Below are 56711 nucleotides of genomic sequence, written 5' to 3'. Positions count from 1 at the left end.
TGGCCGCAACGGCTGCCGAAGCTATTCGGTGGCGAAGGTGATCGAGGTGGCGCCGCAGGGCGGTTACCGCTGGACGCAGAAGTGGGTGTTCAACAACATCGTCCGCTTCAGCTGACCCGGACATGACGACTGCGGCCCATCCCCGAGGGGATGGGCCGCAGTCGTCTGTTCAGCTTGTCGCGTGAGCCGGGGCGGGAAAGCCCCCACGCCAACCGCTACTTGCCGGAGGTGCCGGCCGAGCGCAGCTGCTCGCAGGCCTCGACGACGCGCTTGGCCATGCCGTTCTCTGCTGCCTTGCCCCATGCGCGGGGGTCGTACTGCTTCTTGTTGCCGACCTCACCGTCGATCTTCAGCACGCCGTCGTAGTTGCGGAACATGTGCTCCACGACGGGGCGGGTGAAGGCGTACTGGGTGTCGGTGTCGATGTTCATCTTGATGACGCCGTAGTCGACCGCGTCGGAGATCTCCTGCGCGGTGGAGCCGGAGCCACCGTGGAACACCAGGTCGAACGGGCTCTCCTTGCCGTACTTGGCGCCGACGGCCTCCTGGATCTCCTTGAGGACCTCGGGGCGCAGCTTGACGGCACCCGGCTTGTAGACGCCGTGCACATTGCCGAAGGTCAGCGCGGTGATGTAGCGGCCCTTCTCGCCGAGGCCGAGGACCTCGATGGTGCGCAGCCCGTCCTCGACGGTGGTGTACAGCTTGTCGTTGATCTCCGCGGCGACGCCGTCCTCCTCGCCACCGACGACGCCGACCTCGATCTCGAGGATGATGTTGGCGGCCGCGCAGCGCTCCAGCAGCTCAGCGGCGATGGACAGGTTCTCCTCCATCGGCACGGCCGAACCGTCCCACATGTGGGACTGGAACAGGGGGAGCTGACCGTTCTTGACGCGCTCCTCGGAGATGGACAGCAGCGGGCGGACGAAGCCGTCGAGCTTGTCCTTGGGGCAGTGGTCGGTGTGCAGCGCTACGTTGACCGGGTAGTTCTTAGCCACTTCCTGCGCGAACGCCGCGAAGGCGACTGCTCCGGAGATCTTGTCCTTGATGGTGGGGCCGGAGAAGTACTCAGCGCCGCCGGTGGAGACCTGGAGGATGCCGTCGGAGCCCGCCTCGGTGAAGCCCTGCAGGGCTGCGTGCAGCGTCTGCGAGGAGCTGACGTTGATGGCCGGGTAGGCGAACTTGCCCGCCTTGGCCGAATCGACCATCTGGGCGTAGACCTCAGGGGTTGCAACTGGCATGATGCCCTCTTTTCATATCTTGAGACATGGGTTGCCCCAACCCTATCTCCTCCGGTTCGTGGCGAATCGGGGAGGCCCACCATCAGAGCATGCGGTCCATCTCACTGACGTCGACGTGCACCCGTCCCAAGGAGCGCGCGCTCGCTGCGGAGTCGATGGCCGCCGGCATGGCGTCGAGGAAGCTCATCGGGATCTTCGCGACTGGCTTGCCGTCGGTCTCCATCACCAGGTTGGGACCGGCCCCGAAGCTCGGCCCGGTGATCTTCAGGCCGGTGATCTCCGACCACCGCGCCCGGACGGGGCGCGGGTGCACGAACTCGATGCCCTGCGCGTCGATGTAGAGCGCGTCTCCGTGTCCGATCGCGGCGAGGTCCCGCTTGGCGCGGTGCAGTCCGACGGCCGAGATGGTCATCCACACCGCCGTCGAGACCCCCCAGATCACGAACAGTGCGATGACCCATCCCAGGCTCCAGCCCGGGTTGAAGAAGAACACCAGCGCCGCGAGGATGGCGAGCGAGACGACCGCCGAGATGATCCGGAGCCGAAGTGCGCCGCGTTGCCGCACCACGCGCTGCGCCGTCGGCAGCGGCGTGAGGCCGACGGTGAATCGCTCAGGCAGCATGGCTGTCATGCTAGCGCCGTCAAGGTCGCCCGCGGTGCTGCAGGCTCCAGTGGTACATGGCTATCGCGGCCGCCGCTCCGGCGTTCATGGAGCGCGTCGAGCCGTACTGCGTGATGGCCACCAGCTGGGCGCACCCCGCCACCATCTCGTCGGTCAACCCGGGCCCCTCGGACCCGAAGACCAGGCAGCAGTCGCGCGGCAGCTCGGCAGCCTCCAGCGGTACGGAGGACGGCAGGTTGTCGACGCCGACGGGCGAGATCCCCCGCTCCGCCAACCATGCGAACAGGTCGGCCTCGTCGTCGTGGTGGTGGACGTGCAGGTAGCGGTCCGTGACCATCGCGCCGCGGCGGTTCCACCGTCGGCGGCCGACGATGTGGACGCCGGCGACGTTGAAGGCGTTGGCGGTGCGGACCATTGAACCGATGTTGAAGTCGTGCTCCCAGTTCTGGATGGCGACGTGCAGGGGCGCGCGCCGCTCGTCCAGGTCAGCAACGATGGCCTCCAGTCTCCAGTAGCGGTACTCGTCGCCGACGTTTCGGCGGTCGCCCTCACGCAGGAGGTCCGGGTCCAGCCTGGGATCCTCGGGCCAGGGCTCGGTGTGGGGCCCGACGCCGACGGTGGGCAGCGTCGGGTCCGCGACGTGGTCGACGGCCCGCTCATCCGGAGCGGGCCGTCGTGGGTCGGTCACTGGTTGCGGTAGGGAGGCTGGTAGCCGCCCGGCTGCTGGGGGTTCTGCTCCTGGTACGGCTGCTGCTGGTACGGCTGCTGCTGGTACGGCTGCTGCTGGTACTGCGGCTGGGCGGCGGGATCGGCCGATGGCGCGGAGTAGGGCTGTTGCTGGTACTGACCGGGGTTGGGCAGTTGCTGCGGCTGCTGCTGGTACTGGCCCGAGGGACGCTGGGAGATCTCGCCGAAGTTCACGTCGGGGGCCTGCCGGACCTGGGGGTCGTTGACCTCGAAGTAGGTGGCCTTCTCGAAGTTGGCGAAGCCCGCGATGATGTTGCTCGGGACGGTTTCGATCCGGGTGTTGTAGTCGCGCACGTTGGCGTTGTAGAACCGCCTCCCGGCGGCGATCCGGTCCTCGGTGTCAGTCAGCTCGCGCTGCAGCTCGAGGAAGTTGACGTTGGACTTCAGCTCCGGGTACGCCTCCACCGACACGATGAGGTTGCGGACCGCCGACGACAGCTCCGACTCGATCGCGGCTCGCTGCTCGCTCGGTGCTCCGTGCGCCTGGTTGGCCATGGCCGCGGCGCTGTTGCGCAGCGAAGTGACCTGCTCGAGGGTGTTGCGTTCGTGGGCGGCGTAACCGCGAACCGTCTCCACCAGGTTGGGGATCAACTCGTAGCGACGGTTGAGTTCCACGTCGATCTGGCGCCAGGACTCCTGAATCAGGTTCCGGCCCTTGATGAAGCCGTTGTAGACGCTGATTCCCCAGATGACGGCGATCAGTCCGACGACGATGATCACGCCGATCAGGCCAAGTAGAAATTCCATTGCAGCTCCTTAGGGCACGGTCGTTGACAAGCGTATCGGCACGGGGGCCTCACAGCCCCAGATCATCCAGACCAAGCGCGAACCGGTACTCCAGCCCCGCCTCCGCGACCTTCTCGGCCGCCCCGGTACCGCGGTCCACCACGACGGCCACCGCCACGACCTGGCCTCCCGCCTCCCGGACGGCCTCGACCGCTGTCAGCGCCGACCCTCCGGTCGTGGAGGTGTCCTCCACCACGAGGACGCGCCGCCCGGCGACGTCGGTGCCCTCGATGCGGCGCTGGAGGCCGTGCGCCTTGGCCTCCTTTCGGACGACGAACGCGTCGAGGCGGCCGCCGGCGGCGGCGCGGGCGTGCAGCATGGCGGTGGCAACGGGATCAGCCCCCAGCGTGAGTCCGCCCACCGCGTCGAACTCCAGGTCCGCGACGAGGTCGTTCATCACCCGTCCGACGACCGGTGCGGCGGCGCCGTCGAGGGTGACGCGGCGCATGTCGACGTAGTAGTCGGCCTCCTTCCCGGAGGCGAGGGTGACTCGGCCGCGTACGACGGCGAGGTCCAGCACGGCGTCGATGAGGGTCTGCTTGTCGGTCATGGTTTGGGCTCCGTCGTGGTCAGGACGCCGAAGGCCACGGAACGGTCCGGCGTCGGGTACAGGTCTTCGCAGGTGGTGAGGGTGATGAACGCCTGGGTCGGCTCGGCGTCGGCCTGGCCGGGCACCGGCTCGAGCACCCAGGGGTCGTCATCGCTGACGGTGAGCTGAGTGGGCGCCGAGGTGATCGTGTAGGTGTGGATGGCGTCGGCGGCCTCCACCACGACGACGTCGCCCACGGCGATGGTGCGCAGGTCGCGGAAGGGCTGGGCACCGGTGATGCACTGGCCGGCGACGGCGAAGTTGCCGAGTTGCCCCGGCTGCGACGTCCCCGGGTACCAGCCGACGGCCTCGGCGAGGCTCTCGTCCCCGATCCCGACGGCCACCGGCCACTCCCAGGTCTCACCCAGCGCGGGGATCCGGATGATCCACTCCGCGACTCCGTCCACGGGACTCGCCACCAGGGGCGACTCCTCGTCGTCAGCGGAACCGGGGTCCGCGTCGTCGCTCGCTGCCTGCCACCGGTCACGCAGCTGGGCGACGGCGTCGTCGGCAGCCCCCCGGGCAACCATGCCGCTCCCCCAGTAGAGCCAGACAGCCCAACCCGCACCCGCGACCGCGGCGAACAACAGCACCATCACCAGGACCCGCAACGGCGACGTGCCGGCTGCAGTGCTGCGGCGGGGTCGGGACATGTGCCCAGCCTATCGAGCCGACGTCCCTCCCCCGCAGCGTGCCCTGAGACCTGGGCCGGGGCCGCGACGCGTTGACCAGCGTTGTTCGCCGGCACCAGCCTTGTAGCGCTGGTGTCGGACAACAACGCTGGTGAACCCGAGGAAGCGCTGGTGAACCCGCGGAAGCGCTGGTGAACCCACGGAAGCGCTGGTGAACCCACGGAAGCGCTGGTGAACCCACGGAAGCGCTGGTGAACCCACGGAAGCGCTGGTGAACCCACGGAAGCGCTGGTGAACCCGCGGCAGCGCTGGTCAGCCCCTGTCAGGAGAACCAGAGCTTGCTGCCCGACGGCTCGGGTGAGGGCTGGGTGTCGGCGTCGGTGAACTCCTCCGCATCACCGATCCAACTGGTCAACTCGCGCCCGTCGAGCCACCTGTAGCCGAACGGCAGCTTGCCGGACTCACGGCGAATGCCTGCCAGGTCCGCGCGCGCCGTCGATCCCGCGAGCAGCAGGTTCCCGAAGCGTTTTCCCTTGTGGACCGGGGATTCCGCACCGACGATGACGTGGCGCCACCGCTGCCGGATGCCCGCGGCCACGCGCTTGGTCCAGTGGAACGGCGCACGGTCTGTGACGTTGCAGATGATCAGCTCCGCGCCGCGGCCGATCCGGCGGACGTCGTCGAAAGCCTCGGCGGTGACCAGCTCACCCGGCACGTGCGACCCGTCGAAGGCATCGACGATGACCGCGTCCGCGTACTCGTCGGGCATCGCGGCGACGCCGGTGCGGCCGTCGACGTCGCGCACCTTGATCCCCGAGCGTGGCGGCAGGGGCACCTTCCGCCGCACCTCCTCGGTGAGCTCGACGTCGGGCTCGCACACGATCTGGGCGGTGCCGGGCCGGCGCCACGCCACCCAGCGCGGCAGGGACATGGCGGCCCCGCCGACGTGCACCACCCGCAGCCGCTGCTCGGCAGGGGCATCCAGGATGGTGTGGTCCAGCAGCATCGCCGTGTGCTGCACGTACTCGAAGGCGAGGAAGTCGGGCCGAGCGGGGTCCACCCAGGACTGCGAGGTGTCGCCGAACCTGACGGCGAAGGCTCCCGGGACGGTGTCGTCGGGGACCAGGCGATCGGGCATGCCGGGAAGGATACTCCGGCCGGCCTCTTCTGGCCCCGGAGTCAGTCCAGCGCGCAGACCACCGCGCCCACCGGCCGACCGTGACCCAGGACGGGGACCGTCTCCAGTCGTTGGAGGACCGCTTCGTCGACGGTGCCGGCTCGGCGCAGCAGGTGGGCGAGCAGGATCGCGCGGGCGCGGTCCCCGCCGTCGGAGATCTTGAGGGCGACCCCGCGACCGTCGGGGAGTCCGACGGCGTAGACCGCCTCGGCGCCGTCCTTCGCGATCAGTCCCGGAGCGCCCTGCATGAGCGCCGTCACGTCCCTTCCGGGCCCGGCCACGAGGTGCGGGTGGGCGCGCATCGCGTCGGCGACGGCGCGCTCAGGGCCACCAACCGCTCCGGCGAGCCTGCCGAAGGCCCGGGCCAACGCCAGCAGGGGGATCGCGAACAAGGCCGCCCCGCAGCCGTCGACGGCGGTGGCGACCACCCGCTCACCGCCGAGGTCCTCCGTGGTCTCCGCCGCCAGCCGCTGGAACGGATGGGTCGGCTCCTGGTAGGAACCGAGGTCCCAGCCCGAGGCCACGCACGCTGCGAGCATCGCGGCGTGGTTCCCCGAGCAGTTCTGCGCCAGCGATTCCTTTCCCCTCCCCGAGCGGATCCAGGCCAGCCTCGCCTCCTCGCCCAGCGGGAAGTCGGGGCTGTTGCGCAGCGCGTGCACCCCCAGACCGCTGGCGGCGAGCGAGTCCAGGACCGCCCCGAGGTGTGCGGCCTCCCCGGAATGGCTGGCGCACCCGACGGCCAAGGCTTCCGAGGAGAGCACCGCGCCCGCGCGGAGAGCCGCGACGGCATGGATCGGCTTGTTGGAGGAGCGCGGGAGGATCACGGTGTCGGGCTCCCCCACGGCGAACTCGACGTCGCCTGCGGGTGAGGTGATCACCCCGATCCCCCGATGCACCGACTCCACGAAACCGCTGCGAACCGCATGCGCCACCACCGGCGCCTCCTCAAGACCCATCACCCAGCCGATCGTAGGGGTTGTGCCGCCAACCGCACGCCACCACCGGCCTAGACTCGGAGCCGTTCCAGCGAGCGGAGGAAGATGGGCGACAAGGGGCTTGACCGGCGCATCCTCGCGCTCGCCGTCCCCGCTTTCGCCGCCCTCGTCGCGCAGCCGCTGTTCCTGCTCGCGGACACCGCCATCGTCGGACAGCTCGGCACCCTCCCGCTGGCGGGGCTCGGCGCCGGCGTGACGATCACCTCCACCATCGTCGGCCTGGCGGTGTTCCTCGCATACGGGTCGACGGCGGTGGTCTCCCGCCAGTTGGGCGCGGGCAACCGCGGACGGGCCCTCGAGCTCGGGGTGCAGGCGATGTGGCTCGCGCTGGCCCTCGCCGTCGCCGTCGCTTGGCTCGTCTGGCTGGCGGCCCCGCACCTGGCTTCCTGGCTGGGCGCGACGGGCGAGGTGCACGGCCACGCCGTCGCCTACGCGCGCTGGTCCCTGCCGGGCCTGCCGGGAATGTTGCTGATGCTGGCTGCCACCGGCACGCTGCGCGGTCTGGCTGACGCGAGCACCCCCTTGGTGCTGGCCTTCGGCGCCGCCGCCACGAACGTGGTGCTGGACCTCGTGTTCGTGTTCGGGCTGGGCATGGGCGTGGCCGGCTCAGGGCTGGCCACGGCTGTGGCCGAGACCCTGATGGGGTTCACCGCAGCCTGGGTCGTGGGCCGCGGCGCCCGCCGCGAGGGAGCATCGCTGCGCCCGACGGTCACAGGCATGCGGTCCAGCCTGGTCGTCGGAACCCCACTGCTGATGCGGACGGTCACCCTACGTGCGGCGCTGGTCCTCACGACCTGGGTCGCCGCCAACAAGGGCGCCGTGGCACTCGCGGGTCACCAGGTGACCTACAACGTCTGGGGATTCCTCTCCTACGCACTGGACGCGCTGGGAATAGCCGGGCAGACCCTGATCGGGATGGCACTGGGCGCCGGGAGCGTCGAACAGGCCCGTGCGATCACCCGGCGGATGGTCCGGTGGTCCGTGGGTGCGGGCCTGGTCCTCGGCGCCCTCACAATTGCCGCCCGGCACCAGATCGCCTGGCTGTTCAGCCCCGACGACGCCGTCCGCGACGCGGTATCCGCCGGTCTGGTCGTCGTCGGCGCGACCCTGACCCTGACCGCCTACGTCTGTCTGATGGACGGTGTGCTGATCGGAGCCGGGGACGGCCGCTACCTCGCCAGGGCAGGGGTTTTCACCCTGGGGGTCTACGCACCGTTGGCGCTCGCCGTCGCCTGGTTCGCGCCCGGGGGCGGCGACGGGCTGGCATGGCTCTGGCTGGCGTACGGCGTCGGGTTCATGGGGGCCAGGTCATGGACCTTGTGGTGGCGGCAGCGGGGCGACGGTTGGCTCGTGACGGGTGCCTGAGGGTTCCCGCCTCAGCGTTCCAGGAAGCGCACCATGTTGTTGAACACCCACTTGTCCACCCGCTCATAGGAGTAGGTGCCGTTCGCGTGGCGGGTGGCCTGCACGATGCCGTAGACCATGACGGAGCTGCGGCAGCCGCCCCGGCCAGTAGCCGGGGTGTCGCACTCGGTGCGCCAGGGGCGGCCGTCGGAGACGAACTCCCCACTGAAGCCCAGGGGGTTGCCCGCCCACTGCGCGCGGGTCATCAGCGGCAGGTAGGTGAGGTTGTTGAAGACCCAGTCGGTCTCGGTGACGTAGCGGGAACCGTTCCAGGTGACCTGGGTGGCCAGGATGTCGGTGCGGCACCGGCGGGTCTGCGAGTAGGCCTCGCAGTCGGTTCGCCACTGGCGGCCGTTGATCTCGTGGTAGCCGGGGATGACGTAGAGGTCGCGTGAAGCGGTGGGCTTCCACGACATCAGCGGCGGCGCGGCCCACTCCTTGAACGGCCCCGCCGCCAGGCCACGGATGAGCGCCTGACGTTCGGCGGTCTTGGTGGACTGGGAGGTGGTGTCGACCGCGACGGCGCTGGCGTTGGCGTAGCTGTAACCCGACCAGCCGAGCCCGAGTGAGGTGACGTCGCGGGCCTGCTTGAGTGAGTTCTCGATGCTGTTCATGTACAGCCCCTGGCCAGAGACCATTACACGGCCCGTCTCCTGCTGCAGGCTGGCCAGGAACTTGTTCCAGGAAGCGAACATCGCCGCCTGGGTGGAACTCGCCTCGCTCTTGTAGTTCATCAGCACCACGGCGTCGACCAGGCCCCGACGTGCCCAGCCCGCCCAGTCCTGCAGGACGGCGGCGTAGGGGTCGGTGGACTCCCAGGATTTGTTGGTGGAGGGGCCGTAGCCGTAGGAGATGCCGTTCACCGAGAGCTCCACCGACGGCGCGACGCGATTGATGGCGTCCCGGATGCCTGAGACCGTCGCCGTCACCTGGGCCCGACGGAAGTCGGAGAACTGCCAGTCGGAGCCGGTCGGCCTGTCGGTCCGCCCGGTCTCGGTACGGAACCGCTGCAGCGAGGTCTCCGAGTAGCCCCACTGGTTGCCGGCGCCACCCGTGTTGTGATCCGGGTACCGGATGTAGTCCAGGTTGATGCCGTCGACGGCGTAGTTCTCGACGATGGAGGCGACTCTACGTGCGACGTCGGCCCGTGCCGCGGGGTTGGCGAGGTCGAGGTAGGAGCTGCTTCCGACCTGTTCCACACCGTCGGAGCGCTTGTTCAGCCAGCGGTTGGCCCCTGTGGCCGTGGGGCCGAAGGTGTTGAAGGGGTGGGCCGGGTCCCGCGGCGGGGTCGAGGATGACCAGAAGGTGTTGACGTTGACCCAGGCGTGCACCTCCAGCCCGGCCGCGTGGCCCTGCCGGATGATCTCGGCGAGGGGGTCGAAGTCAGGGCTCATGCCGGAGACTGTGGTGCGGGGGTAGTCCGACTTGTTGCAGTAGCACTCGAAGCGCCGCACCACCTGCACGAGCAGGACGTTGGCGTTGGCGGCCTTGGCGTCGGCCACCACTTGTCGCACCTGGCTCGCGTCGAAGATCCCCGGGTTCCAGGTGTCCACCCAGAACGAGCGCCACTGCGCCGTGGCGGCCGACGCCGGGGGCGGCGCAGCGACGAGTCCCGCGATGGACACCAGGGCCGCCAGCAGCGGCACCAGGAGCTTCCTCATGATGTAGTTCCTCTCCCACGGCGACACCGGACAGCCTAGTCAACGAGCAGTCCAGAAGAAGCGTCGACAGCTGGTGCAGTGATTGCGAAAAGCCCTCTGAAATGGCACCACCGGGACGTACCGTAGGCCTTTCGGATCAAATCCCAAAGGGGGGATTGGAATGTTGCTCTTCAGAAGGCTCCTCACGCTCATCGCGGCCGTCGTGGTGATCGGGACCGGAGCGGTCGTCGCCAACGCCTCGGTGTATGACACCCCGGGCGGCCAGATCCAGAACGGCCGGCTGTGGAACACCGAGTGCGAGATGTACTCCAGCAACGTCGTGAGGTGCAGGACCGAGATCTGGGCCACCCAGGTGGTCTACCACCAGGGCACCTACCAGCGCGTCACGGGCTGGACGTTCAACAACCTGACCTACCTGCCCTCGCCGCGCGCGGCGTGGGCGGACAACAACCTGGGCCACAGCGATGGCCCGAACGTCGTGTGGACCTCGAGTGGCCGCAGCTGGCGCACCGAGTGCGACACCCCGAACACGGGGCGTGGCGCCTGCCGCAGCTACATCCTGGCCGACGTCGCCACCGCGACCGTGGTGGGCGGCCGGTGGGTCTACTCCACGCAGCGCAAGTGGGTGTTCAACAACCTCGTACTGTTCTCCAGTCCAACCATCCCGCCCGTCACGAGCGCGCCGGCCCACATCCTGGACCAGTCCGTGCTGACGCACACCGGGTTCGGACCCCTGGGGCTCAACGCCCGCACGAGTGACCTGCAGAAGCTCGGCTACATCGACTGGAAGTCGACTTCCGTGTGCGAGTACTGGGACGTCTCGAGCGATCTGGCCGACCGCGGAATCGCACTGACCTACAACAACAACGCCTACGTCATGGAAGTCATCCTCACGCGCGCCGGTGAGCAGACCGCGGCTGGGGCGCAGGTGGGCATGACCCTGGACGAGGTACGGGCCATCTACGGCGCCAGTGCGGTGAAGCTGGAGACCAAGGACGGATACGAGCCGGTCTACGTCGCCGTCGTCGACCAGGGCCGCTACGAACTGGTCTTCGTCAGCTCGTTCGAACTGAGCCGGCCGATGGTCGGCACCGACAGGATCAGCATGATCATCGCCCGCGAAGCCACAGACTGGCTCGGCTGGGACGGCTGCTGACTGAAAATCCGAGGCGCCCCGTCGAGCTGTCTGCTCGGCGGGGCGCCCCTTGTCTCTTGGCCCTCAGCTCACGACGATGCCATCGCCCGCGTCGTTGATGTCGAGCGTGAGCGTCTGACCGTCGTGGATCTCACCGGCCAGCAGGCGGCGGGCCATCTGGTCCTCGACGGCGGTCTGCACCAGCCGGCGCAGCGGCCGGGCGCCGTAGACCGGGTCGTAGCCGGTGGTGGCCAGCCACTTCTCGGCGGCCTCGGTGGCCTCAACGACGATCCGGCGGGAAGCCAGCCGCTGGTTGAGCCGGCGCAGCTGGATCTCGACGATGCGCGCCAGGTCCTCCTGCGACAGCGGCTCGAACAGCACGATGTCGTCGAGCCGGTTCAGGAACTCCGGCCGGAACGCCTTCCTGACCACACCCATCACCTGTTCCCGGACGGCCCCCGGGTCGAGGAACGAGTCGGCCAGGTACTGCGAGCCGAGGTTGCTGGTCATGATCAGGATGGTGTTGCGGAAGTCGACGGTGCGGCCCTGGCCGTCGGTCAGGCGGCCGTCGTCGAGCACCTGCAACAGGATGTTGAACAGGTCCGGATGCGCCTTCTCCACCTCGTCTAGCAGCACCACCGAGTAGGGCCGACGGCGCACCGCCTCCGTGAGCTGGCCGCCCTCCTCGTAGCCGACGTAGCCGGGAGGGGCGCCGACGAGCCGGGCGACGGAGTGCTTCTCCGAGTACTCGCTCATGTCGATGCGGACCATGGCGGTCTCGTCGTCGAAGAGGAAGTCGGCCAGCGACTTGGCCAACTCCGTCTTGCCCACGCCGGTGGGGCCGAGGAACAGGAAGGAGCCAGTCGGCCGGTTGGGGTCGGAGATGCCTGCCCGGGAGCGGCGGACGGCGTGGGAGACGGCCTGGACCGCCTCGCGCTGCCCGATGAGGCGGGCACCGATCCGGTCCTCCATCTGCAGGAGCTTCTCGCTCTCGCCCTGCAGCAGCCTGCCCACGGGGATGCCGGTCCAGGCGGCCACCACCTCGGCGATGTCGGTGTCGGCAACCTCCTCGGAGACCATCGACGGCGTCGAGTCGTTGGCCTGGGCCTCCTCCAGTTCCCGCTCGGCAGCGGGGATGTCGCCGTAGAGGATCTGGGAGGCCTTGGTGAGGTCCCCGGCGCGCTGCGCCTTGTCGGCCTCCATGCGCAGCTGGTCGATCTGTTCCTTCAGGTCACCGACCCGGTTGAGCCCCGACTTCTCCGCCTCCCACCGGGCTTCCAGGCCGCGCAGCCGCTCCTGCTCGTCGGCCAGTTCCGCGCGCAGTGCGGCCAGCCGCTCCTTCGACGCCTCGTCCTCCTCCTTCTCCAGGTGGAACACCTGCATGGTCATGCGGTCGACGTCGCGGCGCAGCATGTCGATCTCCTCGGGTGAGGAGTCGATCTCCATGCGCAGGCGCGAGGCAGCCTCGTCGACCAGGTCGATGGCCTTGTCCGGCAACTGGCGGGAGGTGATGTAGCGGTCCGAGAGTGCCGCCGCGGCCACGAGGGCGGCGTCGGTGATGCGGACCTTGTGGTGTGCCTCGTAGCGCTCGCGAAGGCCGCGCAGGATGGCGACGGTGTCCTCCACCGACGGCTCCCCCACGTAGACCTGCTGGAAGCGACGCTCCAGGGCCGGGTCCTTCTCGATCCGCTCGCGGTACTCATCCAGGGTGGTGGCCCCGATCATCCGCAGCTCGCCGCGGGCCAGCATGGGCTTGAGCATGTTGCCCGCGTCCATCGCGCCCTCTCCTGAGGCGCCGGCCCCGACGACGGTGTGGAGTTCGTCGATGAACGTGATGATCTGGCCCTCGGCGTCGCGGATCTCGTGGAGGACGGCCTTGAGGCGTTCCTCGAACTCGCCGCGGTACTTCGCGCCGGCGACCATGGAGGCCAGGTCCAGCGAGACGAGCCGGCGCCCCTTGAGCGAGTCGGGGACGTCGCCCTCGACCAGACGCAGTGCCAGCCCCTCGACGACGGCCGTCTTGCCGACGCCGGGTTCGCCGATCAGTACGGGGTTGTTCTTGGTGCGGCGGGCCAACACCTGGACCACACGCCGGATCTCGGCGTCGCGGCCGATGACCGGGTCCAGCTTGCCGCCGCGGGCGGCCTCGGTGAGGTCCACGGAGTACTTGTCCAGGGCGGACTCGCCACCCTCACTCTCCGCCGACGTCACGCGCTTCCCGCCGCGGGAATCGTTGAATGCCTTGGCCAGCGACGCGGCGTCGGCTCCCGCCTTGGCGAGGATGCGCTTGGCCGCGGAGTCGACGGTGGCGAGGCCGATCAGCAGGTGCTCGGTGGCGACGAACTGGTCCCCCATCTCCTGGGCCTGCGTCTCCGCGGACGCGAGCACCCGAGCGAAGGCACCAGACAGCGCCGGCTGGGTCACGGACGACCCCGTGCTCGACGGCAGCGCGGAGATGGCTGCCTCCGCGGCGTCGTCGACGTTCTTCGGGCTGGCACCCACGGATTCGAGCAGGGCCCCGACTGTGTTGTCGGGCACCATCAGCAGGCCGTGCAGGAGGTGTTCTGGCTCGGCGTTGGGGTTGCCATGGGTGAGGGCCTGCCGCACGGCCGACGTGACGGCGTCGCGGCTCTTGGTGGTCAGCGTCTCGGTGTTCAAGGCGGTTCCTCCGGGTTGGTGTTGAAGTTGAGTCTACTACACTCAACCTCTGCTACGCAGCGCGTATTCCGGTCCAGCAGCCTCCGTCCTGGCCCGGCGTTCAGCAAGGATGGGACCATGACTTCGCACGCACGCACCATCCCTCTCGCAGACGGAACACCCATCCCGGCGATCGGCGTCGGCACGTGGCCGCTCGACGACGGGGAGGTCGAGCGAATGTGCCTCACCGCGTTCGAGATCGGGTATCGCTTGGTGGACACGGCGGAGAACTACGGCAACGAGGCGGGCGTCGGCAAGGCGGTGCGCGAGTCGGGCCTGGACCGCGAGGACCTGTTCGTCACCACCAAGTTCAACCGCCGGTGGCACGCCGAAGCCGAAGCGGGCGTGGAGGCGAACCTTTCCCGACTGGGACTCGACTACGCGGACCTCGTCCTGATCCACTGGCCCAACCCGGACCAGGACCTCTACGTCCGCGCCTGGGAGGGGCTGATCAGGGCCCGCGAGCGCGGTCTGGTGCGGGCCATCGGCACGTCGAACTTCAAGCCCGCCCATCTCCAGCGCCTGATCGACGCCACCGGCGTCGCACCCGAGGTCAACCAGATCCAGTGCAATCCGTTCACCGATCGTCCGGACGAGCGCGATTTCCACGCACAACATGGGATCGTCACCGAGTCTTGGGCACCCCTGGCAGCCGGCAACGGTCTGATCGAGCACCCAGTCGTCGGGCAGGTGGCGGCCGCGCACGACATCACCCCCGGACAGGCGGTGCTCGCCTGGCACCTGCGGCAGGGTCTTGTGCCCATCCCGAAGTCCTCCAACCGGGGGCGGCTGGCCGAGAACTTCGCGGCACTTGATGTCCAGCTCGCCCCCGACGAGATCCGCACCCTGAGCGCGCTCACGAACCCCGGTTACCGGTTGGCCGACTCCGACAGCTTCGGGCACTGATATCTACCTCGTCACAACACATACCCGCCGGGGTATATGATTCGCCGCATGAACTTGAGAAGAATCGTGATCGCGCTGGTGGCTGCCCTGACCGCAGCGCTCGGCCTCGTCGCCTGCGCGGATAGCAGTGACGCACTTGCGGCGATCGCGGACGGCGCGACCGTCGTCGACGTCCGCACTCCCGCGGAGTTTGACAGTGGACATCTGGACGGCGCGCTCAACGTCGACGTCAGCGCACCCCACTTCTCCTCCCGAATCAGCGAACTCCCGAAGGACGCGGTCTACGTCGTCTACTGCCGATCGGGCAATCGCTCCGCCGCCGCCGTAGAGCAGATGGAGGAACTCGGTTTCACCGATGTCATCGACGGTGGGGCGTACTCCTCGCTGAGCTGAGGCGGGTCGGCCGAAACCCTGCAGGCGACTCGGCCCGGTGGTTGACTGGCCGGGAAGGAGGAACAGTCATGAATCCAACCGACCGCGTCCGCCACTCCACCCAGTCCGACGTGAACCGCCGGCTCGACGAGGAACGCCTGCAGCGGGTCACCGACCTTGCCGGGGCCCCATCCGACGTCATCACCCGGCACATCTTGGAACTGGACCGCACCTGGGACGTCGAGCGGGTGCTCGAGGCCAACGCCTCCACGCTCATCCTCATCAGCCTGGCGCTCTCGAAGCTGCACTCGCACAAGTGGTTGTGGCTCGGCGCCGCCGTACCGGCGTTCCTGCTGCAGCACGCGATCCAGGGCTGGTGCCCGCCCATCGAGGTGATCCGCCGCCTGGGGGTGCGGACCCGCAAGGAGATCGACGTCGAACGCACCGCCCTCAAGGCGCTGCGCGGCGACTTCCGGGACCTGCAGGTGGACTCCGACGACGCCGACGCGCTCGCCCGGGCCGCCATCGAGGCCGCCGAGAAGGCATGAGCCCGCGCACCGTCGACGCCGTCGTCATCGGCGCAGGCCACCACGGCCTGGTGGCCGCGGCCCTGCTGGCAGATGCCGGCTGGGACGTGCTGGTGCTGGAGGGACGGGCCAAGCCGGGCGGCGCCGTCGCATCCAGGACCATCGACGGATTCGTCGTCGACGACTTCTCGTCCTGCTACCCGCTGGGGAAGGCCTCGCCCGTGCTGCAGTCGCTCGAACTCGACGAGCACGGGCTCGTGTGGGCCGACCGCCGCCCCGCCGTCGTCCACGTCGCTGACGCCGCTGACGGCGTCGGAACCGTGGTGGAAGCGACGCCGGAGGCCACGGCGACCGCGCTGGAGGCTGACCACGAGGGCGATGGAGAGGCTTGGCTGAAGCTGACCTCGGGGTGGCACAGGGTGAAGGAACCCCTCCTCGACGCGCTGCTTCAGGGCTGGCCACCGGTTGGCGCCGGCGCCAGACTTGCCCGGGTTTTGGGCGCCGCGGGGTTGCTGGACTTCGCGCGGTTCGCGCTGCTGCCGTCCGACCGGATGGGGCAGGAGTGGTTCGGCGGGAGCCGGGGTCCCGACATCCTCGCCGGTAACGCTGCCCATGCCGACGTCTCCCCGCTCGCTCCGGTGAGTGGCCTGTTGGGGTTCCTGATGTCGATGATGGCCCAAGAGGTCGGGTTCCCCGTCCCCCGCGGCGGGGCGGCTTCGCTCGCCGAAGCACTCGCCTCCCGCGCGCGGACTGCCGGCGCGATCCTCGAGTTCGACTCCCCCGTCGCCAGCATCATCGTCTCCGACGGGCGGGCAGGCGGGGTTGCTCTGGCCGACGGAACCGAGGTGCGGGCCCGACGGGCGGTGATCGCAGACGTCTCCGCGCCCGCGCTCTACGAGGAGTTGCTGCCCTCCTACGCCGTGCCCGCCGGCTTGCGGGCACGAATGGACCGGTTCCTCTGGGACCCGCCCACGCTCAAGCTCAATCTGCAGCTGGCCGGCCCCATGCCCTGGCGGGCCGCGCGGGCGCGGGAGGCCGCCGTCGTCCATGCGGGACTGTCCGCACGGGGTTTGGTGGGATGGCACGCCGACATCGCCACTGGCCGCGTGCCGGAGCGGGCGTTCGCGCTCGTCGGGCAGATGACGACGGCGGATCCGACGCGTTCACCGGCGGGCACGGAGTCACTGTGGGCCTACACGCACCTGCCGAAGGTTGCCGACGAGGTGGCCGTCGAAGCCTCAGGAGCCTCGCTGGCGAGCATCGAGGCCATGTTCGACGACCTCGCCCCCGGCTGGCGGGACCTGGAGCAGGGCAGGTGGGTGCAGACGCCGCAGGACCTCGCCGGGGCCAACCCGAGCCTGGTCGACGGGGCCCTTGGCGCGGGCACGTCACAGCTGTTCCAGCAGGGGCCGTGGCGCCCGGTCTCCGGTCTCGGCGGGCCGATCACGCACGTCCAGGGCCTCTACCTCGCGTCGGCCGCCACGCACCCGGGCGGCGGGGTCCATGGGGGCGCCGGGTTCAGTGCGGCGAGGGCCGCGCTGCGCGATTCCCGCTGGTGGTCACGACCGTTCGGCGTGGCGGCCTCGAAGGCGCAGGAACTGCTGCAGCGCCGCGAACCGGACTTCTAGCGCCACGGCGCGGGGACTGCCCGCGCCGGTCACGTCACCTGCCGTGTCCGCCGCGCGCGGAGGGGGTCATTCCGGCGGCGACAGCGTGAACCGCGCGGGCGCCGTCGCGGCGCTGACCTCCACCACGCGCCGTCGCTGGTCCTCGCACCGGTCGATCATGGCCTGGCACTCGGCCTCGCTGAAGCGGTCGTCGACGGCGGTGAGCACGAGCAGCGTCTCCCACATCATCTGCTGCCCGCGCACGGCCGCGACCAGCGCGTCCATCTCGGCCTGGGTCATCAGGCCGTCGTTGCTGCGGGTGGGGTTGAGCGGATTGAGTCGGCCGGCGGCGGCGGCCAGACCGGAGACGACGTTGCGGACGGTGCTGACCTCATAACCGAGCCGTTCGATCAGCTCCTTCACCTTGGTGTGCGAGTCCTCCAGTTCCCCGTGGAGCTGGTTGAACGTGCCCTCCCAAGGCGTGCCGGACCAGGTGTCGGCTGCGGCCTTGAAGGCCTGGACGCCGGCGTCGGCGGCCACCAGGTGCTGGTTCAGGTAGGCGGAGTACTTGTCGTGGTCCAGTGCAACGCTGTTCATGCGGTCCTCCTGGGTTTCGGAAATACCAACCTAATCCGCCCTGGCGTCGACTTGGGCGGAATCCTCGCGTTCCCCCAGACCCCGGCAATGCGTCGGCGGCAGGCGCATGATGGTTCCATGGCCGAACACAACGCACCCCTTGGCATCACCGGATCCACCGGCAACCTGGGCGGGCGGATCGCGCGCCGGCTCGCCGACGTCGGGGCACCGCAGCGCCTGCTCGTCCGGGATCCGGCGCGAGCCCCCGAACTCCCCGGCACGACGGTGCACCGAGCGACCTACTCAGACGGCGAATCCGTCGCCGACGCCCTCGACGGGGTGCGGGTCGCCTTGATGGTGTCCGGCTCGGAGAGCGCCGACAGGGTGACCCAGCACTCCACCTTCATCGACGCCGCCGCCCGTGCCGGTGTGGAGCACCTGGTTTACATCTCGTTCGTCGGCGCGGGGGCGGCCGCCAGCACCTTCACCCTCGTGCGGGACCACCACGCCACCGAGGGGCACATCCGCGGCAGCGGGATGCGGTTCACCTTCCTGCGTGACAACATGTACGCCGACTTCCTCCCCATGCTCGCGGGCGACGACGGCGTCATCCGCGGCCCGGCGGGCAACGGCAGGATCGCGGCGGTGGCCCAGGACGACATCGCCGACGTCGCCGTCGAGGTCCTGCTGCATCCCGAGCGACACACCAACGTCGCCTACTCCCTGACCGGCCCCGAGGCGCTGGGCCTGGAGGAGGTCGCGGCGGTCCTCACCCGCGCCACCGGTCGTCGGTACACCTACCATGACGAGACCATCGAAGAGGCCCACGCCTCACGAGCGGTCTACGGGGCGCCGGACTGGCAGGTGGAAGCCTGGGTGTCCACCTACACCGCAATCGCCGCCGGGGATCTCGAGACGGTGACCGACGACGTCGCCCGGCTCACCGGGCACCCCGCGACGTCGCTTGAGGAACTGATGCGACGACGTCCGAGGTGACGGTCGCGAGGACGGCCCTCGCACCGTCGGCCCGCTTAGCTGTGCGTTGAGTGCTCCATCACCGAGCAGCGAACCCACACCCAGGGTCCGACGTGAGCCGAGCCCGCGCCGTCGCCCCGCTTAGAGTGCGTTGAGTGCTCCATCACCGAGCCGCGAACCCACACCTAGGCTCCGACGTGAGCCGAGCCCGCGCCGTCGGCCCCGCTTAGAGTGCGTTGAGTGCTCCATCACCGAGCAGCGAACGCACACCTAGGCTCCGACGTGAGCCGAGCCGTCGCCGTCGTCCCGCTTAGTGTGCGCTGAGTGCTCCATCACCGAGCAGCGAACGCACACCTAGGCTCCGACGTGAGCCGAGCCCGCGCCGTCGCCCCGGCTTAGCTGTGCGTTCAGTGCTCCATCACCGAGCAGCGAACGCACACCTGGCCGACGACCACGCGGGCGACACGGAGCCTGCGTCAGGAGGCGGCGTCAGGAGGCGGCGGCCGCCAGTCGGTCGAGTGCGGCCTTGAGGGCGGCGCGGACCTCGAAGGCGACGGGCTCCATCTCAGCGTTCTCGCTGAGCGCGACCATCGTCTCCGGGTCGATGGCCTCGACGACGGTGACGCCCGCGCTGTGTCGCACCACCACGTTGCACGGCAGCAGGAGACCCAGCGAAGGCTCAATCTGCAGGCCCTTGTAGGCGAAGCCGGGGTTGCAGGCACCGAGGATGACCTGCTCGTCGATGTCGACGTCGAGCTTGTTCTTCAGCGTCTGCTTCAGGTCGATCTCGGTGAGGATCCCGAAGCCACTCTCGGCCAGGGACTCCTTGGTCATGGCGAGCGCCTCGTCGAAGGGGCGCTCCAGGTCGATGCGGATTGCGTAGTTCATGTTTCCTCCTCGTTCGATCATGCCTTCAATGGCGACCGCTGTGGCCGGGTTCTGTGTTCTCAGCAGGACGCGTGGTCGGTGATGCGCTTGCCCATGGCGAGGCCGTAGCACGCGAGCAGGACGATCAGGGGCAGCAACGTCGGCGCGGCCTGGGACAGCAGGACAGGTGCGCCGACGACGGCCAGCACGGGGATGATGCCGCAGGACCCTCCGGTCGCGTGCTCACGCAGGGGCACTCCAGCAGGCGGGACGTAGGTCGCCAGGGTGATCGCCCCGACGACGGCCGCGAGCCCCAGCAGCGCGACGTCCAGCGCAGCGACGGCGCCGCGCGCCGACATGAGCACGGCGAACAGTGCGACCGCTGCGGCAACAGCAGTGACAGTGTGGCGACGCGACCAGACGGCGCGCCAGTACGCTGGCCCGCTGGCCGGGACGTCGACGTGACCGAGTAACTGCTGTGACATGGGAACCTTTCCAGGTGGCCGATCCTGCGAGGACCACTATACCCCCTAGGGTATCGTGCCTCCGTGATGCCTGGACATCTTCAGACGACTGAGCCGCTGATGTCAGTCGTCGGTGGCAGCATGTCTGACATGACTGCAGAGACGCCCACCTCGCCTCCAGGTTCACCGAGCGGCAGCGAGTCCGACGGCGGACTGAAGGCAGTCCTCTGGCACTACCTCCGGGGCTCCCGACAGGACCTGCGGTGGAAGCTCGAGGGCTTGTCAGAGCGCCAGTTACGGATGCCGATGACGCCCACCGGCACCAACCTGCTGGGGGTGCTCAAGCACGTCTCCTCGGTGGAGGTCGGGTACTTCACCGACTGTTTCGCCCGTCCATCCGGCATCGCCATGCCCTGGTTCGACGACGACGCCGAACCGAACGCGGACATGTACGCCACCGCTGAGGAGTCCGTCGACGACATCCTGGACCTTGCCGACAAATGCGCCGCCGCCTCGGACGCCGCCATCGCGGACCTGTCCCTGGACGACGTCGCCACTGTGCCCTGGTGGGGCCAGCGGCGCGTCACGCTGGGACGGCTGCTGGTGCACATGGTGGCCGAGTACGGGAGACACCTGGGCCAGGTGGACATCGTGCGCGAACTCCTCGACGGGCAGGCGGGGCTCAGTCCGTCCGCACCGAACCTCCCGGCGGAAGCACAGGGCGTCGACGCCACGTGGTGGCAGGAGCACAGGCAGCGGCTCCAGCGGATCGCCGAGGCGGCACCGGAATGATCAAGCTGCCGGGGCGTGGTCCAGCACGGAGCGGTCGCGGGTCAGCGCGAGCTCCTTGATGACCTGCTCCGCGTCGTCCTCGGAGACGCCGACGGCGACCGCGACCTCGGCGACCACGGGGCGCAGGGCGTCGCGCAGGATCTCCTTCTCCGCCATGGACACCCCGCGGGCGTCCTGCCTGCGCAGGATGTCGCGCGCCACCTCGGCCACCAGGCGCAGTTCGCCGGTGAGGAGCTTGGCGCCGTGTGCCTTCACGCGACGGGACCAGGTTTCCTCCTCGGCGTCGGTGTCAGCGCACAGCACGGCCGCCAGCCGGTCCAACTGGGATTCGGAGGCGACCTCACGCAGGCCGATGTAGTCGGCCTTGCTCACCGGGACCGTGATCGTCAGAGGCGGCGCGGCCACCAGCAGCTCCGCGTACTCGACGGACTCGCCGCGGAGGCTGCGTGTGAGGCGCCGGGTGACGGTCGCAGGACCGTGGTGCGGATGGATGACGGTCTGACCGGGAACAAGCTGCATGGGAACCACCTGTGATGAATGCGGCACCGGCTCGACGGCGGAGCGTCGCCCGGGGAGTCCCGCCGGGAACACGGGTGCTTCCAGGCCCTCTATGGAAAGGACCGGCCGACAACCCGCGAGTCAGTACCCCTATTTTATCAGCGCCGGCCGCTATGTCCGTCGGATAAGGTCCCCAGCAGGGCCTCCACGTCGGGCAACTCGCCGAACTTGGAGAACGTCCCTTCCTCCGCGATCTCCCTGGCAGCCGCCAGGAAGCCGCCCCAGGCTGTGCGCGCCAGCGTCCCTCCCACGCTGATGCGTCGTACGCCCAGCTCGGCCGCCTCGGCGACGGTGATCCAGGGCCCGTTGATCAGCAGGTTCACCGGTCGGGGCGCGACGGCCGAGACGACCGCGGCGACATGCTCAATGGACGAGATCCTGGGCGCGTAGAGGCAGTCGGCGCCGGCCTCGGCATACGCCGAAAGCCTGCGCGTGGTCTCACCGATGTCCGGGCGCCCGCACACGAAGCCCTCAGACCTGGCCGTGAGCAGGACGCCGGTGCCGCTGTCGTCGATCGCCTGCCGCGCGGCCCGCACGCGCTCGACAGCCAGTTCGAACTCGAACAGCGGGTCCGCCGCGTCGCCGGATGCGTCCTCGATGGACAGGCCCGCTATCCCCGTCGCCACTGCAAGCGTCACATTCGCCGCGACGCCCTCCGGGTCGACGGCGTAGCCGCCCTGGAAGTCGGCGTTGACGGGCACTTCAACCGCCGCGGCTACGACGCGGAGGTGCTCCAGCGCCTGCTCCACCTGCACCTCGTTGTCTGTCCGTCCCAGCGTCCACGCGAATCCGGCACTTGTCGTCGCCAACGCCGGGAACCCCATGGATTCGAGCACCCGCGCGCTGCCCACGTCCCACGGATTCGGCATCACGAAGCACCCGGAGGCGTGCAGTCGATGGAACTCAGCAGTCCTGGCGTCGACGCGGTTCATGGCCAACCTCCGTTGCTTGGCGAAGGGACCAATCTACCTCTCCGGTCCCGCATCGGCCGGGGTCTCGACACGCTGACTCGTCCCTCGCCGGCTACTCGACCAGCGCACCCCGGGCGCGGACCGCCATGTCGACGACCAGCGCCGCAGACCAGCCGAACGCCGTCGTCGCGCGTGGTGGCTTGGTGGCGTCGAAGGGGTTGAAGTACTCGTGGGGTCCGCCGGCGGCGAGGACCAGTTCCAGCGTCGCACGCTCCAGCGCGTCGGCCTCAGCCACTTTTCCCTGCCTGCGCAGCCCATGAGCGACCAGCCAAATCGTGTTCACCCAGACGGGGCCGCGCCACATCCTGGTCGGGGAGAAGTCGGGGTCGGAGGTGGCCACCGTCGGCAGCGGATGGGGGGTGCCGAAGCGCGTCGGGTCCTGCGTCGCGGCCAGCAGCGCCTCGACGACGTCGCCCGGCAGCCCGCCGACCAGCAACGGCATCAGGCCGACCACGGCGTCGGTGGCCAGTTCCTGCCCGGCCTCACCGACGCTGGCGAACTGTCCCCGCTCCGGGTGCCAGTGCTCCAGCAGCAGACCCAGCGTGCGCTCGGCGCGTGCGGTGCAGCGTTCGGCGTCGGCGTCGCGGCCACGCTCCCGCAGCCAGTCGGCCAGGAGCTGGTCCTGGCTGATCAGGTAGGCGGCCAGGTCCGGCGAGCGGACGATGGCGTCGTGGTCGAAGATCGGGGAGTCATCGAGGCCGGATGAATAGGGGTGCAGGTAGGCCGGAAGCCCGGTGTTGCCGGGGTCCGACGCCGCGTACCACCACTCCTGGGAGGCGAGGATCGGGTCGAGGAACTCGTCGACCAGATCCGGCGCCACGAGCGAGACCGCGAGCGCCGTCAGCGGGGGCTTGGTCAGGGGAATCCGGGAGTGCGCCAGCGTCGGCGACGCCATCGCGCGCAGGTTCTCCAGGTCACCGGGCGGGAGGTCGTCGCTGGAGGCCAGCACGCCGGCCTCGTGCACGACGTCGGGCAACTGCCCGTCGGGCTGCTGCCGCGAGACGGCGATCCGCAACTGCTCGACGGCGAGTTCGCGGTCGCCGTGGCGCAACCCGATGGCGATGAAGTAGCTGTCCCACTGCCAGTGGCCGACGTAGCCGATCTTCGACGGCACCACTGCGCGTCCCTGGGCGGCGCCGCCCAGGCTCAGAGTGTTGCAGCCGAGCACCCACCAGCAAAGGTCCACCAGTGACTGCCACCGTGGAGCCACCTGCGGCGTGCGGGCGAGCCACTCCGCAGGCGTCGGGATGTGCTGCCGAGGGTCGCCCTGCCCACCCGCGAGCACGACGTCGCCGCGACACGCCTGGTCACCGGAGATGACGAGCGTGGTGCCGTCGGCGAACTCGATGCCATCAGGCGTCACGCGCTCCACCTCCCCCGCGATTCCGCGAATCACGACGCTGTCGCGGAGCGCCCGCTCGTAGGCGGCCTCGTACAGTGTCAGCGTGTCGCCGTCGCGCAGGACGAACAGGCGGGAGCCGGGGACCGTGTAGGGGATGGTGACCAGGTCGATGGCGAACCCGGCCATCAGCGCCCGCCGAGCCCGGAGGTGGCCAGCGAGTTGATGATCTGGCGCTGCCCGATGATGAACGCGATCAGCATGGGGACGGTGGAGACCGCCGTCGCGGCCATGATCAAGGCGTAGTTGAAGCCACCGTGCTGGCCCTGGAACTGGCTCAGCAGCAGCGGGACCGTGAACAGTTCGGTGCTGTTGAGCAGGATCAGCGGCATCAGGAACGCGTTCCAGGCGTCGAGCGCGGCGATGATGGCCAGCGCGCCGAGCCCCGGCCGGATGGTCGGCAGGATGATGCGCCAGTAGATGCCCCAGCGGGAGGCACCGTCCATCAGCGCGGCCTCCTCGAGTTCGACGGGGACGCTCAGGATGAACTGTCGCGCCAGGAAGACGCCGAACGGGTTCACCATGATGGCGGGCACGATCAGCGCCAGGTGGGAATCCACCCAGCCGATCTGGGCCATGATGAAGTAGAACGGCACGAGCGTGACTTGCTTGGGCACCATCTGCATCGCGAGGAACACCCCGAACAGCGCCTTGGACCCCCGGAACGGGATCCGCGCGAACGCGTAGGCCGCCATGGTGCTGGTGATGAGCGTGCCGAACACGCTGAGCACTGTGATGTAGATGGAGTTCGCGTACGCGCGGCCGAAGGGCAGCGCGTTCCAGGCCTCGGCGAAGTTCGAGAACACCCAGGGGTCGGGGAAGATGCTCAGCGGATCCTGCAGCAGCTGCGGCAGGCCCTTGAAGCTGGTGAGCAGCATCCAGAGGAACGGCGCGACCATCAGGAAGGCGGCGGCGAAGACGACGACGTGCTTGAGGCTGGCGCCGAGGATCCGGCGCGCGGGAGGCTTCTTGGTCTCCACGGGAATGGCGGTCATCGTCATCACCCTTCGTAGTGGACGAACTTCTTCTGCAGGCCGAACTGGACGGCGGTGATCGCCAGCGTGAGCACGAGAAGAATGATGGAGGCGGCGCTGGACAGGCCCAGTTGCAGCTTGGCGATGCCGAGGTCGTAGATGTGGTAGACGATCGTGCGCGTGCCGTTGTCCGGGCCGGCGTTGGCCACCAGGACGAACACGAGGTCGAAGGTCTGCAGCGAAGAGATGAACGCGATCACCGACTGGAAGAAGATGATCGGGCTCAGCAGGGGCAGCGTCAGCTTGAAGAAGCGGGCGATCGGGCCCGCGCCGTCGATGGCGGCGGCCTCCATGACCGACGGCGAGATGTTCTGCAGCCCGGCCATGAAGATGACGACGTTGAGGCCCAGCGAGGACCAGATGGTCACCGCACAGACCGCGAGCAGGGCCAGGACGGGATCTCCCAGCCAGTCGATCGGCGGGATGCCGAACAGGGTGGTCAGCCCACCCGAGAGGACGCCGTCGGCGCGCAGCAGCTGCTGCCAGATCAGGGCCACCGCCACGGAACTGGTCACCACAGGCGCGAAGAACATCACCATGTAGATGGCGCGGCCCTTGATCTTGTTGAGCACCGACGCCACCAGGATGGCCAGGAACAGGCCGACGGGCACCGTCACCGCAGCGATCACCAAGGTGTTGCCGATCGCCCGGCCGAGCAGGGGGCTGCTCAGTTGGTTGGCGAAGTTGTCGAAGCCGACGAACTCCGGCATCCCGAAACCGCTCCACTCGGTGAAGGCGAGGACGAACGCGAACCCGAACGGGATGAGGGTGAACAGGAGCAGGCCCAGCGTCTGGGGGGCGACGAAGAACACGCCCCAGAGCTTGTCGCGCTCCCGCCATCCCCGCCGACGGCGGCCGGGAGCCGAGGCCCCGGCGCCGTCGACGGCGGATGTGGTCGTGGCAGACATCAGGCCGTCTGTTCCTCGACGAGGGCGGCCACGGCGTCGAGCGTCTCCTGGGCGGTGGACTTGCCCTCGTACAGCGGCTGCATGTACTCCACGGAGATGGTGTTGGACAGGTCCGGCACGGCCGCCTCGGTTGGGAAGTTGGAGTAGCCGAGGTCGCGCATGTCGAGCATGGTCTGGGCGTGGGCCGGGTAACCGGCGTCCAGCACGATGTCGTCGGCGCCCTTGACGGACGGGACGGCGTTGCCGGCGTCCTCCAGGCGAAGCCGCTGGCCCTCGGCGTCGAGGAACGACGAGAAGAACTTGAGCGCGGCCTCCGGGTCGGCAGCGTTCTTGTTGATGGCCAGGTAGGAGGCGGCGACGCCGGTGGGCCGGGCCTTGCCGTCGGGGCTGGGCCAGCGCACGACGTCGTAGAGGGTCTCGTCGACGCCGGCGCCGCGGATGGCGCCGATGGTGTAGCGACCGGCCGCGAGGAAGCCGAGCTTGTGGGTGACGAGCATGGACTCGGACCCGGCGCCGGTGGGCAGGAGGTCGGCGAGCTTGAACTCACCGGCCTGGAAGCGGGCTGCGAACTCCTCCATGGCGGCGACGCTGTTGGAGTCGGTGTGCGCGACGTACTTGCCGTCGGCGTCGTAGACCTGCCCGTCCTGGGAGGTCATCCAGCTGGCGTGGGTGGCCCAGTAGTTCCAGAAGACCGCACCGGTGAGTCCGGCGGCTGCGAGCTTGGTGGACATGTCGAGGAAGGCCTCGGTGGTCCACTCGTCGTTCTCGGCGAGCTCGGCCGGGTCGTCGGTGATGCCGGCGGCGGCGAGCGCCTCCTTGTCGTACCAGAGGGTGTCGGGGTTGACGTCGTTGGGCAGGGCGTAGACCTCGCCCTCCCAGCGGGCGATGTCGAGGATGTTCTCGGCGAAGTCGTCCTGGCTGAGGTCGGTGTCAGCCAGACCCTCGCCGATCGGCAGCAGGACGTCGTTGCGGATGATGGAGGCGATCCGGTCGTCGCCGACGTAGAACACGTCGGGGGCGGTGTTGCTCGTGAGCTGGGTCTGCAGCTTGGAGTGGTAGTCGCCGTAGGAGGGGACGGGCTGGAACTTCAGCTCGATGTCGGGGTTGTTGGTCTTGAACGCCTCCTGGAAGCGGTCGAAGCCCTTGAGTTCGTCGGGCGAGCCCCAGGTGGACCAGGTGACAGCACCCTTCTCCCCCGAGCTGCCGCTGTTGCCGCTGCAGGCCACGAGTACGGCGCTGGCGGCGACCCCGCCGGTGGCGAAGAGCAGCTTCCTGCGGCTGATGTTGACTGACATGTTTCTCCTTCTTGCGTCCATCGACTGTGATGAATTACTGGACGTGGATTGGTTCCGGGTTCGGCCCGGCTGTTGTGAGGGGTGCGTCTGGTGCGGGATCCGCGCGGACACCGATGACGGTTCCCGCGAGGATCATGAGGCCGCCGATCAGGAGCCGGAGGGTGACCGACTCCCCTCCGAAAACGACGGCGAACAAGGTGGCGAAAACAGGCTCAAGGGTCATGAGCAGCGCGACCCTGGTGGGGGCGAGGTACTGCTGAGACCAGGTCTGCAGCCCCATGGTCAGCACGCCTGCCACCAAGGCGGTGTAGGCGATTGCGCCCAAGACCGACGGCGCGGCTGGGACGGTGTAGCCGCCGGGCAGGCCAGCGATGCCGACGACGAGGGCGATACCGACCATCTGGACCGCGGTGAGCGCCAGGACATCGACGCGCCGCGCGGCCCTGTCGAGGGCGACGATGTGCACCGCGTACAGCGCGGCCCCGAGGAGAGTCAGCGCCTCCCCCGGCCCGCCGATGCTGGTTCCGGTGATGCTGAGCACACCGAGTCCGACGACGGCGACGAGCACCGCGACCCAGGTGCGGACGCTGGGACGCCGTCGGAATACGGCCCACACGACCAGCGGGGTGATTACGACGTAGGTGCCGGTGATAAAGCCGGACATGGAAGCCGAGGTGAGCCGGAGTCCATAGGTCTGGGCGAGCTGACCCAGACCGTAGACCGCGCCCACACCTAGCGCGAAGGCCCAGTGCTTGGGCGACAGCCTGGCGATCCGGCGCCAGAGGACGGCGCAGATCACGACCGCGGCGAGGGTGAACCGGACCGCGAGGAAGTCGGCGGGATCCATGGCGTCGACCGCGTCCTTGATGACGAAGAACGTCGATCCCCAGATTACGGTGACTGCGAGCAGAGCAGCCGTCGCCATGCGTTGCATTGTCACCCCCTGGGACCTCCGGAATGAAACCGGTTTCATTGGTAGGGAAAGAGTGTAACTTTCTCGTCCCTCCCGATGCAAATGCCGACCCCTCGGTTGCAGTGAGTTGGCCTCCGTGGGTGCGCGAGGTCCCACGCCCGCGCCGACCTTCGCGTGGTGGGTGAGCCCCCTTGGCGCCCGCCCCGAGCCAGGCCTTGCGCCGTCGCGATTCCCCGGCCCTACTTCCGATTGACCAGCGTTGTTGCTCGTCACCAGCCGTACAGCGCTGGTGACGACGAATAACGCTGGTGAACGCGCGTAAGCGCTGGTCAACCGCAGCGAGCGCTGGTAAACCGACGCCGTCGTCGCGGCGGCGAGCGGCGTAGAGCGGCGCGGCGGCGAGCGGCGGCGTGAGGTGAGACCCACCGTCGCCGGCGATTGACCAGCGTTGTTTCTCACCACCAGCCGTACAGCGCTGGTAAACACCAACAACGCTGGTGAACCAACTCAAGCGCTGGTAAACCCGCGGAAGCGCTGGTAAACCGAGGCCATCAGCGCGGCGGCGAGCGGCGGCGTGAGGTGAGACCCACCGTCGCCGGCGATTGACCAGCGTTGTTTCTCACCACCAGCCGTACAGCGCTGGTAAACACCAACAACGCTGGTGAACCAACAAGAGGGCTGGTAAACCCGCGGAAGCGCTGGTAAACCGACGGTGCGGAGGCGACGGCGTCGGCGACGGCGACGGCGACGGCGACGGCGACGGCGACGGCGACGACGACGACGGCGACGGCGACGACGGCGACGGCGATGACGGCGTGACGGCGGAGGCGGAGGCGGAGTGGAAAACCGACGCCCTCCCGCGGGGGGCGGGAGGGCGTCGGCTGGGAGCGTTGAACGAGAGCCGCGACTACGCGTCGGTGGCCATGTCCAGCGCGTTGGGGCGAAGTTCGGCCTCGGCGGCGGCGGGGTCGGTCCGGCGCAGTTTGGCGATGTAGGTCTGGTAGCGCCAGAAGGCAAGACCCAGGAACACGACCACACCACCGATGTTGTAGAGCAGCGTCAGCCACAGCGGCTGGCCCGTGGGGGTGGTGCCGGCGATGAACACGAACGAGAAAACCAGCAGCAGGAAGCCGGCGATGATGAGGCCCAGGTTGCGGCTGCCCATGCGGAACTCGCGGCTGACGTTGTCGAAGCGGTGCCGCAGGACGAAGTAGGCCAGGAGGATCAGCAGGGGTGGCAGCAGCGCCGTCGCGGCCGTCATGTTGATGACGATGCCGAGCAGGTCGTTGATGTTGCCGGAACCGAGGGCGGGGATCACGAGGATCGGCACGACGATTGCGAACTGCACCCACGCCGCGCGCCAGGGAATGCCCTCGGAGTTGAGCTCGACGAGCTTGCTGCCGAAAATGCCCTCGGGGATCTCGGAGAAGAAGATCTTCACGGGGGTTGAGGTCCACATGAGCAGCGAACCAAGGGTCGCGGCCAGCAGGATGACGCCGACGACGCGGTTCACCAGGAGCGCGGAGATGCCGAAGTACTCACCGACAGCGCCCATCGCCACGAAGATGCCGTTGGAGTAGTCCAGCCCGCCCTGCGGGACGAACACCGTCATCAGCAGCGAGGCGACGGCGTACAGCAGGCCGATCAGGATGCCGGCGAAGACGATCGTGCGGATGAAGGTCTTGGCACCGCCGCGGAGGTCGTTGAGGAACACGCCGACGGACTCGGCCCCGCCCACGCCCTGGATGATCCACGCCAATGTGCCGAAGAAGGCCCACATGGTCACGAACGAGCTGAAGTCGGGGCTCATGGTCTCGGCGGTGATGGGGGTCGCGGGCTCGACGCCGCCGAAGAGGGCGGCCACCGACAGCAGGATGAACGCACCGGTCAGGACCAGCACCAGGGTGGCGCCCAGGTTGGTGACCGAGCTGATCCACTTGGCGCCCTTGGTGGACACGTAGGTGGCCACGGCGAAGATGATGATGCTCAGCAGCGTGATCCACAGCTGGCTCAGCTGCTTCTCCTCGCCGTAGAACAGGTACGACGCGTACACCAGGATCAGCGGCAGCAGCGAGGCGAAGTAGAACAGGTTGACGAACCAGTAGCAGAACGCCGCGAGGAAGGCCCAGCGCCCGCCCATCGAGGTCTTGACCCACTGGTAGACGCCCGACTCGGAGTTCTTGTTCATCGCGACGAACTCGGCGATCACAAGGGTGAACGGGATGAAGTAGAGGATTGTGGCGAAGAAGAAGGCTGGCGCCGAGGCCAGGCCGATGGCCACGTTGTTGTTGACGACGTTGCGGATGTTGAACACCGCGACCACCGTCATCGTCAGGAGGGCGAACCAGCCGATCCGCCCACGGTTCGTTGAAGTCATTGTGCTGCTCTCTTGAGGTGGGTCACTTGTTGTGGAAGGTGGCGCCCTCGACGGTCACGTGCAGCACGACCGCCTCCGACGCCGGGTTGGGCAGGAAGCGGGCTGCCTCGTCGATGTCGACGACGAGGACTCCCCCGCTGGGGACGGTGGTCACGACGCCCGCACCGTCGAACGGTTGCCGGTCCGTGAGGTCGTCGTAGGGGCCGGCCTCGGTGAGGTCGGTCTTGGCAGCGATCTCCACTGCGACGTCGCCGCCGGTGGCCGCGACCACCTGGTGATAACGACGGCGACCGACCAGCTGGTCGGTGGCGAAGGCGGCTGCGACGTCGCGGCGGTAGGTGAGGGAGTCGCCGATGGAGTAGGCGACGCCGGCTTCAAGGGTGGGGGCGACGTCGAGGGCCTCGACGGTGCGGTCCCACTTCTTGGTGCCGGCCGTGAGCTCGGCGAACAGTTCCCGGGACTCGAAGAGCCTCATCAGTTGTCATCTCCTGGTTCGGTGCGGCCCGACGTGGGGGCGAGGGTGAGCTGGAAGGAGAAGGGCTCGAGCCGGACGCGGTAGGAGTCGAGCACCTCGCTGCCCCAGGAGTTGGAGCCGAGTCCCAGGACCTTGTGATTGAGGTTCAGCGTGACGTTGTCCCGCGCGACGAGGTCGGTGCGGTGCTTGGCCGCGTCGATGTCGTCGCTGGTGCACGGCCAGGCGGAGAAGTTGAACGTCTCGGCGCCCGCGGGTGCGGCCACGCGGATTCCGGCGCCCGCGCCGTCGGAGATCTCCAGCCAGCGGACGTCGCCGCGGTTGCCGTAGTCCTGCGGGACGACGTAGGGGGTCACCATGTTCTCGACGGTGCTCTGCCAGAGCCCGACGGTGTTGGCCGCCGCCGAGTCCGGGTAGTTCTCGCCCGGGCCGCGGCCGTACCACTCCACCGAGCGCATCGCGCCGGGCACCTCCAGGCTCAGGCCGATCCTCGGGATGATGTCGGAGTAGGGCCCGTACGGTGCGCCGTCGACGGCGACCTCGAGGCCGCCGTCCGCCCGGGCCCGCCACACGAGCGTGGCGCGGACGCCGAAGTCGAGCGTAGGGGGCGCGAGCCGGACGGCAACGGTGACCTCGACGGCGTCGCCGTCGGTGCGCCACTCGACGCTGCGGGTGGAGTGCTGCATGCGTTCGATGAAGCGGGGGAACCAGAGGTCGTCGGCCTCCTGCTGGTGGTTGTCCACCAGCGGCTTCCAGAACCCGAGTCGCGGGGCGGCGGCCAGGCGGTCGACGCCGTCGACGCGCCAGGTGGTGAGGTCGCCGTCGACGAGGTCGAAGACGACCTCCGCGCGCTCGGAGGCCAGGCGGAGAGTGGTCTGGTCCGCCTCGGCCGTCAGTTCTCCTGGCGTCGGCACGGGCTGCGCCGCGGGTCGGGAAGCCACCTGGAACTGGTAGATCCCGAGCTGGCGGCCGGCCTCGGCCCAGTCGTGAGATGCGTTGGAGGTGACGACGGCGGTCAGCAGCGTCTCGCCGGCCTCGGCCTGCGGGACGTCGACGCGCTGCTGCCAGCTCCCGCGGGGCGGCACCGCGCCGGGCGCGAGCGTGGAGGTCTCGGCGACCACGCCGTCGTGCAGCACCCGGAGGGTGACCTCGACGTCGGAGAGGTCGGTGAACCAGCGGCGGTTGGTGACGGTGAGGGTGCCGTCGGCGTACTCGACGAGCACGGGGCTGATGACCTGCGCGTACTCGACAAGACCCGGGCTGGGTTCCTGCCAGGGGAAAACCATGCCGTCGATGCAGAAGTTGGAGTTGTTCGGGTAGTCGCCGAAGTCGCCGCCGTAGGCGTGGAACTCGCGGCCGTCGGCGGTGCGCTGGGCGATCCCGTGGTCGATCCACTCCCAGATGAAGTGCCCCTGGATGGAGTCCCAGCGGTTGAAGACCGCCTGGTACTCGCTGAGGCCGCCGGGGCCGTTGCCCATGGAGTGGCCGTACTCGCAGATGATGCGCGGCTTGGGGTGCGGGTGCTCGCCGAAGTCGTTCATCTGCTGCACGCGCGAGTACATCGTGGAGATGACGTCGACGTACTCGGCGTTGCGGTCCTCCTCGTAGTGGACCGGGCGGGTGGGGTCGAGCTCCTTGGCACGCGCGTACATGGCGGGGATGTTGCAGCCGTAGCCGGACTCGTTGCCGAGGCTCCACATCATGACCGACGCGTGGTTGCGCTGCGCCAGGACGTGCCGCTCGATCCGGTCCACGTAGGTGGGCTCCCAGGTGGGGTCGTCGGTGATGCGCGAGAGGTCCCCGACGTTGGCGAAGCCGTGGGTCTCGAGGTCGGTCTCGGCGATCACCATGAGCCCGATCTCGTCGCACAGTTCGTAGAAGCGCGGGTCGTTGGGGTAGTGGGCGGTGCGCACGGCGTTGATGTTGTGGCGCTTCATGAGCTCGAGGTCGCGGCGGACGCGGTCCATGCCGACGGCGCGGCCCTTGTAGGGGTCGTGGTCGTGGCGGTTGACCCCGTGCATCTTGAAGTAGGTGCCGTTGAGCAGGAGTTTGCCGTCCTCCGTCGTGATCTCGGACAGGCCGAGGCGGTGCGGGACGTACTCGCTCACGCCGTCGGCGCCGGAGACGGTGAGCAGCATGTCGTAGAGGAACGGCTCCTCGGGGTTCCAGAAGCGGGCGCCGTCGACGGTGAGGGTGGCGGTCCCGCCGGGGGCGACGTCGGTCTCGGCCACGACCGTGCCGTCGCGGCTGATCGACCAGTGGATCCCGGTGGCGCCGGCCGCCTCGGCGGTGAGCGTGACCTCGGCGACGTCGTCGGCCACCTTGTGGGTGCGGACGAAGAAGTCGGTGAGGTGGGCGGCGGGGCGGGTGACGAGGTAGACGTCGCGGAAGATGCCGGAGGCCCACCACATGTCCTGGTCCTCGACGTAGGTGCCGTCGGAGAACTGGAGGACCTTCACGGAGAACAGGTTCTCGCCGTCGACGACAGCGTCGGTGACGTCGAACTCAGCCGACAGGCGCGACCCCTTGGTCATGCCGACGAACTGGCCGTTGAGGTGGATCTCGGCGTAGCTCTCGACGCCGTCGAGGCGCAGGATGGTCCGCTCCCCCGCCGCCGGGCGGCTCAGGGCAACGACGCGCTGGTAGGCACCCGTGGGGTTGTCCGCGGGCACCATCGGCTGCTCGATGGGGAACGGGAGGCCCTCGTCGGTGTACTGAAGTTTTCCGTAACCGTCCAGCTGCCACAGGTGGGGGATGGTGACCTCGTCCCAGCCCTCGGCCGGCTCGCTGGTGAAGGCGGCCGGGACGCGGCGGGGGTTGTCGAACAGTCGGAAGTTCCAGGTGCCGGAGAGGTCCACGAAGCCGCGGGCGCGTCGTCGATCCAGGGAGGCGGCAGCGTCGGCGTCGGCGTAGCCGAAGAAGTAGGCACGGGCCGCCAAGCGGTTGCGTCCCGTCAGCTGCTGGTTCTCCCAGTCGTTTGGCGACATGCTTCTCCTTGATGAATGAAACCGGTTTCATTTACCCTAACATGAAGTCACCGGGCATCAGGAAACGGGGTGGACTAGTGTCCACCGCAACAGGAGGAGCCAGTGGCGAGAGCCAAGCGGACGAAGTCGACGATCGGGGACGTGGCCCGGGTGGCCGGGGTGTCCCGGGCGACGGCGTCGCGCGCCCTGAACGACTCCCCCGCCGTGACGGAGGCCACCAAGAAGCGAGTCCGGGAGGCGATGCTGGCCACCGGATTCGTGCCGAACGCGCAGGGCCGGGCACTGGCCACGGGCCTCGCCAACGCCATCGCGGTGCTCGTGACCGAGCCCCTCGACGAGCTGTTCGTCGACCCCACCTACAGCACCATACTGAAGGGCATCACCGACGGCCTGGCCAGCACCCCCTTCCTGCCGATGCTGCTGCAGGCCCACTCCGACGACGAACGCGCCCGTGCGCTACAGCACTTCGACAGGCGATCCTTCGACGCCGTGATCAGCCTGTCCCCCTACGTCGGCGGCGACGTCCTGGAGGCCCTCTCGCGGGGCGACCTCCCCGTTGTCCTGTGCGGCCAACTGGAGGGAATGCCCTACGAGGGCGTGTTCTCCACCGTCTACGCCGACGACGTCGAGGGCTCCCGGATCGCCGCCGAACGGATGCTGGCGCAGGGCCGGACCCGGGTCGGGGCAATTCTGGGTCCCTTCGACAACCCCGCCTCCGTCGACCGTCACCGCGGCTACCACTCCGTCCTGGGCGAGCGGCTGCAGGACGACGCCGTCGTCTACACCGGCTGGGACTCCAACTCCGGGTTCGAGGCCGCACGCGAATTGCTGGAGACCGTCCCCGAGATCGACGGCATCCTCGCCGGCTCCGACCGCATCGCCGTCGGTGCCCTGACCGCCCTGCGCCTGGCTGGGCGCCGGGTGCCCGAGGACGTGTCGGTCATCGGCTTCGACAACCACCCTTTCGCCGCCACCAGCACCCCTCCCCTGACCACCATCGAGCAGCCCCTCCACGACGAGGGCCGGGTGGCCGCGGAGATGGCACTGGGCATGATCGACGGCGCCGACCCCCGCACCGAGGTGCTGCACATGAGCCTGGTGGAGCGCGAGTCCTGCTGACCCGCAGGGGCCCCACTCCCCGCCGCGCCGTCGCGCCGCGCCGTCGCTGGGTGTGCGATCCGTGCTCCAGCACCGAGCACAAAACGCACACCTAGTCCGACGACGACGCCCCTCTTCGCTTAGATGCGCGATCCGTGCTCCGTCACCGACCAGCAAACGCACAGCCAGACCGACGGCGCCCCTCCCCGGCCGCGACGCCGCGCCGCGCCGTCGCTGGGTGTGCGATCCGTGCTCCAGCACCGAGCACAAAACGCACAGTTAAACCGACGACGGCGCCCTGCTTCGCTTAGGTGCACGATCCGCGCTCCGCCACCGACCAGCAAACGCACAGCCAGACCGACGGCGCCCCTCCCCGGCCGCGACGCCGCGCCGCGCCGTCGCTGGGTGTGCGATCCGTGCTCCAGCACCGAGCACAAAACGCACACCTAGTCCTACGACGACGCCCAGCTTCGCTCAGGTGTGCGATCCGCGCTCCGTCACCGACCAGCAAACGCACAGCCAGGCCGACGGCGCCCCTCCCCGCGCCCCGCCGCGCCGGGGCGTCGCTGGGTGTGCGATCCGTGCTCCGCCACCGACCAGCAAACGCACAGCCACGCCGACGGCGCCCCTCCCCGCGCCCCGCCGCGCCGGGGCGTCGCTGGGTGTGCGATCCGTGCTCCGCCACCGACCAGCAACGCACAGCCAGGCCGACGGCGCCCTGGTCGCTTAGGTGTGCGATCCGCGCTCCGCCACCGAGCACAGAACGCACAGGTAAGCCGACGACGGCGCCCTGGTCGCTTAGGTGTGCGATCCGCGCTCCGCCACCGAGCACCAAACGCACAGCCAGGCCGACGGGGGCGCCCCCCCCGCTTCGCTTAGTTGCGCGATCCGCGCACCACCCACCGAGCACCAAACGCACAGCTGAGCCGTCGGTCGAGATGGCGACCGCGAGGAGAAGGAGCACTGCGTTGAACAGGAGCGCCAGCGACAGTCTCGAAAGGCGTCAGGAACACGCCCGCGCCGGCCGCCCCGCTGATGGGCAATCAGCCGATGTCGCTCAGCCGACGCCCGAGACTCTCCCGTACTGCGGGCAGTTCCTGGGTGACCGTAACCCTGAGCACGTCAGCAGCCACGAGGTGATAGCCATGGGCGATCCTGTTCCTCAGCCCCCGCATCGCCGGCCAATCCTCGCCGAATAGATCCTCCAGCAGGACGCTTGGCAACCCATTCAGCGCATCGATCATGGATGCAAGTCGCAGAGCTATCGCGTCAACCACCACATCCTGACCAAGATCCATGGTCGCGTAGCGGTCGATGAAGTCCAGATGCAGGAGGGCGTCCTTCAACAGTTCAGGTTCTGTCCTGCTCACAGGGGCACGGCCTCATCGAGGATCCGTTCCCGTAGATCGGGGCGGATTGCGTCGTCCAGGACCAGGTCGACTGGCATACCGACGGTCCTCGAAGCGTCACGTTCGAGGCGCGCCAAGGCAAGGAGGCCAACGGGGCGCCGCGGCGTCGCCAGCAGGTCCACATCCGACCCGTCCCTGTCGGTGCCGGTGGCCACGGACCCGAACACCCGCACGTTGTCCAACCCGGCGTCGGACAGCAGCTTCACGAGTTCGCGGCGCCGAGCTCTGAGCTGCCTCGCGCGGGGGCCTGCCCCATGAAAGTGGAGGAGTCTGCTGATCTCGGCCTGACTGCGGCCGCTGTGAGCGCCGATCTCGCGCTGTGACATGCCTGCCGCGTGCGCGCGCCTGACGGCGGACACCAATCGTGCCCGCGCGTCGCGGGCGGCATCATCCGCGGCCCGTGTCTCCCGCTCCAGCTCCTGTGCGTCCACGAAGCCATGATAGCAACTGCGATCACCGCGGCCTTGGCAGCGGCCCGAACGTCTCCCTCTACCCGACGGCACTTACCGCCGGAGGCGAGACCGAGTCGCCGGGGAGCATTGAGGCCTGCAGCACGACGTCGCGCGCCTCCCCGGCTCCAGCCGACAGCCGGGAGAGCATCAGCTCACTGGTGGCCGCGGCGAGTTGCTCGACGGGCTGGACCATCGTCCAGAGGCGGGGCTTGGTCACCTCTGCCAGGTCGCCGCCGTCGAAGCCGACGAAGGAGATGTCCCGGGGGATGCTCAGGCCGGCGTTGGTGATGGCGGTGAGTGCGCCGAGGGTGAGTTCGTAGTTCGCGCAGAACACCGCCGTCGGCCGCTGCCGGGTGGCCAGCGCCTGGGCCATGGCGGAGTGCCCGGCCGCGACGGTGAGGGCGGGCGCGGTCATGACTGTCACATCTCCGGCTGCGTCGAAGGCGTCGATGAACCCCTTTGCCCGGCCCACCATGGTCCAGATCGTGGCCGGTCCGACGAGCACTGCGGCTCGGCGGTGCCCGAAGGCCATGAGGCACTCGGCGGCGCGGGCCCCCGCGGCCGCGTTGTCGATGGTGACGGTGTCGGCGACGACGCCGTCGAGGCGCCGGTCCACCAGCACCAGCGGCACGTCGCCGACAGCAGCGGCCAGAGCGTCGGGCGACGGCGACTCCGCGGGCACGGCGATGACGCCGTCGACCATCTGCTCGCGCAGGTCGCGGATGCCGGACACCAGGTCGTCGTGCGCGGCGCGTACCAGGATGCCGACGCCGTCAGCGCGCAGGGCCGACTCGACGCCGGCGATGATCGACATGTGGAAGGCATTGTCCAGCTCGGGAAGGAGGACGCCGACGACGCTGGAGCGCTTGGTCCGCAGGCCGCGGGCGAACGCGTTGCGCCGGAATCCCAGGGACTCCGCCGCCTCCTCGATGGCGCGGCGGTTGGCCTCCCGCACCGGCAGGTCGTTGAAGTACTTGGAGATGGTGGACAGCGACAGGCCGGTCAGACGCTGGATGTCCTTGTAGGTGGCCATTTGTCAGGAAGCGTAGCCGTGCCAACCCGGGATCGTCCCGTCGACATCCCAGAGGTCCAGCCAGGAGCCCGCGCCCTCCCACAGGAAGACGTGTCCCTTGATGAGGCGGTTGTTGCGGTCTGTGCCGCGCAGGGCGTTGAACTCCTCGGGCGTGAATTCGACGGCGCTGGCGTCGAACAGCTCGCGCAGCTGGTGTTCCTTGACGGAGAACGGGATGGGGATGACGCCGCGGTTGACTGCCCACGCGACGCAGACCTGGGCCGGCGAGATCCCGCGCCGCTCCGCGATCCGGAGGACAGCCGGGGACTCAAGATCCACCAGGTCCTCCTCCGTGCGGTCCCGTTCCGGGCGCGACGGCGAACCCAGCGGCGAGTAGCCCACCACCTGGATCCCGTGGTCCACCAGGTGCTGGAAGAGTTCGCCCTGCTGCAGGGTGGGGTGGTGCTCGATCTCGGCCAGCGACGGCTGGATGCGGCACTCCGGCAGGATCAGCTTCAGCTTGGGGACGGTCACGTTCGACAGGCCCGCGTGGCGCACCAGGCCCTCGTCGACGAGGTCCTCGAGGGCCGCCCAGGTGCGCATGAAGTCGGCGTGCAGGTAGGGGCGGGCGCCCGGGTCCCGTTCGTCGACGTGGGCGTGCTGGGCGTGGGTGTTGGGGAAGGGCCAGTGGATGTAACAGGCATCGAGGTGGTCCAGCCGCAGGTCCTCGAGCGACTTCTCGACGGAGGCGCGCACCCGGTCCGGCGCGTGGTGGTCGTTCCAGACCTTGCTCATGACGAACACGTCGTCGCGCGCGAGCCCGCCGTCGAACGCGGAGGCGAGCGTCCGCCCAACGAGGTCCTCGTTGCCGTAGACGGCGGCGCAGTCGACCAGTCGGTAGCCGATCTCCAGCGCGGTCTCGACGCCGCGGGCGACGTCGGCGGCCGAGTAGCGGTCCGACCCGAACGTACCCACACCGACCACGGGGATGCGGGAGCCGTCCCGCAGCGTGCGCTCCTGGAGCTTCATTGGTCCTCCGACCGGACGAGAAACGATTCGTTTCCGGCACCATATCCCGGCCCGCATCCAATGGCAACCCCCCTTGCACTCGCTGAGTGCAGCCGTGTACGGTGAAAGCGAATCGTTTCGCATCAAGGAGGATGGTTGTCGTGCTAGCTGCGTTCCTGCCCGGCGGAAGCCGCGTCGATCTCAGGGAAGTGCCGGATCCCGAACCCGGGCATGGCCAGGTGCGCATCGCGATGCGCGCCTCCACCATCTGCGGCAGCGACCTGCGCGCCATCTACCGGGAGCACCTCGGTGAGGGGCCCGAGGCCTACCAGGGCGTGGTCGGCGGCCACGAGCCGGCCGGCCTCGTCGAGTCCGTCGGCGAGGGCGTCGAGCGCATCGCCCCCGGCGACCGCGTCGTCGTCTACCACATCAGCGGCTGCGGCCAGTGCGACGAGTGCCGCAAGGGCTACCAGATCTCCTGCCTCTCCCCGAAGCGCGCGGCCTACGGCTGGCAGCGCGACGGCGGGCACGCCACGTACCTGATCGCCGACGAGCGCGACTGCCTCGTCCTGCCCGACTCCCTCACCTTCGTCGACGGCGCGTGCGTGGCCTGCGGCTTCGGTACCGCCTACGAGGCGCTGCGTCGGATCGACGTGTCCGGCCACGACTCCCTCCTCATCACGGGACTCGGCCCCGTCGGCCTGGCCGCCGGCCTGATGGGCCGCAAGTTGGGATCCCCGCTGGTGGTCGGCGTCGACCCCAGCGCCGCCCGCCGCGAACTGGCCCTGCAACTGGGCGCCGTCGACGCTGCGGTGGAGCCCGGCTCCGACGAGCTGGCGAGGCTCCTCCCCGGTGGCGCGGACGCAGGCATGGACTGCTCAGGCAGCGGCGCCGGTCAGCTGGCCACCATCGACGGGACCCGCGCCTGGGGGCGCGTCGCGCTGGTCGGCGAGGGCGGCGTGATCAACGGCCTGGACGTGAGCCACGCCATCATCCACAAGCAGCTCACCGTCCACGGCTCCTGGGTGACTTCCACCGGCCACATGGCCGAACTCCTGCGCCAGCTCGACCGCTGGGGCCTCCACCCGGACCAGGTGGTCACCGAGACCTTCCCCCTCGAGCAGGCAGCCGACGCTTACGCCGCAGCCGACGCTGCCCAGACCGGCAAGGTGGCCATCGTCTGGGAGTAGCCCGACCACGCCGTCGTTACCCCATGGCGCGTGGGAACTCCTCACGAAGGGTTCTCCCCGCCAGCGGATGTCGACGGCGTACGACGGGCCGGGGACCCGCGTCGGACACGTCGGGCACGACGATGCCCAGGCGCGTGGCCGGCGTCTCCCCCGCCACCCGGAAGTCCCTCGCGTCTACGTCGACGAACCCAGGGTCGGCTGTGAGCGAGTGGTGGTCGTGGCCGTCCGCATGCCACTCGGCGTCGCGACCGCGGGTGATGACGAACGCAACCTCGCCCGCGTCGTCGTGCTCCCGCAGCCCGACCCCGGCACGCACCGCCGACTCCTGAGGGTTCAGGTCCCAGAACAGGTTCAGGTCCGAGATGACGCGGTAGTTGGTGACGTCCAGGGCACCCTCGGTGCCGACGAAGCCCGGTCCGCCATCGCCCACGAGGATGTTGCGCTCGCACGTGAACGAGACCGTGGCCTCCGGACGGGTGATGGACACCTGCCCCGCGCCGCCGAACGCCAGGACGTTGTTGCGAAGGATGTTCTCGCGCCCGTAGTGCTGGTGGAACGCATGGCTGGAGACATCGTGGACGATGTTGCCCTCGACGACCACGTGGGATGAGCCCTCGTCGAGGTAGATTCCCCAGCCGCCGTAGTTGGCGCACCGGACGTCGTGGATGTGGTTGCCGCGCAGCTCGGTGCCGGGCGCGATCCCCAGCAGGTAGATGCCGCCCATGTCGTTGAGCCTGCCCTGGCCCAGGTGGTGGATGTGGTTGCCGATGACCCGGTTGCCCTGGGACGGGCTCTCGCCGTAGTCCCAGGTCCAGCCCACAGAGATCCCCGAATAGTAGAAGTCGGCGATGTGGTTGTGCGCGATGACGTTGTGGGAGCCGTGCTGGAACAGGATCGCGACGCAGTTCGGGTAGGACCGGCCGCCACCGACGATCTCGTTGTCGCAGACGGAGTTGTCGCGGTTGAAGTCATGGGCCCGGGGATCGTCGGAGCCGCCGGACCGGACGGCTCCCGCCCCAAGATCCTCGAAGGTGCAGCCGCTGATCAGGTTCCCCCGGCAACCGGGACCCAGCTCGACGGCGTAGCCGCCCACACGCTCGACCCGGCAGTCCACCAGCGCGCAGGAACGCGCGTGGGTGGCCCGGATGGCGCCGGGGACCGACGAGGCCGCCTGCACGTCGGCGGCGAAGCCGACGTCGCGTGGCAGCATCGGGTCCTCCCGCACGCCGAAGGGAGCCCGGGCCGCAGGCACCTCAGCGAAGTCGGCGCCCGCGAAAGCGATGCCCTCGAACCGGATCTCCCGCACCGGGCGGGTGGCCGCGCCCGCGAGTTCGACGAACACGTCCAGGACGGGGAACTCGACGTCGCGCTCACCCGGGTCCCCGTCGCAGTGCAGCAGGATGGTCTCGCCCGCTGCGTCGGCGAGGGAGCCGGTGGGATCCAGGTACCACTGGCCGTCCCGGGCACCGAAAGTCTCGGCGACGTTGTCCAGCCAGTAGCGCGCGTAGCGCTCCACGGCGTCGTCGCGGAGGGCGAAGATGCTGCGCAGCGAGCTCTGGACGAGCCGCCGCTCCCGGTCGATCCCGGTGACGGGCATGCGTTCCTGCACCCAGTAGTGGGGCACGACCACCTCCACCTGGCCCGGGTCGGCAATGGGGGGCAGGTCGCCGTCGGCGAACGTGAAATTGTCAGCCCCCTGCAGCAGGGTGCCGACGAAGCTGCCCGCGGGGTCCAGGCCCGCCTGCTCCTCGATCCACAGGTAACCCTCGACCGGGAACCGGGGCCGGGGCGCACGCTCGCCGTCGACGAACAGGCACCGGCCACGCTTCCGCGGAGCCGGGGCGGCCCAGGCGTCGACGCCGTTGACCCGCACCGGGCGCCAGCCGCCTATTGTCACCGCACCGCTGATCACGGGCCTGGCGTCCGGGTCCACAGCGGCGAAGGTTGTGAACGAGTCGTCGCCGTCGAGCACCAGGGTCTCCGACTGCCGGTACAGGCCGCCGTCCAGCCAGACGACGGCGCGCTGCCCGGGCTCCCGGCGGGCCCGCACCAGCCGCATGGCCGCGTGCAGGTCACCGACCGGGTAGCCACGGGAACCGTCGGCCCAGGCAGACCCGTCGGGTGCGACGTGGATCTCCACGCGTTCAGTTGGCAAGGGTCAGCCCTTCGTCGAGCCGGCCGTGACTCCAGCGGTGATCTGGCGCTGGAAGATCAGGTACACGACCACCAGCGGGATGACGGCGATGAGCACGCCGGCAATGTAGGTGGGCACGTTGTCCGGGTACTGGCCCCGGAGCGCGCTGACGCCCACCATGACGGTGCGGTTGGCGGGTGACTGCATGATCAGAAGGGCGATGAGGATGTCGTTCCAGCAGAACAGCGCATTCAGGATGCCCAGGGAGAGCAGCGCGGGCTTGCCGATGGGCAGCATTATGCGCAGCCACACGCCGAAGATGCCGTTGCCGTCGACGCGCGCGGCCTCGGTGATGGAGGCCGGGATGCCCGAGTAGTAGGCCGTCATGAAGTACACGGTGAAGGGTAGGAACTGGGCCACGTAGACCAGGATCAGACCCGGATGGGTGTTCATCAGGGAGAGTTCGCTCAGCAGCTTGATGACCGGCACCATGACCACCTGGAAGGGGATCATCATGCAAGCCAGGATGGTGAGGAACACCGCGCGGTTTCCGCGGAAGGCCAGGTGGCTGAGCGAGTACCCGGCCATCGACCCGAAGACCAGCAGCAGCGCCACCGAGGCCACCGTCACGATGATGGTGTTCGTGAAGTACTGGGCCATGCCCGCCTGGTTCCAGGCGTCCACGAAGTTGGAGATGTTGATCCCCTGCGCCAGGCCGAGCCTGTCCAGGACGTACTCCCTGCGGCTCTTGAAGGAGATGTTGAACGCGTACAGCATCGGGTAGATCGTGCCCAGCGCCAGGAGCGCCATCGGGATCGCCAGGACCCACATCATTCTTCGTTCGCGCTTCATCACAACTCCCTGGTGGCCTTGCGCAGTACGCGGATCTGCACGAGCCCGATCAACAGCACGATGGCCAGCAGGAAGACCGACGCGGCCGAGGCCATCGCGGGCCTGGCCTCGCCGTTGAGCTTCCAGATCAGGTACTCCGGCAGGTAGGAGGCAGCCCCTGGGCCACCCGCAGTCATCGTGTAGAGCAACCCGAACAGCCCGGTCAGCATGCCGATCGTCGTCGTCACGAAGACGAACTGGATGGTCTGGGCCAGTCCGGGGATGATCACGTGCCAGATGGTCTGCGGCAGCGTGGCGCCGTCGATCTTGGAGGCGTCCAGCAGGTCTTGGTCAAGGGTCGCGAAGCCGGCGAGGAAGATGACCAGCGCCATGCCGAAGGTGGCCCAGATATGGACGGTCAGGACGCTCGGCAGGGCGGTCTCGGGGAGCCCTAGGTAGTCGACCGTAGGCAGACCCACCGACGCCGCGAGCTGGTTGAGCGGCCCGTTGGCCGCCAGCACGATGTTGAAGATGGCTCCGATGATGATCGGCGAGAGCACCACCGGCAGGAAGTAGACGCCGCGGTAGAAACTGCCGCCCGGCACCTTGAGGTAGATCACCGTCGCGAGGATCCCGGCCACGAACACCTGGATGGGGACGAAGATGAAGATCACGATGACGTTGCGGGCCGAGGCCTGGAAGCGCTCGTCCTGGAACAGGGTGACGTAGTTGTCCAGCCCCACGAAGGCGCCGTTGAGGGCGCCGTCGCCGGTGAACGAGTAGTTGACGCCCATGCCCAGGGGAACGATCCGGAAGACGAGCAGGATGACCAGCGTCGGCAGGACCAGCAGGTAGGGCCAGACCCGCTCAGAGCTGAGGCGATGTCGTCGCCCCCCGCCCCTCCTGGCCCGGGCGCCGTCGGCGACGGTGGCAGGCGTAGTGGCCGGAGCCGACGTCGTCGGCCCGTCCACAACCTGGGTCAGGGTTGCCCCCTGACCCAGGTGCGAATGCGTGGACACGATCAACTCATCCCTCGGAGGCGGCGAGTTGCGCTGCGGCGTCGTCGACGGTCACGTCGCCGCCGAGCAGTTGCTGCCCGAGCCGGTGCAGGAGGTCGAGCGTCTCGCCACTGAGTGCGGTGTGCAGGAGCGGCTTGCTGCCCGGGAGGTTGGTGACGATGTCGTTGGCCGCCTGGATGTCGGTGTCCAGCTCGATGGTGGTGTCAGAGACGATCTGGCCACCGGCTATGGCGTAGTTGGCCAGGGCGTCGCGGTCCACCGTCGCCTTGATCCAGTCGACGCCGAGTTCCTTCTTCTCGGGGTTCAGGATGCCGTAGGCGATGCCGCCCTCGATGGGCAGCGCGAGCGTGGTGCCCTCGTTGATCGTCACCGGCATCATGAAGCCCAGATCCTCACCCAGGTAGTCGGCGAACTGCATCCAGTGCGCCGTGCCGGAGGTGAGGCCGATGACCATCGCGGCCTTGCCGCCGGAGAACAGGTCGAACGAATCGTTGAACATCGCGGTGGAGTTGGCCCCCTCGTTGTACCAGCCGTCGGCGGCGGTGTCCTGCCACAGCTGCAGCACCTGCTTGGAGTGCTCACTGGTCCAGTCCCGCTCCCCATTGATCCAGGCGTCGTACTCCTCGGGCGTGAAGATGCCCGAGGCGAACCCGGACATGAAGAACTCGATGCCGAGTCCCTCCTTGTTCCCGAGTGCGAAGCAAGACACCTCCGTCTTTGCCGCGATGGTCTCGCAGACGGTCGACAGCTCCTCCCACGTGGTGGGGGCCGCCTCCGGGTCCAGTCCGGCGTCGCGGAAGATCTGCTTGTTGTAGTAGATGGGGAAGCCCTGCAGGAAGGTCGGCGCGGAGTAGACCGCGCCGTCGGCCTCGAACGCGGGCCAGCCGGCCAACTGGTCCTTGATGTCGGCCAGTTCGTCGGTCACCGGGACAAGCTTGTCCGCGCGGGACCGGAGCTGGGTGCCGCCGTTGAACAAGGCCAGGTCGGGGGCTGTGCCGGCTTCGATGGCACTGCCCAGCAGCGTGTAGTACTGGTCGAAGGGCTGCGCCACCACCTCGACCTCCACGTTGGGGTGCGCCTCGTTGAAGACGGCGATGACCTCTTCCTGGTAGGCCGCGGCCGCTTCGTCGGCATTGCCCCAGTTCCAGATGGTGAGGGTGCCGCTCTCCTCAGCCACGACCTCCGAACCGGAGGCTGTGCTGCTCATGGTCGGGTCTGCGGGCGTGGTGGGTGCGGCTCCGCCGCAGGCAGCAAGTCCGAGCGCCATGGCGCCGGCTGCGGCGGTGATAAGTGTTCGCTTCATTGCGATTCCTCCGAGGGTGAAACGTATCGATTGAGGTCGGACCCAGAACGTAACGCGAGCCGTCAATATCCGACAACCAGCGCGACTACGGTAGTCGCCATAGCAATAATCCTGCGCTAGGGTGTGCGGAAGAGGAGGTCCCAATGACCAGTGACCCACTGATGCCGCGCGCGGACCAGCTCCGTCTGATGACGAAGGTGGCCAAGCTCTACCACGAACTCGGGATGAAGCAGGTGGACGTCGCCAGCACGGTGCGGATCTCCCAGACCCGGGTCTCACGGCTCCTGCGGCGTGCCGAGGAACTGGGACTTGTCAGGACGGTCGTCACCGCCCCACCGGGAGTGAACACCGACGTCGAGTCGGAACTTGAGCGCAGGTTCGGCCTGTACGAGGCGATCGTCGTCGACGACCCGGCCTCCGGTGAGCTGCTGGCCCCCGCCCTCGGCGCGGCCACGGCCACTTTCCTGCAGGAGGCACTCGGCCCCTCGGACAGCCTGGGCTTCTCGTCGTGGTCAGCCACCCTGCTCGCCAGCGTCGAGGCACTCAACCCCGGCGGCGGGCAGCGCGCGAAGGAGGTGGTCCAGCTCGTCGGGGGCCGGGGCGTCACCTCCACGCAGGAGCGCGCCAACCGGTTGCTGGGAAGGCTCGCGATGATGACCGGGGCCACTCCCTACTACCTCACGGCCCCCGGCCTGCTGGACACCCCCGCCGCTGTCAGTTCGCTGCTCAGCGACGGGTCACTGCGCCCCGTGGTGCAGGCCTGGGAGCACCTGACAATCGCACTTGTCGGCATTGGCGGCCTGGAGCCGAGCCCCTTCTTCCGCGCCTCTGGCAACGCCATCTCGAAGGCCGACGAAGCCGAATTGCGCCGAAAGGCAGTGGTGGGTGACATCCTGCTGCGCTACCTCGACGTCCACGGCGAGGTGGTGGACTCGCCGCTGAACCGGAGGGTGGTCGGGATTCCGCTGGAGCAGTTCATGCAGATCCCCCGACGGGTCGCCGTCGCAGGCGGGCCGCGCAAGGCCCCGGCCATCGTCGGGGCGCTGCGCGGCCAGTGGATCAACTACCTCGTGACGGACTTCAGCACCGCCGAAACGGTGCTGAAGCTGACTGCGAAGTGACCCCCGCAGACCCTCAGGGCAGGTCCGGGACCACGTTCTCCCGCATCAGGCGCCGGCGCTCGACGTAGGCGGGCAGCACCTGGACGTCGTCGTCGATGAACCAGGCGAACGGGTCGGTCGAGGCCGTGAGGGCGAAGTTGGCCCAGGGCTCGAACGAGCCGGAGCGCACCACCACCTTCGCGCGCGGCGCCCAGACCTCGATCAGCTCCTCGTGCGGGGCCGCGATGAACGGCGCTCCCGCGCCTGTGAAGATTTCCCGCACCCCGGCGTAGAGCCGCGGGTGGTGCGTCCTCACCTCGGGCGCGAACCGCACCTGTTCGACGAACAGTTCCCTGCGCAGCACCCGGAGGATGTCCAACACGTCCGGCAGCCCGGGGTAGAACCCCAGGTCGATGCGGTTGGCGCCGGCGGGAATGGGGAAGCCTGCGTCGGTCACCAGGACGGTGTCCGTGTGCCCCAACTCGGCCAGGGCCTTGGCGAGGCCGGGGTGGATGATTCGGTCAGCGCGCATCCTCGAGCTCCTTGTCGTCGGTCATCATGAACTCCTCCACCTGCGCCCGCGAGTGGTAGGAGGGGACGGTCTCCCACTGCGTGCAGCACAGTGCCGCGGTGGCGGCCGCGAACCGCACCGCGTCGTCTACGGGCCGACCCTCGAGCAGGGCGGTGCACAACGCGGCGTTGAAGCTGTCGCCAGCACCGTTGGAGTCCACGGTGGCCACGGACCAAGCCGGGACGTGCGTCTCGACGACGTCGCCGTCGGCGTACTCGTAGACGGCCGCGCCCTGCTCTCCGAGGGTCATGACCACCCGGCCACACCCGAGCCCGAGCAGTTCCCGGGCGACTTCCAGGTTGGTCACGCCGTCGCCGGGGTCCCGCCCGAGCGCCACCCGCGCCTCGGTCTCGTTCGGGGTCAGGTAGTCCACAAAGGAGAGGTCGAGTCCCCGCAGGTCGCTGGCCGGGGCCGGGTTGAGCACAGTGGCAGCCCCCTGGGCGTGGGCGCTGGCGAGCCCCCGGAGCACTGCCGCGAGCGGGATCTCCAACTGCGCCAGCGCCACGTCGCCGGGTTCGATGACGGCGGCCAGGCACTCCAGCTCGGATTCCCCGAACTCCTCGTTGGCGCCCATGTCCACCACGATGATGTTGTGGCCGGCCTCGTCCTTGATGATCAGGCCGACGCCGGTTGGCCGGTCGACCGACACCCGGAGGGCGGACGTGTCGACGCCCTCGGCCGACATCAGTTGGACGAACTCACGGCCGTGGTTGTCGTCGCCGATTACGCCGACGAAGACCACAGGGGCGCCGAGGCGAGCGGCCTGAACGGCCATGTCAGAGCCCTTCCCCCCGAAGGTCTCCCGGTACTGGCGTCCGATCAGCGTCTCACCGGTGATCGGGATCCGGTCGGCGGTGATGACCAGGGCCTTTGCGTAGGACCCGAGCACCACCACCTTGGCGGCTGGTTCAGTAGGCACTCGCATCTCCCTCGATTCCGTCGACGATGGCCGGGCCGGAGGACGTTCCGACGAGTTCCGCACCAGCCTCGAACATGGTCTGCATCTTCTCGCGGGTGTTGACCTTGCCGGAGACCTTCACACGGCACGGCGCCTCGATGTTATCCGCGAGCAGTGAGACGTCGTGGGCGGTGGCCTCGTATCCGCCCTTGCCCCACCCGGAGGACTGCTTGACCCAGTCGATCCCCGCCTCGTAGGCAGCGCGCGTGGCGCGGACCTTGAGGTCGTCGGTGGGCAGGAAGCCGAACTCCAGCATGGCCTTCAGGACCATGCCCTCCTCGTGCGCGACGCGGGCGATCTCCTTCAGTTCGCCGCGGTACTCCTCCTCCATGCCACCCAGCAGGTAGCCGGGGTTCGGCGGGAAGTCGAACTCCTGGGCGCCGGCCTTGGCGAGTTCGCGCAGCGCGGCGAGCTTCATGCCGAGGGTGTCGTTGGCCATGGGGAAGTTGAGGGTGGAGGCGACGGTGATGCCCGTGCCGGCGAGGACCTCGCTGGCCAGCGAGACCCAGCAGGGTCCCACCATCGCGGCGTTGAAGTTGTACTGGACGCAGGTCTCGAGGTGGGCCAGGAGCCCCTCACGGGTGAGGTCCGGGTTGACGTTGGTGTACTGGATGGCCTTGGCGACCTGGGCGCGATCCTGAAAATCGATCATGAGGAGAGTTCCTTGCTGGGAGTTGTTTCGGGACAGGACGGAAGCGCACGGGGGCACCTTGGCCCCGTCGCCGTCCCACACCGACCTCAGAACTGTGGATCGACCACTTCCGCTGGGAGCATCGCACAGGTTCGCTTACCGTATCCACAAGTCGAATATCTAGGCGCCCGGGCCCGATTCTGTTGACGATCCCCGCCACGCGCGGATAGCGTCCATCCGAACGCGAATCGTTTCGCAGTTCACGAACCAAACTCCCACCAAAGCAGCTAGGAGCTCCCGTGGAGGCACTCGTTCCCACTCTGGAGGCGCTCGCCCTCTCGGAACCGTCCAACATGCACCGGGGGCCGGTGCTCGGCCCTGACGGGGTCCACGGCGTCGACCGGATCACCTACCTCCCCGATGCCCTGAAGTGGCTACACATCGGGACGATCCACGACCACCCCAAGTCGTGGACCTTCATGGGCGGCGGAGTCGCTCCCGGCCTGGGCCCGGTCATCCAGTACACGATCGACAGCGCCGGCAACCACTACTTCCCCGACGAGTTCGCCCCGGACCGGAAGCTCGCCATCGGCTGGGAGATGCGCGACGGCTACCAGCCGTGCCCGATCTCCACCTGGCAGGCAGGCCCGTTCGAACTTGCCATCCAGCACTTCGCCGTGCGCACCCCGGCCGACGACGCGACGGTCGTCTACTCCAAGGTGACCGTCACCAACCGCGGTGACGAGCAGGCTGCCGGCACCCTGCACATCAACGCCAGCCCGAGGATCCACCTCCCGCTCGCGACGCTGCCCACCCGGCACAGCACCTCCTCGATGGACTTCGACGTCGAACTGGCGGCTGACGCCGTCGCGGAGTTCGAGTTCGTCTCGAGGGCGACCGGCGCCGACCTGGACCCGGCCAACCCGGAGGCCTACGGCCTCTACGAGGACAACTACCGTCGGATGGCCGACGGCTGGGACCAGCGCATCGGCAAGCTGGCGCACCCGGTGCGGCTGCCCCACCAGGGGATCGCCGACATGTACAAGGCGATCCAGATCCTGTTGTGGGGCTGCATGGTCAAAAAGGGCGGCGACTACGAGATCCGTGCCGGCGTGCTCAACCCCGGACGCCTCGAGAGCTACGACCGCACCTTCCCGCACGACGTACCCAACTACGTCGACCAGTTCATGCGCGAGGGCGACTACGAGTTGGGCAAGCAGATCCTCGCGTCGTCGTACTACCGGGTGCTGAACTCCTCCGACATCGCGGACTGGGACGGCCTCAACTACATGGACACCATCGGCAAGTTCATGCTCCCCTACGCGCAGTACCTCCAGAACACCGGTGACCTGGCGTTCTTCGACGACGAACTGCGCGAGTTCCTGAAGCGTGCCGCGCGCAACATCCACGACTGCCGCGTCTTCGGTGACCCGGAACACGAGGGGCTGATGCGCAAGGGGGAGGACTTCGAGAACTGGTCCGACGACGGCGACTTCCTGCTGTGCGACAACTGGTCCGCGCTGCACGGGCTCCAGGCGTACCGCTACCTGATGGAACGCCTGGGAGTGACACAGGAGGTGGAATGGGCAGACACGGAGATCGAGTCGCTGAACGACTCCCTCAACGCTGCCTTGGACCGGACGCGCGAACGCAGGGGAATCGACCACTACCTCGGCGCCTTCGACGACCTGGCCTACCTGCGCTACACCCGCGGGTCCTTCTACTCCTGGGTGCCCTACGCCGGCGCGCTGTCCACGTTCCCGTGGGGCGCGCAGCTGAAGGGCTACGCCTTGGGCGGGACCTGGAAGGACAAGCTCGACGAATCGATCGCCTGGTCCCTGCACGAGCGCGACCGGCGGGTGATCCCCGACGGCAGCTGGGGTGCGTGGTGGAGCCACGTCACCTACGGGTCCACGTACAACGCCTCCGCCGGCCTGCAGTGCCTGGCTTCGGAGAGGTTCCGCACCGAGTCCATGAAGAACGTCGAGTTCCTCTACGACAACCAGTGCGCCCCGTTCCAGTGGTCCGAGGCCTTCGAGTACAAGGGCCGCGACCAGTGGGTGGGCATGTACCTGCCGCAGGAGTCCTACGGTAACTACGAGAGCTGGGGCACGTCATTCTCCAAGCAGGCCATCCTGCAGGCGTGCGCCTCGGTCCACGTGGACGGGACCGTCATCATCGGGCGCGGCCTCCCGGTCTCCTGGCTGGCTGACGGGGCGGTCACGGAGTGGGCCAACGTGAACATCAACGACGGCCGGACCATGGACTTCACCATCACCTCCACAGGCGATGAGGTCCGCGTGGAGCTGAGGGGCGACCAGCCCCTCGGGCTGGTCCGGATCGACCTGCCCGGGCTCGCTTCCAACATAGCGTCAGCGTCGGCGGGCACAGTCGAGGGCGACAGCGTCGTCGTCCTGGGTCCGGAGGAGCGTGAGGTGGTCATCGCTCTGAAGGAACCTGTCTCTGCGTAGCGCCGAAGGTTCCGCCGAGCTGGACGAGGCACCGCCCGCGACGGGTTACCCGTCGCGGGCGGTGCTGTTGCATTCGGCGCACTGCCGCCGGGTCAGTCGGCGGCCACCGCGAGGAGACGGACCGGGCCCACCAGGCCGTGCGCGCGGACCGTCGCCACCTGCAGGACCTCCTCGCCCGTTATCACGGCCATCATGTCGCCCACGTTCTCGTAGTAGCCGCGGGCCATGAGCCTGTTGTTCAGCGAACTGGCGACGCGTACCACCACCTCGTTCTCTCCGGCCCGGAGGTCGTCGGTGACGTCCACGACAGGACGGGAGGTGTCGAAGCCGCGAGCCGGACCGCCGTTCACGGACACCGACCCCAGTCCCCCGAGGGTGGAGCCGAGGTCCAGGAGATACCTGGTACCGGCGGCGACATCGTCGAGGCTGAACGCGGAGGCGTACTCCCCCACGCCCGAGACCTCGTGCCCCACGCCGTCGAGTTCGGCCCAGGGAGCGAGCTCGGTGCTGGCCGACTCGAGCCGGGTGACGGCGGTGGTGGGCCGCACCTCGCGGGTGACGTAGCCGAGACCGCGGTCCTCGGTGATGAGCTCCGGTTCACCGGCGTCCCAGCTCTCGACGGCGATCCGCCAGCGCTCGAGCTGCGCCAGCACCTGCACCGCGGCCGGTTCCGACGGCGATGCCGGCTGCGAGCGGTCGACGGTGAACAGTGCCGTCTCGCCCGGTGCCAGTGACACGGTGACCACCGTGCAGCCGTCGACGAAGCGGGCGCCGTCGTGCCTGTGAACGGCACCGCTCCACGGGTCGATGCGCAGTACCGCCCCCTCGCCGGACAGCGAGATCTCCACCTGCGTGGGAGCGCCGGTCTCGTAGAGGAAGTGGTAGGCGTACAGGTGCAGCAGGTCTCCGTCCTCGCGGAGATAGGTCAGCACCTGGGTGTTGGCGGCGACGAACTCGGCGCGGCCGGTCACCCCGAGCCGCCGCAGCGCCGCCACCGTCTGGGAGGGGTCATCGACCTCCAGCACCGTCGGGAGGGATCGGAGTTCCGCCATGGTGGCGGCCAGTTCCTCGTCGCGGCCGTCGAGGCCGGGGGTCCGGATGGCGGCCTGCTCGTGCGTGGTGTGGCGGCCGGCCACGAGCAGCTGCAGCTCGCGTGCGCCGTTGACCAGCAGCAGCTTCAGCCCGTCGCGTGCCCACTCGAGCAGGAGCGCCGCGATTTCGGGGTCGAGCGCCTCCTGGTAGACGATCAGCGCCTGGTACCCGGGCCCGTCAGGCTGGACCTGGCCGTCGGCGAAGGTGACGTCGTCGTGCTGCAGGAGGCTGCCGTCGAGGAAGTCGTAGCTCCAGCCGGCGTCCTGCATGCCCAGGTCCTGCCACCAGTGGTTCTCCCGGTTGCGCATCCACCACGTGCCGTAGGCCTCCTCGTCGGGGACTCGATTGCCGTCGGCGTCCAGGAACGCGAAGCCGCACATGTTGTCCACGAAGTGGTCGGTGCGGAGGATGCCGACGTCGATGCGCGGCCGTCCCTGGCGCAGCAGGTACTGGTAGCGGCCGACGGCGTCGTTCCACAGCGGGTAGAACTCGCTGGCGGGCTGGCGGGTGTCGAAGCGCTCGGAGAACATGGACCACATGCCCTCGTGGCCGGGCCATTGGGTGGCGCCCTCGGCGCCCGAGGTGCTGGACCAGCCGTGCAGGACGGTCTTGGTGATTCCGGCTGCCAGTTGGGTGGCGATGATCTGGTCGTAGAACCGGTGGTCGAGCATGTGGTTTCGGGAGGTGGCACCGGTCTCGGAGGAGTATTGCTTGCCGAACAGGTGCGCCGGCCCGGCGAGGAGGCGGTAGGCGTCGATCTGGGCGCCGAACTCCAGGGATTCGGTCTCGATCCCGTCGACCTCCGGGCCGGGGCGGGTCAGTTCGAACGGGAGTCCGTAGCTGATCTCGGCGCGCAGCAGGAGTCCGTTGTCGTGGAGGAAGTCCGCCAGTGGACGCAGCGTGTTCTCGATGTAGAGGTCGGTGAGGGTGCGCACGAAGTCGAACCGCACCTTCTCCACAGTCACGCGATGGGCGTCGTCGGGCTCCCAGTGGTAGGTGGTGGCGGCCGCCATGAGCTGGGTGGTGCGCGTCAGGAACGGGAGCCAGGGGGCGACGTCGTAGCCGCGGCGTGCGCGGAACTCCGCGGCCAGGGAGTGGCCCCAGAACATGCCGCCCAGGCCCCAGGTGGTGAGCTCCAGGGAGTCCATGTACATCTGGGCGCGCGGGTTGCGGGCGATCGTCGCCTTCAACTCGGGAGTGAGCACGACGTCGCGCCAGTAGGCGATCAGGGCGTCGACGCCGTCGCGGTCGATGTAGTTGATGGTGTAGTTGACGGTGGCCGACGGTGAGGCCGTCTGCCCGGTGCCGTGCGTCCAGGACACGAACAGCCGCCAGTCCCGCGCATCTGGCGGGGACCACTCCAAGCGGGTGCCGTCGACGTGGGCGGTGAGGTCGACGACGCCGTCGACGGCCAGCCGGTTGCCGGAGGGCTCCAGCAGGGGCGCGGCGACGACGCTGACCAGGTGCTGCTCGTTCGGCGCCACCCTGTGACCGGGGAGGGCCGGCCCGCCGCGGTCCTCGTTCAGGTCGATGCGCGGCAGTTCGCCCGCCCGACCCCGCCCGCCGGTCAGCTCCTCGGTGACGTAGTTGAGTTCCTGGGAGGCTGCGGGGTGGTCCGGGTGGATGGTCGGGAGGTTGGCGTTGGACCAGTTGGTGCCGGAGGTGAAGCTGACCGACATGCCTCGGTTGGTGGTCTCTTCGAGCACGATGCCCGAGTCGTGCACCCATTCCTCCGAGCCCCAGCCGTAGCGGGCGTGGTCGATGTTGTCCTCGTCCATTGCGAGGAACTCCATGCCCCCGAAGCCCAGGCGGTGGGCCGCCTGGATCTCGGCGCGGAGGGTGGCGTCGGTGTGGAGGCCCTCGGCCAGCCACCACCGCAGCTCCGGCCGGTACTCGATGGGCGGCTGGCGCAGGGCCTCAAGGTGCTCGGTCATTCGCGACATTGTTCGGTTCCTGTTCGTGGAGGGGTGTGTTCAGTGGGACATGAAGGCGTCTTCGGGCTCCACGTCGTCAGCAACGTCGTCCTCGACGAGGAACTCGTTGCGACGGTCGTAGGTGCGGAACACGCTCCAGGCGACCACCATGCCGACGAGGCTGACCGACGCCAGGAAGATGTAGAGGACCTGCACCCCAGCCTGCAGGATGAGCGGGGTGAAGGTGGCCAGAATGGCGGCGGAGAACCTCGCTACCGCGATGATGGTGCCTTGAGCGGTGGTGCGCAGCAGGGTGGGGAAGCTCTTCTGCGCCCAGACCTTCATGATGGTCTCGAAGGAGAAGGCCATGCCGATGGCGCCGGCAAAGCCCGAGACCAGGAACGTGGTGACGGTGAAGCCGAAGATGGCGGGCACCAGGAGCGAGGCCACGTACAGCACCGCACCGAATGTGAAGAAGGAGAAGCGGCGTCGACTGTCTGCCACCTTCAGGAAGACCAGCATGGCGGCGATGGAGACCGGGAAGATGAGCAGGGAGATGCTGGATGCGGTGGAGACGTCCGTGCCGGCCTCGTTGACCAGCAGGTAGGTCCCGAACTGGCCTGCCGTGTTGGCCGAGAGGTTGACGAGTGCGTAGAACACGATCAGAGCGAGGAAGGGGGCGCGGTAGCGCGACCCGAGGAGCTCACGTACCGTCGAGTTCCTGGCGCGCAGCGTCGGTGCGCCGCTGGCGCGCTCGGCGCGGGCGCGCAGCCACACGTCCGACTCCGGGATCCAGAGGCGTGCGATCAGCACCAGGACAGAGATCACGACGAGGTGCCCCAGCAGGATCTGGCCGCCAAGGTAGCCGAGGTTGCCGAAAAAGGTGCCGCCGAGGATCGCCACGACGATGCCGACCATCCACAGGATGTTGGAGAGGCTGACGAGGCGACCGCGGTTGCTGTCGTCGCCCGCCTCGGAGATGGTGGACAGCGAGACGGGGAGGTCGGCGCCCGTGCCCAGCCCCACGAGTACGGCTCCGGCCAGGAAAGGCGCGAAGGAGGTGGCGAACATGCCCACCAGAGCGCCGACGATGATCACGCCCATGGTGACCGAGAACACGGGCTTGCGTCCAAATCGGTCTCCGAGCTGTCCGCCCACCACGGCGCCGACGGCGATGCCGAAGGTCAGCGCGCCCGCCGCGATCCCGACCTGGCCGGGGTCGAACCCGAGGGTGGCCGCGTAGATGGTGAGGACGATGCCGAAGCTGACGATCGCGGCGGCGTCGATGTAGGACGCCATGCCGGCGACGATGGCGACCCACCATGGGTTGGGTCGACGCGATGAGCGGGTAACGGACATGCTTGCTTCTCCTTTGAAGGCACCTCAGCAGTGAGGACTTTAACGTTTCATGAAGAAGGTACCTACCAACTAGTAGGTAGTCAAGGTTCTAGCCTCACGGATGTGGGAAGCTGGCCCCATGGAGTCAGAGGAGATCTTGGAGCCGCGCGAGCGGATCCTCCACGCCGCCAAGGAGGTCTTCGGCGCCCACGGCTATCAAGGCGGTTCCCTCAACGAGGTCGCGAAGCGCTCCGGATACACCCGCGCCGGGCTGCTCCACTACTTCCCGAGCAAGGAGGCCATCCTCCTGGCGCTACTTGACCTGAGGGATGAGCGACTGCACATCCTGGACGACCAGGCGGCCCAGGACGGAGGGATACTCCACCTGCTCGACCTGCTTCCCGACATCGTGACCGAGATCCTCAAGGACCGGCTGCTGGTTCAACTGGCGCACGTCCTGACCGCCGAGGCGTCGGACCCGGATCACCCCGCGCGGGCGTGGGCTTCGCGTCGGCACGAACTGGTACGTCGCGGCGCAGCCGAGGCGGTGCGCTCCTCGATCGAGAGGGGCGAGGTCCGTGCCGACGCCGATCCTGACGCGATCGCCGCGTTGCTGCTCGGAGCGGCGGAGGGCGTGGAGGCACAATGGCTGGTCAACCCCGACGTCGACCCCCGGAGGTGCACCGAGGTGATGGTGGAGATGATCCGGGCGGCGCTTGTGCCGTAACTCCGTCGGGGACGTCCATGGAGATCAGTTCGCCACCGACTGCGAACCCCTCCCAGCGCTCGCCCGCTCGACCAATCGCCTGAGACCTTCCGCCCAACGATCCGAGGCGTCGCGGCTGAACTTCGTCTCCGGCGCCTCGTACTCGAAACCGTGGTAGCCACCGGCGACGAACTGGGCCTCGACATCCACTCCCGCAGCTGCAAGATTGGTCGCGTAGCGCCATCCCTCCAGCCGTAGCGGGTCAGCCGACGTCGTGAAGATGTGGGCGGGCGGCAGGCCACGGAAGTCCTTGACCTTGCCCGGCGTGGCGTAAACGTCCAGATCCCCTTCGCCTGCCCATAGCTTCCAGAACGTCTGCATGGCGTTCCGGCTGAGCGGACCGAGGTCGCTCTCAAGGTTGTCGTCCTCCAGAGGTGGACAGATCAGCAGCTGTCCGTCCGGTAGGGGGCGACGTCGATCCCGCTGGCGCAGACAGAGACCAGCGGCCAGCGTGGCCCCCGCACTCGCGCCGGCGACCACGACAGGAAGGCCTGGAGCTTCGCGGATCAGGTCCTCGACCACCATCGTCGCGTCGTCGAGGGCGGCTGGATACGGGTGCTCGGGGGCCAGGGCGTAGTCGACGGCGGAGACAGCGCAACCTGTGGCGGACACCCAGGTCACGAGCATCCCCTCGTCGCCCTCGGGTTCCCCGAAGACCCATCCCCCACCGTGGAGCCACACGATCCACGCCCGGGGGCCGCCCGTTGGCAAGTACTCGACGCATCGGACCGC

At 68.7% G+C, this 56711-nt stretch carries 51 protein-coding genes (2 of these 51 cut by a window edge); 14 read left to right on the top strand and 37 right to left on the bottom strand.

Annotated features, from left to right (window positions below):
* On the top strand, positions 1 to 115 hold the 3' portion of the coding sequence (locus LKO27_RS15380) for a S8 family serine peptidase (RefSeq protein WP_304650883.1). The gene continues 3002 nt to the left of window position 1, outside the view; only the last 115 of its 3117 coding nucleotides appear in the window; its start codon lies off the left edge, out of view; its stop codon occupies positions 113 to 115.
* A 100-nt stretch (positions 116 to 215) separates the two neighbouring features.
* Here the strand turns inward: LKO27_RS15380 and fbaA are convergent, their stop codons facing one another.
* The 8 genes from fbaA to LKO27_RS00460 form a co-directional block, all read right to left on the bottom strand.
* On the bottom strand, positions 216 to 1238 hold the full coding sequence (gene fbaA / locus LKO27_RS00495) for a class II fructose-bisphosphate aldolase (protein WP_227734951.1): 1023 nt from the start codon (positions 1236 to 1238) through the stop codon (positions 216 to 218).
* An 82-nt stretch (positions 1239 to 1320) separates the two neighbouring features.
* Entirely contained in the window at positions 1321 to 1860 is a 540-nt protein-coding gene (locus LKO27_RS00490) for a hypothetical protein (protein WP_227734950.1), read from the bottom strand.
* A 19-nt stretch (positions 1861 to 1879) separates the two neighbouring features.
* Positions 1880 to 2485, bottom strand: coding sequence for an RNA methyltransferase (locus tag LKO27_RS00485; protein ID WP_227737165.1), 606 nt, complete (start codon positions 2483 to 2485; stop codon positions 1880 to 1882).
* A gap of 59 nt (positions 2486 to 2544) precedes the next feature.
* Complete coding sequence (locus tag LKO27_RS00480; RefSeq protein WP_227734949.1) at positions 2545 to 3354, bottom strand: LemA family protein; 810 nt, start codon at positions 3352 to 3354, stop codon at positions 2545 to 2547.
* A gap of 49 nt (positions 3355 to 3403) precedes the next feature.
* Positions 3404 to 3943 carry an orotate phosphoribosyltransferase gene (gene pyrE, locus LKO27_RS00475; protein WP_227734948.1) on the bottom strand — a complete coding sequence of 180 codons (540 nt, stop codon included), beginning with the start codon at positions 3941 to 3943 and terminating at the stop codon, positions 3404 to 3406.
* Positions 3940 to 4635 (bottom strand): class E sortase, encoded by a 696-nt coding sequence (locus LKO27_RS00470; protein WP_227734947.1) that lies wholly within the window; start codon positions 4633 to 4635, stop codon positions 3940 to 3942. Before LKO27_RS00470 ends, pyrE begins: the two co-directional genes overlap by 4 nt.
* Positions 4636 to 4936: 301 nt before the next feature.
* Positions 4937 to 5752, bottom strand: coding sequence for a spermidine synthase (locus tag LKO27_RS00465; RefSeq protein WP_227734946.1), 816 nt, complete (start codon positions 5750 to 5752; stop codon positions 4937 to 4939).
* 41 nt (positions 5753 to 5793) lie between these two features.
* The gene (locus LKO27_RS00460) at positions 5794 to 6747 is read right to left on the bottom strand and encodes an asparaginase (protein ID WP_227737164.1); all 954 of its coding nucleotides are present in this window, start codon (positions 6745 to 6747) and stop codon (positions 5794 to 5796) included.
* Between the two features lie 84 nt (positions 6748 to 6831).
* Between LKO27_RS00460 and LKO27_RS00455 the strand changes: the two genes are divergently transcribed.
* A complete protein-coding gene (locus tag LKO27_RS00455; protein WP_227734945.1) occupies positions 6832 to 8151 on the top strand; it encodes an MATE family efflux transporter in 1320 nt (439 codons plus the stop codon).
* Positions 8152 to 8162: 11 nt separating this feature from the next.
* On the opposite strand, the gene LKO27_RS00450 is transcribed toward LKO27_RS00455, so the two are convergent.
* On the bottom strand, positions 8163 to 9851 hold the full coding sequence (locus LKO27_RS00450) for a glycoside hydrolase family 10 protein (protein ID WP_227734944.1): 1689 nt from the start codon (positions 9849 to 9851) through the stop codon (positions 8163 to 8165).
* A gap of 160 nt (positions 9852 to 10011) precedes the next feature.
* On the opposite strand from LKO27_RS00450, the gene LKO27_RS00445 reads away from it, so the two are divergent.
* A complete protein-coding gene (locus LKO27_RS00445) occupies positions 10012 to 11007 on the top strand; it encodes a hypothetical protein (protein WP_227734943.1) in 996 nt (331 codons plus the stop codon).
* A 63-nt stretch (positions 11008 to 11070) separates the two neighbouring features.
* Here LKO27_RS00445 and clpB read toward each other — a convergent pair whose 3' ends face one another.
* The gene (clpB, locus tag LKO27_RS00440) at positions 11071 to 13644 is read right to left on the bottom strand and encodes an ATP-dependent chaperone ClpB (protein WP_227734942.1); all 2574 of its coding nucleotides are present in this window, start codon (positions 13642 to 13644) and stop codon (positions 11071 to 11073) included.
* A gap of 117 nt (positions 13645 to 13761) precedes the next feature.
* Here clpB and LKO27_RS00435 point away from each other — a divergent pair, with 117 nt between their 5' ends.
* The 4 genes from LKO27_RS00435 to LKO27_RS00420 all read left to right on the top strand — a co-directional run bounded on the left by LKO27_RS00435 (position 13762) and on the right by LKO27_RS00420 (position 17116).
* Positions 13762 to 14589, top strand: a complete 828-nt coding sequence (locus tag LKO27_RS00435; RefSeq protein ID WP_227734941.1) for an aldo/keto reductase — start codon at positions 13762 to 13764, stop codon at positions 14587 to 14589.
* 48 nt (positions 14590 to 14637) lie between these two features.
* A complete protein-coding gene (locus LKO27_RS00430; protein ID WP_227734940.1) occupies positions 14638 to 14982 on the top strand; it encodes a rhodanese-like domain-containing protein in 345 nt (114 codons plus the stop codon).
* A 68-nt stretch (positions 14983 to 15050) separates the two neighbouring features.
* The gene (locus LKO27_RS00425; RefSeq protein ID WP_227734939.1) at positions 15051 to 15509 is read left to right on the top strand and encodes a DUF2892 domain-containing protein; all 459 of its coding nucleotides are present in this window, start codon (positions 15051 to 15053) and stop codon (positions 15507 to 15509) included.
* The gene (locus LKO27_RS00420) at positions 15506 to 17116 is read left to right on the top strand and encodes an NAD(P)/FAD-dependent oxidoreductase (protein ID WP_227734938.1); all 1611 of its coding nucleotides are present in this window, start codon (positions 15506 to 15508) and stop codon (positions 17114 to 17116) included. Before LKO27_RS00425 ends, LKO27_RS00420 begins: the two co-directional genes overlap by 4 nt.
* 66 nt (positions 17117 to 17182) lie before the next feature.
* On the opposite strand, the gene LKO27_RS00415 is transcribed toward LKO27_RS00420, so the two are convergent.
* Positions 17183 to 17692, bottom strand: coding sequence for a hypothetical protein (locus tag LKO27_RS00415; protein ID WP_227734937.1), 510 nt, complete (start codon positions 17690 to 17692; stop codon positions 17183 to 17185).
* 117 nt (positions 17693 to 17809) lie between these two features.
* On the opposite strand from LKO27_RS00415, the gene LKO27_RS00410 reads away from it, so the two are divergent.
* Positions 17810 to 18667, top strand: coding sequence for an SDR family oxidoreductase (locus tag LKO27_RS00410; RefSeq protein ID WP_227734936.1), 858 nt, complete (start codon positions 17810 to 17812; stop codon positions 18665 to 18667).
* A gap of 468 nt (positions 18668 to 19135) precedes the next feature.
* On the opposite strand, the gene LKO27_RS00405 is transcribed toward LKO27_RS00410, so the two are convergent.
* Both LKO27_RS00405 and LKO27_RS00400 read right to left on the bottom strand, forming a co-directional pair.
* Positions 19136 to 19534, bottom strand: coding sequence for a DUF302 domain-containing protein (locus LKO27_RS00405; RefSeq protein WP_227734935.1), 399 nt, complete (start codon positions 19532 to 19534; stop codon positions 19136 to 19138).
* 59 nt (positions 19535 to 19593) lie between these two features.
* Entirely contained in the window at positions 19594 to 19998 is a 405-nt protein-coding gene (locus LKO27_RS00400; RefSeq protein WP_227734934.1) for a hypothetical protein, read from the bottom strand.
* Positions 19999 to 20127: 129 nt separating this feature from the next.
* On the opposite strand from LKO27_RS00400, the gene LKO27_RS00395 reads away from it, so the two are divergent.
* Complete coding sequence (locus LKO27_RS00395) at positions 20128 to 20769, top strand: DinB family protein (RefSeq protein WP_227734933.1); 642 nt, start codon at positions 20128 to 20130, stop codon at positions 20767 to 20769.
* On the opposite strand, the gene LKO27_RS00390 is transcribed toward LKO27_RS00395, so the two are convergent.
* The 10 genes from LKO27_RS00390 to LKO27_RS00345 all read right to left on the bottom strand — a co-directional run bounded on the left by LKO27_RS00390 (position 20770) and on the right by LKO27_RS00345 (position 33683).
* On the bottom strand, positions 20770 to 21288 hold the full coding sequence (locus LKO27_RS00390; RefSeq protein WP_227734932.1) for a CarD family transcriptional regulator: 519 nt from the start codon (positions 21286 to 21288) through the stop codon (positions 20770 to 20772). It lies immediately after the preceding gene.
* Between the two features lie 137 nt (positions 21289 to 21425).
* Positions 21426 to 22259 carry an isocitrate lyase/phosphoenolpyruvate mutase family protein gene (locus LKO27_RS00385; protein WP_227734931.1) on the bottom strand — a complete coding sequence of 278 codons (834 nt, stop codon included), beginning with the start codon at positions 22257 to 22259 and terminating at the stop codon, positions 21426 to 21428.
* 91 nt (positions 22260 to 22350) lie between these two features.
* Entirely contained in the window at positions 22351 to 23826 is a 1476-nt protein-coding gene (locus LKO27_RS00380) for an amylo-alpha-1,6-glucosidase (RefSeq protein ID WP_227734930.1), read from the bottom strand.
* Positions 23826 to 24692 (bottom strand): carbohydrate ABC transporter permease, encoded by an 867-nt coding sequence (locus LKO27_RS00375; RefSeq protein WP_227734929.1) that lies wholly within the window; start codon positions 24690 to 24692, stop codon positions 23826 to 23828. Before LKO27_RS00375 ends, LKO27_RS00380 begins: the two co-directional genes overlap by 1 nt.
* 5 nt (positions 24693 to 24697) lie before the next feature.
* Positions 24698 to 25639 (bottom strand): carbohydrate ABC transporter permease, encoded by a 942-nt coding sequence (locus LKO27_RS00370; RefSeq protein WP_227734928.1) that lies wholly within the window; start codon positions 25637 to 25639, stop codon positions 24698 to 24700.
* Complete coding sequence (locus LKO27_RS00365; RefSeq protein ID WP_227734927.1) at positions 25639 to 26934, bottom strand: ABC transporter substrate-binding protein; 1296 nt, start codon at positions 26932 to 26934, stop codon at positions 25639 to 25641. The genes LKO27_RS00370 and LKO27_RS00365 overlap by 1 nt, the downstream gene beginning before the upstream one ends.
* 34 nt (positions 26935 to 26968) lie before the next feature.
* Positions 26969 to 27859 carry a DMT family transporter gene (locus LKO27_RS00360; protein ID WP_227734926.1) on the bottom strand — a complete coding sequence of 297 codons (891 nt, stop codon included), beginning with the start codon at positions 27857 to 27859 and terminating at the stop codon, positions 26969 to 26971.
* Between the two features lie 895 nt (positions 27860 to 28754).
* Positions 28755 to 30224 carry an amino acid permease gene (locus tag LKO27_RS00355; protein ID WP_227734925.1) on the bottom strand — a complete coding sequence of 490 codons (1470 nt, stop codon included), beginning with the start codon at positions 30222 to 30224 and terminating at the stop codon, positions 28755 to 28757.
* A gap of 22 nt (positions 30225 to 30246) precedes the next feature.
* The gene (locus LKO27_RS00350; RefSeq protein ID WP_227734924.1) at positions 30247 to 30699 is read right to left on the bottom strand and encodes a hypothetical protein; all 453 of its coding nucleotides are present in this window, start codon (positions 30697 to 30699) and stop codon (positions 30247 to 30249) included.
* Positions 30699 to 33683 carry a glycoside hydrolase family 2 TIM barrel-domain containing protein gene (locus LKO27_RS00345; protein WP_227734923.1) on the bottom strand — a complete coding sequence of 995 codons (2985 nt, stop codon included), beginning with the start codon at positions 33681 to 33683 and terminating at the stop codon, positions 30699 to 30701. Before LKO27_RS00345 ends, LKO27_RS00350 begins: the two co-directional genes overlap by 1 nt.
* A gap of 102 nt (positions 33684 to 33785) precedes the next feature.
* Here LKO27_RS00345 and LKO27_RS00340 point away from each other — a divergent pair, with 102 nt between their 5' ends.
* A complete protein-coding gene (locus tag LKO27_RS00340; protein WP_227734922.1) occupies positions 33786 to 34802 on the top strand; it encodes a LacI family DNA-binding transcriptional regulator in 1017 nt (338 codons plus the stop codon).
* Positions 34803 to 35824: 1022 nt separating this feature from the next.
* On the opposite strand, the gene LKO27_RS00335 is transcribed toward LKO27_RS00340, so the two are convergent.
* The 4 genes from LKO27_RS00335 to LKO27_RS00320 are packed head-to-tail and all read right to left on the bottom strand — an operon-like array spanning position 35825 to position 38683.
* Entirely contained in the window at positions 35825 to 36127 is a 303-nt protein-coding gene (locus tag LKO27_RS00335; protein ID WP_227734921.1) for a DUF86 domain-containing protein, read from the bottom strand.
* A 20-nt stretch (positions 36128 to 36147) separates the two neighbouring features.
* Positions 36148 to 36621, bottom strand: coding sequence for a nucleotidyltransferase domain-containing protein (locus tag LKO27_RS00330; RefSeq protein WP_227734920.1), 474 nt, complete (start codon positions 36619 to 36621; stop codon positions 36148 to 36150).
* A gap of 58 nt (positions 36622 to 36679) precedes the next feature.
* Positions 36680 to 37675, bottom strand: coding sequence for a LacI family DNA-binding transcriptional regulator (locus LKO27_RS00325; protein ID WP_227734919.1), 996 nt, complete (start codon positions 37673 to 37675; stop codon positions 36680 to 36682).
* 3 nt (positions 37676 to 37678) lie between these two features.
* Positions 37679 to 38683 carry an aldo/keto reductase gene (locus LKO27_RS00320; protein ID WP_227734918.1) on the bottom strand — a complete coding sequence of 335 codons (1005 nt, stop codon included), beginning with the start codon at positions 38681 to 38683 and terminating at the stop codon, positions 37679 to 37681.
* Between the two features lie 131 nt (positions 38684 to 38814).
* Between LKO27_RS00320 and LKO27_RS00315 the strand changes: the two genes are divergently transcribed.
* Entirely contained in the window at positions 38815 to 39852 is a 1038-nt protein-coding gene (locus LKO27_RS00315; RefSeq protein WP_227734917.1) for a zinc-binding dehydrogenase, read from the top strand.
* A 16-nt stretch (positions 39853 to 39868) separates the two neighbouring features.
* Here LKO27_RS00315 and LKO27_RS00310 read toward each other — a convergent pair whose 3' ends face one another.
* Genes LKO27_RS00310 through LKO27_RS00295 form a run of 4 tightly spaced genes read right to left on the bottom strand, consistent with a single transcriptional unit; the run spans position 39869 to position 45139 of the window.
* Positions 39869 to 42007, bottom strand: a complete 2139-nt coding sequence (locus LKO27_RS00310) for a right-handed parallel beta-helix repeat-containing protein (protein WP_227734916.1) — start codon at positions 42005 to 42007, stop codon at positions 39869 to 39871.
* 3 nt (positions 42008 to 42010) lie between these two features.
* Positions 42011 to 42838: a carbohydrate ABC transporter permease gene (locus tag LKO27_RS00305; RefSeq protein WP_227734915.1), complete on the bottom strand. Its 828-nt coding sequence runs from the start codon at positions 42836 to 42838 to the stop codon at positions 42011 to 42013.
* Positions 42838 to 43836, bottom strand: coding sequence for a carbohydrate ABC transporter permease (locus LKO27_RS00300; RefSeq protein WP_227734914.1), 999 nt, complete (start codon positions 43834 to 43836; stop codon positions 42838 to 42840). The genes LKO27_RS00305 and LKO27_RS00300 overlap by 1 nt, the downstream gene beginning before the upstream one ends.
* Positions 43837 to 43843: 7 nt before the next feature.
* Positions 43844 to 45139, bottom strand: coding sequence for an ABC transporter substrate-binding protein (locus LKO27_RS00295; protein WP_227734913.1), 1296 nt, complete (start codon positions 45137 to 45139; stop codon positions 43844 to 43846).
* A gap of 143 nt (positions 45140 to 45282) precedes the next feature.
* On the opposite strand from LKO27_RS00295, the gene LKO27_RS00290 reads away from it, so the two are divergent.
* Positions 45283 to 46260, top strand: a complete 978-nt coding sequence (locus tag LKO27_RS00290; RefSeq protein WP_227734912.1) for a sugar-binding transcriptional regulator — start codon at positions 45283 to 45285, stop codon at positions 46258 to 46260.
* Positions 46261 to 46273: 13 nt separating this feature from the next.
* On the opposite strand, the gene rbsD is transcribed toward LKO27_RS00290, so the two are convergent.
* From rbsD to deoC, 3 genes are read right to left on the bottom strand one after another with little or no spacing between them, the layout of a single operon-like run.
* Positions 46274 to 46771 (bottom strand): D-ribose pyranase, encoded by a 498-nt coding sequence (gene rbsD, locus LKO27_RS00285; protein ID WP_227734911.1) that lies wholly within the window; start codon positions 46769 to 46771, stop codon positions 46274 to 46276.
* A complete protein-coding gene (locus LKO27_RS00280) occupies positions 46761 to 47729 on the bottom strand; it encodes a ribokinase (RefSeq protein WP_227734910.1) in 969 nt (322 codons plus the stop codon). Before LKO27_RS00280 ends, rbsD begins: the two co-directional genes overlap by 11 nt.
* Positions 47719 to 48420, bottom strand: coding sequence for a deoxyribose-phosphate aldolase (gene deoC, locus LKO27_RS00275; RefSeq protein WP_227734909.1), 702 nt, complete (start codon positions 48418 to 48420; stop codon positions 47719 to 47721). Before deoC ends, LKO27_RS00280 begins: the two co-directional genes overlap by 11 nt.
* A 278-nt stretch (positions 48421 to 48698) precedes the next feature.
* On the opposite strand from deoC, the gene LKO27_RS00270 reads away from it, so the two are divergent.
* A complete protein-coding gene (locus LKO27_RS00270) occupies positions 48699 to 50870 on the top strand; it encodes a hypothetical protein (protein WP_227734908.1) in 2172 nt (723 codons plus the stop codon).
* A 92-nt stretch (positions 50871 to 50962) separates the two neighbouring features.
* Here LKO27_RS00270 and LKO27_RS00265 read toward each other — a convergent pair whose 3' ends face one another.
* Both LKO27_RS00265 and LKO27_RS00260 read right to left on the bottom strand, forming a co-directional pair.
* Entirely contained in the window at positions 50963 to 53896 is a 2934-nt protein-coding gene (locus LKO27_RS00265) for a glycosyl hydrolase (protein ID WP_227734907.1), read from the bottom strand.
* Between the two features lie 39 nt (positions 53897 to 53935).
* Complete coding sequence (locus LKO27_RS00260) at positions 53936 to 55234, bottom strand: MFS transporter (protein WP_227734906.1); 1299 nt, start codon at positions 55232 to 55234, stop codon at positions 53936 to 53938.
* A gap of 118 nt (positions 55235 to 55352) precedes the next feature.
* Here LKO27_RS00260 and LKO27_RS00255 point away from each other — a divergent pair, with 118 nt between their 5' ends.
* Positions 55353 to 55940 carry a TetR/AcrR family transcriptional regulator gene (locus tag LKO27_RS00255; protein ID WP_227734905.1) on the top strand — a complete coding sequence of 196 codons (588 nt, stop codon included), beginning with the start codon at positions 55353 to 55355 and terminating at the stop codon, positions 55938 to 55940.
* A 24-nt stretch (positions 55941 to 55964) separates the two neighbouring features.
* Here LKO27_RS00255 and LKO27_RS00250 read toward each other — a convergent pair whose 3' ends face one another.
* Positions 55965 to 56711: the 3' portion of an alpha/beta hydrolase gene (locus LKO27_RS00250; RefSeq protein ID WP_227734904.1), read on the bottom strand. 126 nt of this gene lie beyond the right edge of the window; the window shows 747 of its 873 coding nt (coding positions 127–873); the start codon falls outside the window, past its right edge — the gene reads right to left on this strand; it ends in the stop codon at positions 55965 to 55967.

Origin of the sequence: Tessaracoccus sp. OS52 (genome assembly GCF_020687685.1) — a bacterium.
Taxonomy (GTDB): Bacteria; Actinomycetota; Actinomycetes; order Propionibacteriales; family Propionibacteriaceae; genus Arachnia.
The sequence above is the reverse complement of the archived record's forward strand: the minus strand, read 5'-3'. Positions and strand labels throughout refer to the sequence as shown.

Excerpts from the sequence above, each read along its gene's own strand:
- fbaA (WP_227734951.1), bottom strand. The coding sequence starts at position 1,238 with ATGCCAGTTGCAACCCCTGAGGTCTACGCCCAGATGGTCGATTCGGCC.
- LKO27_RS00490 (WP_227734950.1), bottom strand. The coding sequence starts at position 1,860 with ATGCTGCCTGAGCGATTCACCGTCGGCCTCACGCCGCTGCCGACGGCG.
- LKO27_RS00480 (WP_227734949.1), bottom strand. The coding sequence starts at position 3,354 with ATGGAATTTCTACTTGGCCTGATCGGCGTGATCATCGTCGTCGGACTG.
- pyrE (WP_227734948.1), bottom strand. The coding sequence starts at position 3,943 with ATGACCGACAAGCAGACCCTCATCGACGCCGTGCTGGACCTCGCCGTC.
- LKO27_RS00470 (WP_227734947.1), bottom strand. The coding sequence starts at position 4,635 with ATGTCCCGACCCCGCCGCAGCACTGCAGCCGGCACGTCGCCGTTGCGG.
- LKO27_RS00465 (WP_227734946.1), bottom strand. The coding sequence starts at position 5,752 with ATGCCCGATCGCCTGGTCCCCGACGACACCGTCCCGGGAGCCTTCGCC.
- LKO27_RS00460 (WP_227737164.1), bottom strand. The coding sequence starts at position 6,747 with ATGGGTCTTGAGGAGGCGCCGGTGGTGGCGCATGCGGTTCGCAGCGGT.
- LKO27_RS00455 (WP_227734945.1), top strand. The coding sequence starts at position 6,832 with ATGGGCGACAAGGGGCTTGACCGGCGCATCCTCGCGCTCGCCGTCCCC.
- LKO27_RS00450 (WP_227734944.1), bottom strand. The coding sequence starts at position 9,851 with ATGAGGAAGCTCCTGGTGCCGCTGCTGGCGGCCCTGGTGTCCATCGCG.
- LKO27_RS00445 (WP_227734943.1), top strand. The coding sequence starts at position 10,012 with ATGTTGCTCTTCAGAAGGCTCCTCACGCTCATCGCGGCCGTCGTGGTG.
- LKO27_RS00435 (WP_227734941.1), top strand. The coding sequence starts at position 13,762 with ATGACTTCGCACGCACGCACCATCCCTCTCGCAGACGGAACACCCATC.
- LKO27_RS00430 (WP_227734940.1), top strand. The coding sequence starts at position 14,638 with ATGAACTTGAGAAGAATCGTGATCGCGCTGGTGGCTGCCCTGACCGCA.
- LKO27_RS00425 (WP_227734939.1), top strand. The coding sequence starts at position 15,051 with ATGAATCCAACCGACCGCGTCCGCCACTCCACCCAGTCCGACGTGAAC.
- LKO27_RS00420 (WP_227734938.1), top strand. The coding sequence starts at position 15,506 with ATGAGCCCGCGCACCGTCGACGCCGTCGTCATCGGCGCAGGCCACCAC.
- LKO27_RS00415 (WP_227734937.1), bottom strand. The coding sequence starts at position 17,692 with ATGAACAGCGTTGCACTGGACCACGACAAGTACTCCGCCTACCTGAAC.
- LKO27_RS00410 (WP_227734936.1), top strand. The coding sequence starts at position 17,810 with ATGGCCGAACACAACGCACCCCTTGGCATCACCGGATCCACCGGCAAC.
- LKO27_RS00405 (WP_227734935.1), bottom strand. The coding sequence starts at position 19,534 with ATGAACTACGCAATCCGCATCGACCTGGAGCGCCCCTTCGACGAGGCG.
- LKO27_RS00400 (WP_227734934.1), bottom strand. The coding sequence starts at position 19,998 with ATGTCACAGCAGTTACTCGGTCACGTCGACGTCCCGGCCAGCGGGCCA.
- LKO27_RS00395 (WP_227734933.1), top strand. The coding sequence starts at position 20,128 with ATGACTGCAGAGACGCCCACCTCGCCTCCAGGTTCACCGAGCGGCAGC.
- LKO27_RS00390 (WP_227734932.1), bottom strand. The coding sequence starts at position 21,288 with ATGCAGCTTGTTCCCGGTCAGACCGTCATCCATCCGCACCACGGTCCT.
- LKO27_RS00385 (WP_227734931.1), bottom strand. The coding sequence starts at position 22,259 with ATGAACCGCGTCGACGCCAGGACTGCTGAGTTCCATCGACTGCACGCC.
- LKO27_RS00380 (WP_227734930.1), bottom strand. The coding sequence starts at position 23,826 with ATGGCCGGGTTCGCCATCGACCTGGTCACCATCCCCTACACGGTCCCC.
- LKO27_RS00375 (WP_227734929.1), bottom strand. The coding sequence starts at position 24,692 with ATGACCGCCATTCCCGTGGAGACCAAGAAGCCTCCCGCGCGCCGGATC.
- LKO27_RS00370 (WP_227734928.1), bottom strand. The coding sequence starts at position 25,639 with ATGTCTGCCACGACCACATCCGCCGTCGACGGCGCCGGGGCCTCGGCT.
- LKO27_RS00365 (WP_227734927.1), bottom strand. The coding sequence starts at position 26,934 with ATGTCAGTCAACATCAGCCGCAGGAAGCTGCTCTTCGCCACCGGCGGG.
- LKO27_RS00360 (WP_227734926.1), bottom strand. The coding sequence starts at position 27,859 with ATGGCGACGGCTGCTCTGCTCGCAGTCACCGTAATCTGGGGATCGACG.
- LKO27_RS00355 (WP_227734925.1), bottom strand. The coding sequence starts at position 30,224 with ATGACTTCAACGAACCGTGGGCGGATCGGCTGGTTCGCCCTCCTGACG.
- LKO27_RS00350 (WP_227734924.1), bottom strand. The coding sequence starts at position 30,699 with ATGAGGCTCTTCGAGTCCCGGGAACTGTTCGCCGAGCTCACGGCCGGC.
- LKO27_RS00345 (WP_227734923.1), bottom strand. The coding sequence starts at position 33,683 with ATGTCGCCAAACGACTGGGAGAACCAGCAGCTGACGGGACGCAACCGC.
- LKO27_RS00325 (WP_227734919.1), bottom strand. The coding sequence starts at position 37,675 with ATGGCCACCTACAAGGACATCCAGCGTCTGACCGGCCTGTCGCTGTCC.
- LKO27_RS00320 (WP_227734918.1), bottom strand. The coding sequence starts at position 38,683 with ATGAAGCTCCAGGAGCGCACGCTGCGGGACGGCTCCCGCATCCCCGTG.
- LKO27_RS00315 (WP_227734917.1), top strand. The coding sequence starts at position 38,815 with ATGGTTGTCGTGCTAGCTGCGTTCCTGCCCGGCGGAAGCCGCGTCGAT.
- LKO27_RS00305 (WP_227734915.1), bottom strand. The coding sequence starts at position 42,838 with ATGAAGCGCGAACGAAGAATGATGTGGGTCCTGGCGATCCCGATGGCG.
- LKO27_RS00295 (WP_227734913.1), bottom strand. The coding sequence starts at position 45,139 with ATGAAGCGAACACTTATCACCGCCGCAGCCGGCGCCATGGCGCTCGGA.
- LKO27_RS00290 (WP_227734912.1), top strand. The coding sequence starts at position 45,283 with ATGACCAGTGACCCACTGATGCCGCGCGCGGACCAGCTCCGTCTGATG.
- rbsD (WP_227734911.1), bottom strand. The coding sequence starts at position 46,771 with ATGCGCGCTGACCGAATCATCCACCCCGGCCTCGCCAAGGCCCTGGCC.
- deoC (WP_227734909.1), bottom strand. The coding sequence starts at position 48,420 with ATGATCGATTTTCAGGATCGCGCCCAGGTCGCCAAGGCCATCCAGTAC.
- LKO27_RS00265 (WP_227734907.1), bottom strand. The coding sequence starts at position 53,896 with ATGACCGAGCACCTTGAGGCCCTGCGCCAGCCGCCCATCGAGTACCGG.
- LKO27_RS00260 (WP_227734906.1), bottom strand. The coding sequence starts at position 55,234 with ATGTCCGTTACCCGCTCATCGCGTCGACCCAACCCATGGTGGGTCGCC.
- LKO27_RS00255 (WP_227734905.1), top strand. The coding sequence starts at position 55,353 with ATGGAGTCAGAGGAGATCTTGGAGCCGCGCGAGCGGATCCTCCACGCC.